A 55829-nucleotide genomic window follows, 5' to 3' on the forward strand; every position below is an offset into this window, starting at 1 on the left:
GCACGGCCTCGCCCAGCGGTACTTCGTGCAGGCCCTGCGCCTGTCCCAGGCGGCGGGCGACCGCGCGTACGGCTCCTACGTCCTGATCACGATGAGCCGCCAGGCCGTCTATCTGGGCCACGGCCGAGAGGCCGTGCAGCTGGCCCGGGTCGCCCAGCAAGGCGTGGGCTCCTCCGCGCCGCCGGTGGTGCAGGCCCTGCTGCACGCCGTGGAGGCGCGCGGTCACGGCGTACTCGGCGAGGTGAGGGCGTGCACGGCCTCCATGGTGCGCGCCGAGCGCGCCCTGGAAGCCGCCCGGCCGGGTGACGAGGTCCCGTACTGGGCGCGCTTCTTCGACGAGGCCCAGCTCGCCGACGAGTTCGCGCACTGCAACCGCGACCTCCAGCAGTACCGCGCGGCCGCCCAGCACGCCGAGCGCTCCCTCCAACTGCGGGCCCCCGGGTACGCCCGCTCCCGGCTCTTCTGCCGGGTCGTCCTCGCCACCTCGCGCCTCGGCCTCGGCGAGCTGGAGCAGGCCTGTCAGCTGGGCGCGGAGGCGGCCCAGGCGGCGGGCGAGATGCGCTCGGTGCGGGCGGTGGAGTACGTGCGCGACTTCGAGCGGCGTCTGGAGCCGTATCGGGACGCGGCGCCCGTACGTGGGTACCGCGACAAGGTCGCGGCGCTCGGCTGACCATGGGGGCGCCTCCGGCGGGGCGCCCCCCTTCCCCCTCTTTTCGCTGCGGGTGGGTGGGGGCTGGTCGCGCAGTTCCCCGCGCCCCTTCGGGCGCAGCCCCTGAAAGGGGCGCGGGGAACTGCGCGACCAGCCACGACGCAGGCGCGGACGAACGCGGCGGGGAGCGCTAGGCCGCTGTCGGCAGGCAGCCCGGCGCGGGCGTGAGGTTGACGCCCAGGTCCGCCAGCGCGGCCGCAGCGGCCCGGCGGCCCGAGTGCAGGGCGCCTTGCACTGTGCTCGTGTCGCGGTGGTCGCCGCACACGTACAGGCCCGACAGGAGCCGCACCGGACGGAGCAGGTCGTGCGGCGGCGGCATCGCGGGCACCGCCTCGCGGGTGTGGTGCGCGGCGAGCAGCTCCCACCGGTCCGTCGGCGTGCCGTACAGCTCGGCGAGGTGGGCGAGCACGGTGCGGTCGAGGTCGTCCGGCGGCGGGCCGAGGACGGTCGACGAGACGAGGAAGCGGCCCGCGGGCGCGCGCGTGGGGTCGACGTGGCTGACGACGGCCGTGTGCGCGACCGGGCCGCGCCGGTCGGCGTCCAGGAGCAGCGCGGGCTCGCCGAGCGGCGGCTCGGGGGCCGCGTGGTGCACGACGGTCATCGGGTGGAAGGACGGCACGCGCAGCCCGGGAAGCAGCTCGGCGGCGGCGCGCGCGTCCGTGGCCAGGAGGACGCCCCGGCAGGTCAGCTCGCCGTGCTCGGCGGTCGTGACGCGGTTGGCGGCCACCGCCGTGACGCGGACCCCGGTACGCACCGTCCCCGGCGGCAGCGCGGCCGCGAGCAGCTCGGGCAGGGCGTCGGCGCCGCCCTCGGGCAGACACAGACGGCCGCGCGCGAACGCGTGCAGGGCCAGGTCGGCGCACCGGCTCGACGTCGTCAGGTCGGGGTCGCAGAGCAGTGCGGACAGCAGCGGGCGCAGGAAGCCCTCGATGGTGCGGGCGGGCAGGCCGCGCGCGGACAGGGCCCGCGCGGCCGGGAGTTCGGGGCGCGCGAGCAGCCGCCGCACCGGCGTTGCGGCGAGCCGGGCCAGCGCGGCGCCGAGCCGGGCCTGGTCGAGCGCGCTCCCCAGCGGGGTGCTGCGCGCGGGCGGCCGCGACGGGCGCAGCGCGCGGCCGGACGGGGCCCCGCCCGGTGGCCGCAGCGGTGTCCTGGCCCCGGTGCGGGCCGGGCGCGGGACCAGGGGGGCGCTCGCAAGGGCGCGTGCCGCGTGGAGTGCGCCCCTTGTGCGCCTGGGGCCCTGGCCGCCGATGAACTCCGCCGCGCGGTGGTGCTGGCCCTCGCTGTGGACGAGCAGGCCGGGTGCGAACGGGCGCAGGGCTAGCGCGTCGAGACCCGGCGTGTGACGTAGTTCCGGATACGACGTGCTGAGCAGCTGCCCGATCTTGTCGAGCCGGAAGCCGTCCACCTTCTCGGTCGACATGCGGCCCCCGACGTAAGGGGCGGCCTCCAGGATGACGGTCGTTACTCCGGCCCTGTTCAGCTGGTGTGCGGCCGACAGTCCCGAGACCCCGGCTCCCACGATGACGACATCCGCATGGTGCGCAGGCTCTGGCACGTGCTCCTCCCGGAGGTTGCGCGGCTGCTGGGGACGCTTATGCCCGTCACAGGGCGGCGGAATCCCCGAGTTCCGCTTGAGGGTAGGAGCCCCGCGCGGCGTCGGCAGTCGCGCATCGACCGGGCATGGTCGCACGACGGTCGCACGCGGACGGCGAGACGGTCGGGAACGGTCACACGGGGGCGCCGCGACCGCCCGGCCCGTACCCCGGTGGCGCCGCCGACACGCCCGCGCCCCGGCCCGTCCGCGCCTGCGCCCCGCGCGGCGGAGCCGCACATCGAAGCAGCCCCGCGCCCCTACGGCACGCAGGCCCGCACCGCCTCGTCGACCGTCGGGTGCGCGAAGGAGAACCCGGACTCCAAGAGCCGCGCCGGAAGCACCCGCTGGCTGCCGAGCACGTCCCCGGCCATCTCCCCGAGCACCACGCGCAGGACCGGCGCGGGGGCCGGGAACAGCGTCGGCCGGTGCAGCGCCCGGCCCATCGCGGCCGTCACCTCGCGGTTGGTCACGGGCGTGGGCGCGGTCAGGTTGAAGGGGCCCGACAGCTCGTCGCGGGCCAGCAGGTGCCGCAGGGCGGCCACCTCGTCGCGCAGCGCGATGAAGCTCCAGTACTGCCGCCCGTTCCCGAGCCGCCCGCCCAGGCCCGCCTTGAACAGCGGGAACATCCGCCCCCAGGCGCCGCCCGAGCGCGCCACCACCAGGCCGCTGCGCGCGAAGGCCGTGCGGATGCCCGCGTCCTGGGCGGGCCGGGCCGCGGCCTCCCAGTCCACGCACATCGACGGCAGGAAGCCCTCGCCCGCGGGGGCGCTCTCGTCGACCGCGCGGTCACCGGTGTCCCCGTAGTAGCCGATCGCGCTGCCGTTCACGAACACCCGGGGCGGCTCGTCCAGCGAGGCCGCGGCGGTGGCGAGGGCCTTCGTGCCGAGCACCCTGCTGTCGTACAGCTCCCGCTTGTACGCGTCGCTCCAGCGCCGGTCGCCGATCCCGGCGCCCGCCAGGTTGACCACGGCGGTACAGCCCGCGAGCCCCGCCGTGTCCACGCGGCCCGCCGTGGGGTCCCAGCGCACCTCGTCCGCCGTGCGCGGGGCGCGCCGGACGAGCCGCACCACCTCGTGTCCGTCGGCCGCCAGCGAGCGCGTGAGGGCCGATCCGATGAGTCCGGAGGCACCGGCGACGGCGACGCGGGTGGGCTGTTCCGAAGGGTCCGAGGGCTGCGGACGCGTAGGCTCCATGGGCCCATCCTGCCGCGAAAAGCGCGGGTGGGGCGTCGTACTCGCGCCGTACAGTGACGCTCATGCAGCAGACGTACATACGTGCGGCCCGTGCGGGCGACGACGACGTGCTGGCCCGCCTGGACCGCGAGAACTGGTCCACCGTGCACTCCGTGCAGCCCCGCCCCGCACCCCCGCACGAGCCGTTCTTCTCCGACCGCTTCGGCCCCCGCGACCACCTGGTCGCCGAGGTGGACGGCCAGGTCGTCGGCTACGTCCGGCTCGGGTTCCCCACCCCGCTCGCCGTCAACGCGCACGTACGCCAGATCCTCGGCTTCGTCGTCGACGGGCAGGCGCGCGGCAAGGGCGTGGGCCGGGAGCTGATCAGGGCGGTCGTGGCGGAGGCCCGCCGCCAGGGCGCGCGCCGCCTCACCCTGCGGGTGCTCGGCCACAACGCGCCCGCCCGGGCGCTGTACGAGTCCGAGGGCTTCGTGACCGAGGGCGTCCTGCCCGGGGAGTTCCTCCTGGACGGGAAGTACGTGGACGACGTGCTGATGGGCCGCCCGCTGTGACCTGCCAGGACCCGGCGGTCCGCCCGGCCGCGGAGCCGTCCCCCGCGACCCGCCCGGGCGGCCGCGCGGGGGCGGAGCGACACCCGACCTGACCGGCCCGGCGTGCGGACGCCCCGCGCCCGTAGGAGCGTGAGGACGACGCCCGTCGCCGGGAAGGAGCCCGCATGCCCAGGCCCGCGGTGGGGCGGCGGAGCGCGCGCGACCCCGACCTGCCGGGCCGCCTGCCCACCACGCCCTGGATGCGCTGGCCCGCGCCCGCGCTCCTGGTCCTGACCGTGGTCGTCCAGGTCCTCACGCCCAAGACCCTCGACCTGAGCTTCCTGCTCGCGGCCGTCCCGCCGCTCGCCGCCCTCGCCTACGGGCCCGCCGCCACCGCGCTGCTCGGCGGCCTCGTGCTCCTGATGCTCAACCTCCCGCGCTACGACCTCGGCCACCCCGGCGAGAGCGACACCGCGACCGTGGCCTTCGTGGCCGTGCTCAGCGTGGTCTTCGCCGCCGTCCGCAGCCGCAGGGACGCCCAGCTCATCACCGTCCGCACGGTCGCGGAGGCCGCGCAGTCCGCGGTGCTTCCGCCGCTGCCGGAGCGGGTGGGGCCGGTGCGCTGCGCGGGCCTGTACCGGGCGGCGCAGCACGGCACCCTGGTCGGCGGCGACCTCTTCGACGTCCGCCGGGGCCCGCGCGGCGTGCGGGCCATGGTCGGCGACGTCCAGGGACACGGCCTCGCGGCCGTAGGGACCGTGGCCGCGCTGATCGGCGCCTTCCGGGAGGCGGCCCTGGACGAGCCCGGCCTGGAGGGCGTCGCCGCCCGCCTCGACCGGCGCCTGGTCACCGACGCCGAGGCCGTCGAGGACACCGAGGGCGCGCGGCGCGGCGAGCCCGGCGAACTCTTCGCCACCGCCCTGCTCATGGAGTTCGGGGCCGAGGCCGACGCCGACGCGCTGCGCCTGGTCTCCTGCGGCCATCCGCCGCCCCTGCTGCTGCGCGGCACCGCCGTCACCGAGCTGGAGGTCTCCCCGGGGCCTCCGCTCGGCCTCGGCATCGCCGGGGTCGCGCCGCCCCGAGAGACCGTGGTGGCGCTGCGGCCCGGCGACTGGCTCCTGACCGTGACGGACGGCGTGACCGAGGCCAGGGACGCCTCCGGGGCCTTCTACCCGCTGGCGGCCCGGCTGCCCGCGCTCTTCGAGGCCGAGCGGGACGACCCGGCGGCCCTGACGGAGGCGATCTGGCGGGATCTGGTGCGGTTCTCCGGCGGGGTGCGGGACGACGTGGCGCTCCTGGTGTTCGCGTGGGAGCGCTGAGAGGGGGCGAGGGACACCGGGGGAGGGGGCGGAGGCCGTCAGGGCCGGGGCTCAGCGGGCGGCGAACCGCTCCCACAGCTTCGGGAACCGCCGCGCGAGCACCGCGTCGTCCTCGAAGTCGATCGGGGTGCCCTCCGGCTCCGGCGGCGCGGGGGCGATGCCGAGGTCCGGCGCCACGACCCCGGTGAGCTGCTCGTACGCCTCGTCGGCCGCGTAGCCGAGCTCCTCGCCGTCGCCGTCGAGCTCCTCGTCGAAGTCGTCGAGGAGCTCGGCCAGGGAGTCCGGGTCGTGCAGCGCGCCCTCGAAGACCTCGCGGCCCTGTCCGATGAGCCAGCACCGGAAGTAGTCGAAGGCGTCGTCGCTGACGCCGTCGAGCAGCACCCACGCGGCGCCCCACAGGTCCCAGCGGTAGGCGCGGTTGTAGCGGGCCTCGAAGTGGCGCGCGAAGTCGAGCACGGCGTCCGGGTCGGCCCGCAGCAGCCGCTCGACCAGCAGCTCGGCGTGGTCCTCCGGGTCGCCGTCGGCGGCCTCCCGGGTGCTGTCCACGATCTCCCAGAACTCCGTCTCGTCCATCACGGGACAAGCATCTGCCCTGGCGGGTAGGGGCGCACGCGGAGTGCTCCGGAATGCGGCTGTGTCGTTATGTGTGCACATGCCCCTGGAAAGCCCGACAGAAGATGTCGGCTTTCGGTGGAAGGCTCGCCCCATGGAAAACGCACAGACGACCACCGCCCCCCTGTCCGGAAAGATCGCCCTCGTCGCCGGCGCCACGCGCGGGGCCGGGCGCGCCATGGCCGTGGAACTCGGCCGGGCCGGGGCCACCGTGTACGCGACCGGACGCACGACCCGCGAGCACGTCAGCGAGGTCGGCCGCGACCGCGAGACCATCGAGGAGACGGCGGAGCTCGTGACCGCGGCGGGCGGCCACGGCATCGCCGTCCCCACCGACCACCTCGACCCCGGGCAGGTCAAGGCCCTCGTGGACCGCATCGACGCGGAGCAGCACCGCCTCGACATCCTCGTCAACGACATCTGGGGCGGCGACGGCCACGTCGAGTGGGACAGGAAGATGTGGGAGCACGACCTCGACAAGGGCCTGCGCGTCCTGCGCCTCGGCGTCGAGACCCACATCGTGACCAGCCGCTTCGCGCTGCCGCTGCTCATCCGCAACGAGGGCGGCCTGGTCGTCGAGGTCACCGACGGCACCGCAGAGTACAACAAGCGCTACCGCAAGCCCTACTACTACGACCTCGCCAAGGCGGCCCCGCTGCGGATGGCCCGCGCGCTCGCCGAGGAGCTCACGGAGTACGGCTGCACGGCGGTCTGCCTGACGCCGGGCTGGCTGCGCTCGGAGGCCATGCTCGACACGCACTTCAAGGTCACCGAGGAGAACTGGCAGGAGGGCACCCGGCAGAACCCCCACTTCGCGATCTCCGAGACCCCCACGTACGTCGGCCGCGCCCTCGCCGCGCTCGCCGCCGACCCCGAGGTGGCGCGCTTCAACGGCCAGTCGCTCTCCAGCGGCGGACTCGCCAAGGAGTACGGCTTCACGGACGTGGACGGCTCCGCGCCGGACGCCTGGCGGTACCTCATGGAGGTCGACCAGGAGAGCCCGACCGCGGACGTGACCGGCTACCGGTAGGCCGTCACGCGCCAGGCCGTCACCGGGCGGCCGTCACCGGTAGAGCTCGGCCATCCGCGCCGCCGTGGCCGCGAGCCGCTCGCGCAGCTCCGGCGGCTCCAGGACCTCCACCTCCGGGCCGAGCGCGAGCATCTGCGTGTACGCGACGGCGGGGGACTCGACGGGCAGGGTGACGGTCACCCGGCCCCGCTCGTCGGGTTCGGCGCCGTCCAAGGCCTCGTGGGCGGCGGCGCGGTCCGTGACGTACGGAAGCTGCCGGGCCCCGTCGGGCGACAGCCTGAGCACGGCCTCGTCCCGCAGGATGGCCCGCGCGAACTGCGCGGCCCGCTCCTCCCAGAAGCCGGGCAGGTCGAACTCCTCGTCCCGTACGAAGCGGTCGTCGCCGGAGGCGGCCGAGGAGACGGCCGTGAAGCGGTCGATGCGGTACACCCGGAAGGATCCGGTGTCCGGGACGCGGGCGCACAGGTACCAGACGCCCGCCTTCAGGACGAGGCCGTACGGCTCCAACTCCCGCTCCACCTCGCTGTCCTGGCGGCGGTAGCGGGCGATGACGCGGCGGTCGTCCCACACCGCGTCGGCCACCGCGGGCAGCAGCTCCGGGGCCGGGGTCTCCTTGAACCAGCCCGGGGCGTCCAGGTGGAAGCGCTGCGCCGCGTTCTGCGAGGCGTCGCTCAGGGAGGGCAGGAGGGCGGCGGACACCTTCAGGCGGGCCGCGGACGCGGCGTCCTCCAGGCCCATCTCGCGCAGCGCCCCCGGCACGCCCGACAGGAACAGGGCCTCCGCCTCGCTGCGGGCGAGCCCGGTGAGCCGGGTCCGGTAGCCACCGATCAGCCGGTAGCCCCCGGCCCGCCCCCGGTCCGCGTACACCGGCACGCCCGCCTCCGAAAGCGCCTGCGCGTCCCGCGTGATGGTCCGCTCCGACACCTCCAGCTCGGCCGCGAGCTCACCCGCGGTCATCGACGCCCGGGCCTGCAACAGCAACACCATCTTGATAAGCCGGGCAGCACGCATGCCCCCATCATGCCGCGCACGCGAGGACGGCGGGAAAGCGCTCCGCGTCGGGCCCGCACCCGGCGAAGCCGTGGAGTCACGGGTGGGCGGGTGGGAAAAACCGCCGCGTCAGCGGCGCAAAAAAAAAGGGGGGTGCGGGGGTCCTGCCCACCCCGGGCAGGACCCCCGCACCCCTCGTACCGAGCCGGAGGCTTACAGGCCGTACTTGGCCCGGGCCTCCTTCACCGCGGCCGCAGGCACCGCGCCGCGGCGGGCCAGCTGCGCGAGCGCCGCGACGACGATCGACTCGGCGTCGACGCCGAAGTGGCGGCGGGCCGCGTCACGCGTGTCGGAGAGGCCGAAGCCGTCCGCGCCGAGCGAGGAGTAGTCCTGCTCGACCCACTGGGCGATCTGGTCGGGCACCTGGCGCATGTAGTCGGACACCGCGAGCACGGGGCCCTCCGCACCGGCGAGCGCCTGGCGCACGTACGGCACCCGCTCCTCGCCGCGCAGCAGCGCCTCGTCCGCCTCCAGGGCGTCCCGGCGCAGCTCCGTCCAGGAGGTCGCGGACCACACGTCACCGGCCACGCCCCACTCCTCGGCGAGCATCCGCTGGGCCTTCAGGGTCCAGTGGATGGCCGTGCCGGAGCCGATGAGCTGGATCCGCGCGGCGTTGGCCGCGGGGGACAGGCCCGCGGTCTCGGCGGTGTTGAAGCGGTACAGGCCCTTGACGATGCCCTCGTCGACGCCCGCGGGCTTCGCGGGCTGCGGCATCGGCTCGTTGTAGACCGTCAGGTAGTAGAAGACGTCCTGGTCCTCGCCGGGCTTGGCCTCGCCGTACATGCGGCGCAGGCCCTCCTTGACGATGGCACCGATCTCGTAGGCGAACGCCGGGTCGTAGGTCAGCGCCGCCGGGTTGGTGGAGGCGATGAGCGGCGAGTGGCCGTCCGCGTGCTGGAGGCCCTCACCCGTCAGCGTCGTACGACCGGCCGTGGCGCCGATGAGGAAGCCGCGGCCGAGCTGGTCGCCGAGCTGCCACATCTGGTCGGCGGTGCGCTGCCAGCCGAACATCGAGTAGAAGATGTAGAACGGGATCATCGCTTCGCCGTGCGTGGCGTACGCGGACGACGCGGCGATGAAGTCCGCCATCGACCCGGCCTCGGTGATGCCCTCGTTGAGGATCTGGCCGTTCTTGGCTTCCTTGTAGTACATCAGCTGGTCGCGGTCGACCGGCTCGTACGTCTGGCCCTTGGGCGAGTAGATGCCGAGCGACGGGAACAGCGACTCCATGCCGAAGGTGCGCGCCTCGTCGGGGACGATCGGCACCCAGCGCTTGCCGGTCTCCTTGTCGCGCACCAGGTCCTTGACCAGCCGGACGAGCGCCATGGTGGTGGCCACCGACTGCGATCCGGAGCCCTTGTCGAAGGCCGCGAAGGCCTTGTCGGCGGGGGCGGGCAGCGGGGCGAGCGCGTGCGTGCGGCGGGCCGGGGCCGGGCCGCCGAGGGCCGCGCGGCGCTCCTGGAGGTAGCGGACCTCGGGGGAGTCGGCGCCGGGGTGGCCGTAGGGCACCTGGCCGTCGACGAACTGGCTGTCGGAGATCGGCAGCTCAAGAAGGTCACGCATGGCCTTGAACTCGTCCGTCGACAGCTTCTTCATCTGGTGGTTCGCGTTCTTGGACGCGAAGCCCTCACCGAGGGTGAAGCCCTTGACGGTCTGCGCCAGGATGACGGTCGGCGCGCCCTTGTGCGCGAGGGCGGCCTTGTACGCGGCGTACACCTTGCGCGGCTCGTGGCCACCGCGGGACAGGTGGAAGCACTCGAGGATCTTGTCGTCGCTCAGCAGCTTCGCCATCTCGACGAGCGCCGGGTCCTTGCCGAAGAAGTCCTCGCGGATGTACGCGGCGTCACGCGTCTGGTACGTCTGCACCTGCGCGTCCGGCACCTCGCGCAGGCGGCGGACGAGGGCACCGGTGGTGTCGAGCGCGAACAGCTCGTCCCAGGCGCCGCCCCACAGGGACTTGACGACGTTCCAGCCCGCGCCGCGGAACTGGGCCTCCAGCTCCTGCACGATCTTGAAGTTGGCGCGGACGGGGCCGTCGAGGCGCTGGAGGTTGCAGTTGATGACGAAGGTGAGGTTGTCCAGCTCCTCACGGGCGGCGAGTGCGAGGGCCGCCGTCGACTCCGGCTCGTCCATCTCGCCGTCGCCGAGGAACGCCCACACGTGCGAGGACGAGACGTCCTTGATGCCGCGGTTGGTGAGGTACCGGTTGAAGCGGGCCTGGTAGATCGCCGACAGCGGGCCGAGGCCCATGGAGACGGTCGGGAACTCCCACAGCCAGGGGAGGCGGCGCGGGTGCGGGTAGGAGGGGAGGCCGTTGCCGCCCGCCTCCTGCCGGAAGTTGTCCAGCTGCGCCTCGGTCAGGCGTCCGTCGAGGAAGGCGCGGGCGTAGATGCCGGGCGACGCGTGGCCCTGGATGTACAGCTGGTCGCCGGAGCCGTCGCCCTCCTTGCCGTGGAAGAAGTGGTTGAAGCCGGTCTCGTACAGCCAGGCGGCCGAGGCGAAGGTGGCGATGTGGCCGCCGACGCCGTACTTGGAGCCGCGGGTGACCATCGCGGCCGCGTTCCAGCGGTTCCACGCGGTGATGCGGGACTCCATCGCCTCGTCGCCGTCGATGACGGGCTCGGCGGAGGTCGGGATGCTGTTGACGTAGTCCGTCTCAAGGAGCTTGGGCAGCGCCAGGCCCGCGCCCTCGGCGCGCTCCAGCGTGCGCCGCATCAGGTACGCGGCACGGTGCGGCCCGGCCGCCTTGGTCACGGCGTCCAGGGAGGCCTGCCATTCGGCGGTCTCCTCGGGGTCGCGGTCCGGGAGCTGGTCGAGCTCGCTCGGCTGGATGCGGGAGGGGTCGGTCATTACGCCGCCTTCCTGAGTCGGAGGGGTTCCCGTGCCTGGTCGGGCGGGGGCCCTTAACGGAAAGGGTCGGGGGTGCCCTAGGTCTTTGGCAGGACAGGGCGTGGGCTCCGGTGGGAGTCCGTCGTCGACTGTAAGCCAGCGATCGATGATCGATCAAAGCGTTGAGCGGAAAACTTCCCTCTCGGGGCAAAAGTAGGCACAGGGTGCCATGGTGCAGGGCACCGGGTGCCTTGGATTCATCGGGTTTGCGCAGGTGGGGCGACGTATGAGCGCCACTCACCCGGGATGAGCGTCACCGTCGGGCCGGGGCGCGCAGCCGAGGACATGGGCCTTCACGAGCTCCGCGATCCGGGGGTCCCGGCGCCGGAACGCCTGCACGAGGGCCTCGTGCTCCTCCGCGTACGACTGCTGGACGGTGCCGAGCCAGCGGATGGAGAGTGCGGTGAAGACCTCGATGCCGAGCCCCTCCCAGGTGTGCAGGAGCACCGAATTGCCCGCCGCCCGCACCATCTCGCGGTGGAAGGCCACCGTGTGCCGCACCTGCCCGGTGCCGTCGTTGACCCGGTCCGCCTCGTACAGGGCGGCGACGTGCGGCTCCAGGGCCGAGCAGTCGGCCGCGAGCCCGTCGGCGGCGAGCTCGGCCGCGATGGCCTCCAGGCCCGCCCGGACGGGGTAGCTCTCCTCCAGGTCGGCCGCGGAGAGGTTCCGCACGCGCACGCCCTTGTTGGGCGCGGACTCGATCAGGCGCAGGGACTCCAGCTCCCGCAGGGCCTCGCGCACCGGCGTCTGGCTGACCTCAAGCTCGACGGCGATGCGCCGCTCCACGATCCGCTCGCCCGGCTTCCAGCGACCGCTGACGATGCCTTCCACAATGTGCTCGCGAATCTGTTCGCGCAGCGAGTGAATGACGGGCGCGGTCATATGGGGGCTCCGGAGGTCGGCTACTACGGGCGACCTCTAGACAATACGGCCGCGCCCCCGTCCGGAAACCTCCGGACGGGGGCGCGGCCGCCGATGAGACGAGTCTTACAGTCCGTCTCCGGATCCTTACAGGCCGAGCTCGACCTCGAACTCGCCCGCCTCCAGGATCGCCTTGACCGTGGTCAGGTAACGGGCGGCGTCCGCGCCGTCCACCAGGCGGTGGTCGTAGGACAGCGTCACGTAGGTCATGTCGCGCACGGCGATGGTCTCGCCGAGGTCCGGGTGGTTGATGACCACCGGGCGCTTGACCGTGGCGCCGATGCCCAGGATGGCGACCTGGTTCGGCGGCACGATGATCGTGTCGAACAGCGCGCCGCGCGAGCCGGTGTTGGAGATGGTGAAGGTCGCGCCGGACAGCTCGTCCGGGGTGATCTTGCTGGCGCGGACCTTGTTGGCCAGGTCGGCGGTCGCCTTGGCGATGCCGGCCAGGTTCAGGTCACCGGCACCCTTGATGACCGGGGTCATCAGGCCCTTCTCGGAGTCCACGGCGATGCCGATGTTCTCCGAGTCGAAGTAGGTGATGGTGCCCTCGTCCTCGTTGATGCGGGCGTTGACGACCGGGTGGGCCTTCAGTGCCTGCGCCGCCGCCTTGACGAAGAACGGCATCGGGGAGAGCTTGACGCCCTCGCGGGCGGCGAAGCCGTCCTTGGCCTTGGCGCGCAGCTTCATCAGCTTGGTGATGTCGACCTCGACCACGCTGGAGAGCTGGGCCTGGCCGTGCAGCGCCTTCATCATGTTGTCGCCGATGACCTTGCGCATGCGGGTCATCTTGACCGTCTGGCCGCGCAGCGGGGACACCTCGAGGGCCGGGGCCTTCGACGCGGCCGGAGCGGCGGCCGGGGCCGCGGCGGGAGCCGGGGTGGCCTTCGCGGCCTCGGCGGCGGCGAGCACGTCCTGCTTGCGGATGCGGCCACCGACGCCGGAGCCCTTGACCGAGCCCAGGTCCACGCCGTTCTCGGCGGCGAGCTTGCGCACCAGCGGGGTGACGTAGGCGCCGTCGTCGGCCGGGGTGGCCGGGGCGGCGGGAGCGGCGGGCTTGGCCGGAGCGGCCGGAGCCGGGGCCGCGGGGGCCGGGGCCGCGGGGGCCGCGGGCTGCGCCGGAGCCGGAGCGGCAGCGGCGGGAGCGGCCGGGGCGGCCGGAGCCGGAGCCGGGGCGGCAGGCTGGGCCGGGGCGGGCGCCGGGGCCTCGGCGGGGGCGGCCGGGGCGGCGGCCGGAGCGGCCGCGGGGGCGGCACCAGCGGCACCGATGACGGCGAGCTTCGCGCCGACCTCGGCGGTCTCGTCCTCGGCGACGGTGATCTCCAGGAGCACGCCGGAGACCGGCGCGGGGATCTCGGTGTCGACCTTGTCGGTGGAGACCTCAAGGAGGGGCTCGTCGGCCGAGACCTCCTCGCCGACCTCCTTCAGCCAGCGGGTGACGGTGCCCTCGGTGACGGACTCGCCGAGCGCGGGCAGCGTGACGTCGGTGCCCTCGGCGGCGCCACCGGCCGGGGCGGCGGGCGCCTCAGCCGGAGCGGCGGGGGCGGCCGGGGCCTCCTCGGCGGCGGGCGCCGGGGTCGGCTCGGCGGCCGGGGCCTCCTGGGCAGCCGGGGCCGGGGCCTCGGCGGGAGCGCCGGAGCCGTCGTCGATGACGGCCAGCTCGGCGCCGACCTCAACGGTCTCGTCCTCGGCGACCTTGATGGAGGCCAGGATGCCCGCGGCGGGCGAGGGGATCTCGGTGTCGACCTTGTCGGTCGAGACCTCGAGCAGCGGCTCGTCGGCCTCGACGCGCTCGCCTTCGGCCTTCAGCCAGCGGGTGACAGTGCCCTCGGTGACGCTCTCGCCGAGCGCCGGAAGGGTTACGGAAACCGACATGGTTTCTGTTGCTCCTTACGAAAATGGGGAAGTCTGGTCGTCGCGTCCGTGGACTGAAGGTCAGTCGTGGGAGTGCAGGGGCTTGCCGGCGAGGGCGAGATGGGCCTCGCCGAGCGCCTCGTTCTGCGTCGGGTGGGCGTGGATGAGCTGCGCCACCTCGGCGGGCAGGGCCTCCCAGTTGTAGACCAGCTGGGCCTCGCCCACCTGCTCACCCATGCGGTCGCCGACCATGTGGACGCCGACCACGGCACCGTCCTTGACCTGGACGAGCTTGATCTCGCCCGCGGTCTTGAGGATCTTGCTCTTGCCGTTGCCCGCCAGGTTGTACTTGAGGGCGACGACCTTGTCCGCGCCGTAGATCTCCTTGGCCTTCGCCTCGGTGATGCCGACCGACGCGACCTCGGGGTGGCAGTACGTCACCCGCGGCACGCCGTCGTAGTCGATCGGCACGGTCTTCAGACCGGCCAGGCGCTCCGCCACCAGGATGCCCTCGGCGAAGCCGACGTGCGCGAGCTGGAGGGTGGGGACGAGGTCGCCGACGGCGGAGACCGTCGGGACGTTCGTGCGCATGTACTCGTCGACCAGGACGTAGCCGCGGTCCATGGCGACGCCCTGCTCCTCGTACCCGAGGCCCTGGGAGACCGGGCCGCGGCCGATGGCCACGAGCAGCACCTCGGCCTCGAAGGTCTTGCCGTCGGCGAGGGTGACGCGCACGCCGTTCTCGGTGTACTCCGCCTTCTCGAAGAAGGTGCCGAGGTTGAACTTGATGCCGCGCTTGCGGAAGGCGCGCTCAAGGAGCTTCGAGCTGTTCTCGTCCTCGACCGGCACGAGGTGCTTGAGGCCCTCGATGACCGTGACGTCCGTGCCGAAGGACTTCCACGCCGAGGCGAACTCGACGCCGATGACGCCGCCGCCCAGGATGATCGCGGACTGCGGCACGCGGTCCAGGGTCAGCGCGTGGTCCGAGGAGATGATGCGGTTGCCGTCGATCTCCAGGCCCGGCAGGGACTTCGGCACGGAACCGGTCGCCAGGAGGACGTGGCGACCCTGGATCCGCTGGCCGTTCACATCGACGGAGGTCGGGGACGACAGGCGGCCCTCGCCCTCGATGTAGGTGACCTTGCGGGAGGCGACCAGGCCCTGGAGGCCCTTGTACAGGCCCGCGATGACGTCGTCCTTGTACTTGTGGACGGCGTTGATGTCGATGCCCTCGAAGGTGGCCTTGACACCGAACTGCCCGGCCTCGCGGGCCTGGTCGGCGATCTCGCCGGCGTGCAGCAGGGCCTTCGTCGGGATGCAGCCGTTGTGCAGGCAGGTGCCGCCGAGCTTGTTCTTCTCGATCAGTGCGACGTCGAGACCCAGCTGCGACGCGCGCAGGGCCGCGGCGTAACCGCCGCTACCACCGCCGAGGATCACTAGGTCGAAAACGGTGCTGGCGTCGTTCGCCACGTCACGTCCTCCATGCATGTGCGCCGTGCGCCGGACCCCTCATTGCCGGGGACGACCGGTCGGTCGGCTGGTATACGGCCGCTCTTCTTCGGCCCTGTGGTGGGGGCCCTGTCCTGCCGAGAACCCATCTTCGCACTTGTCGGCGGCAGGCGGGACGCCGGGCCGGGCTGATCGGCCTCAGCCGGAGGTCAGGACCACGTACGCGCGTACGGATTTCATCGACAGCGAAATCCTGGTGCGGGAGGTGAGAGAGGTGCGGGATGAGCCTGCCGACGCGTACGGCCCCGCGGGCGAGGGCGCCCCGGGGCCGTACGTCAGTGGCCGCTCAGCCGAGGTCGCCCGCGGCGGTGCGCTCCGCGAGACGCACCAGGGTGCGGACGGCGGAGCCGGTGCCGCCCTTGGGGGTGTAGCCGTACGGGGCGCCCTCGTGGAAGGCGGGGCCCGCGATGTCCAGGTGGGCCCAGGTGATGCCCTCGCCCACGAACTCCTTCAGGAACAGGCCCGCGACCAGGCCGCCGCCCATGCGCTCGCCCATGTTGGCGATGTCGGCGGTGGGGGAGTCCATGCCCTTGCGCAGGTGCTCGGGCATCGGCATCGGCCAGGACGGCTCGCCGACCTCCTCGGCGATCTCGTGGATCGACGTGCGGAAGGCGTCGTCGTTGGCCATGACGCCGAAGGTGCGGTCACCCAGGGCCAGGACCATGGCGCCGGTCAGCGTCGCCACGTCGACGATCGCGTCGGGCTGGTCCTCGGAGGCCTTGGTGAGCGCGTCGGCGAGGACCAGACGGCCCTCGGCGTCGGTGTTCAGGACCTCCACCGTCTTGCCGCTGTACATGCGCAGCACGTCGCCCGGTCGGGTGGCCGAGCCGGACGGCATGTTCTCGGCGAGGGCCAGCCAGCCGGTGACGTTGACCTCCAGGCCGAGGCGCGCGACGGCGACCACGGCCGCGAACACGGCGGCGGCACCGCTCATGTCGCACTTCATGGTCTCGTTGTGGCCCGCGGGCTTGAGCGAGATGCCGCCCGAGTCGTACGTGATGCCCTTGCCGACGAGGGCCAGGTGCTTCTTCGCCTTGGACGAGGTGTACGACAGCTTGACCAGGCGCGGCGGGGCCGCCGAGCCCGCGCCGACGCCGAGGATGCCGCCGTAGCCGCCCTTGGCGAGCGCCTTCTCGTCGAGCACCTGCACCTTGATGCCGTGCTCCTTGCCGGCGGCCTGGGCGACCGCGGCGAACGCCTCCGGGTAGAGGTCGTTCGGCGGGGTGTTGATCAGGTCGCGGGCGCGGTTGAGCTCCTCGGCGACGGCCAGGGCGCGCTCGACGGCGGCCTTGTAGGCCTTGTCGCGCGGCTTGCCGCCGAGCAGGGCGGCCTCGGCGAGCGGGCCCTTGGTGTCCTTGGCGCCCTTCTTGGCCTTGGCGTCGGCGGTGCCCTTGTAGGCGTCGAAGGCGTAGGCGCCGAGGAGCGCGCCCTCGCCGATCGCGCCCGCGTCGGCGGCGCTCTCCAGAGGCAGCGCGAACGCGGCCTTCTTCGAACCGGCCAGGGTGCGCGCGGCGACACCGGCGGCCCGGCGCAGCACCTCCGCGTCGTAAGCCTGGTCCTTCTCGGGGACCGCGCCGAGGCCGACTGCCAGGATCACCGGCGCCTTGAAGCCGGACGGCGCGGGCAGCTTCGTCGCCTCACCCTCGGCGCCCGAGGCACCGAGGGTCTCCAGGACGGACGCGAGCTTGCCGTCGTACGCCTTGTCCACGGACTCGGCGCCAGGAGCCACGACCGGCCCCTTGGCGCCCTTCGCGACACCGACGACGATCGCGTCGGCACGCAGGCCGGACGCGGCGGCGGTGCTGAGAGTCAGAGCAGTCACGGTGCTGAAGTCCCTCTTTCATAGGAGGTTTCACTGAGTTCTTGCGGGCTTTGGGGTGGTGAGCCCGTCGCGAGCCTACGCCCGCAAGCAATGCGGTGTGCCTCACTGTGCGTGCTGGCCGAGGGCGAGCACAAGCAGCGCGGCCGTGGCGGCGGTCTCGGCGAGCCCGCCGAAGACGTCGCCGGTGACGCCGCCGAACCGCCGTACGCAGTGGCGCAGGAGGGCCTCGGCGGCGGCGCAGGCGAGCAGCACGGCGGCCGCGTTCCGGACGGTGGAGACGGCGGTGTCGGCGCCCGTGACCGCTCCCGCGGCGGCGGCCGCGGCGGCGACGGCCACCAGGACGGCCAGGGCCGCGCGCGCGGGGACCGTCCCCGCGACGGCCGCGCCGAGCCCCTCGGGCCGGGCCGGCGGCACCTCGGCGCGGGCGGCGAGGGTGAGCGCGAGCCGGGCGGCGGTGGCGGCCACCGCGGCGCCGCACAGACCGCGCGCCCAGCCGTCGTCGTACAGCTCGGCGAGGGCCGCGACCTGCGCGAACAGGGCCAGGACCAGGGTGATCACGCCGAACGGGCCGATGTCGGACTGCTTCATGATCCGCAGCGCGTCGTCGGCGGGCTTGCCGCTGCCGAGGCCGTCGGCGGTGTCGGCGAGACCGTCCAGGTGCAGCCCCCGGGTGCCCGCGGCGGGCACGGCGACGGCGGCGACGGCGGCGAGCAGCGGGCTCGCGCCGAGGGCCAGCAGCCCCGCCCCGAGGCCCCCCGCGAGGAGGCCGAGGACGAGCCCCGCGACCGGAGCGCACAGCATGCCCGTCCGGGCGGCCTCGCGGTCCCACCGGTGCACGCGCACCGGCAGCGCGGTGAGCGTGCCGAAGGCGAAGCGGAGGCCGTCGGCGGGGGTGGGTCTGGGCATTGGGCGAGGTTACCCGGGCGGCCCCGCGCGCCCGTCGCCGCCCTGCCACGGCGGGGGCCCCGGCCTGCGCACGGCGGCGGCGAACCGCAAGATGGGCCCATGGACGGCTGGTGGTACCGGAACGTCGTCGAGCCGGGGAAGCTGCCCCTGCTGCTCGCGCTGGTCTCCTTCGTGGGCTCGTTCCTGGTGACGCGCACCATCACCCGCCTCATCCGCGCTGGGAAGGGCCCGTTCCGGAACATCACCACGGGGGACGTGCACGTCCACCACGTCGTCCCGGGCATCTTCCTGATGCTGGTGGGCGGCTTCTGGGCGGTGGCGGCCGGGCGGCACGGCTTCGGCTCGCTGTGCGCGGCCGTGATCTTCGGCATCGGCGCGGGCCTGGTCCTCGACGAGTTCGCGCTGATCCTGCACCTGGACGACGTGTACTGGAGCGAGCAGGGCCGCAAGAGCGTGGAGGTGGTGGTCCTCACCACGGCCCTGGTGGTCCTGATCCTCACCGGCTTCACCCCGTTCGGCGTCAACGAGCTCTCCGTGACCGAGCGGCACAACCGCTTCGCCTTCGCCCTGAACATCGCCGTGAACTGCGGCTTCGCGCTGATCGCGATGTTCAAGGGCAAGCTGCGCACGGCCCTGATCGGCATGGTGGTGCCCTTCGTGGCGCTCGTCGGCGCGATCCGCCTCGCCCGCCCGGGGTCGGCCTGGGCGCGGCGGTTCTACCGCAACCGGCCGCGCGTGCGGGCCCGGGCGGCCCTGCGCGCGTTCCGCCACGACCGCCGCTGGACCGCCAAGCGGCGCTGGCTTCAGGACGTCATCGGTGGCAGGCCGGACCCGGAGCCGCGCCCCGCGCCGTCGCGCCGCAGCTGACGTACCGCCGAGACGACCGCGCACAGCACGAGCACGCCCGCGATGGCCGCCAGGTGCTCCTTGCCCGCGAGGTTGTTCTTGACCAGGACCTCGACCACCATCAGGGCGATCACCAGGGCGCCGGTCGCGTACGCCCGGTAGCGCCAGCACACGAACACCGCGAGCCCGACGACCGCCGCCGACGGGCCGGTGTCGATGACCTGCGCGTCGGAGGCGGGAAGCCCGATCCAGCTGTCGGGTCCGACGGCGATGCCCACGCGCGCGTAGAGGGTGCCCGCGAGCGTCGCCGCGTACCCGACGAGCAGCGTGCGCCACCAGCCGACGCAGATCTCGGCGATGCCGAACACCAGCAGGATCTGCGCGAGCGCGCCCCACACCGGCAGGTCGAGGGCGGGGACGAAGAGCGAGAGCGGGGTGCGGATCAGGGCGAGCCACAGCGGCTCCTCGGCCCGCACGGAGCCGATGTTCTGGACGAACTGATAGCCCCAGGGCTGGTTCTGCACGTACTGGAAGGCCCCGGTCAGGCAGACGGCGGCGAGCGTCATCGGGATCGCGCGCCAGCGCCGGGCGACGAGCCCGCCGCGCACCGTGGAGTACAGGTCGCCCCACTCGGCACGGGCCAGCCGGGACAGGGGGCTCATCTACGGGACTCCAAGTGTGTGCGGTGCAGCCATTTCGGTAGGCCCGGAGCTTCCAGGAAGCCCTCGGCGCGGGCGGACGCGACACCGATGCGCGGCAGGTCCGCGCTCTTCTCGAAGAGCAGGAACCGCGGCTCCCAGATGGGTCGGTACTTGGCGTTGGCGCGGTACAGCGACTCGATCTGCCACCACCGGGAGAAGAAGCTGAGCAGCGAGCGCCACAGCCGGAGCACCGGGCCCGCGCCGAGCCGCGAACCACGCTCGAAGACAGATCTGAACATCGCGAAGTTCAGCGACACCTGCGTGATCTGGATCTCCGCCGCGCGCTGGAGCAGCTCGATGACCATGTACTCCATCAGGCCGTTGTCGGAGTCCCGGTCACGGCGCATGAGGTCCAGGGAGAGGCCGTGCGGCCCCCAGGGGACGAAGGAGAGCACGGCCCGCAGCTCGCCCTCGGCGTCGGTGCACTCCAGCATCACGCACTGGCCGTCGTCCGGGTCGCCGAGGCGGCCGAGCGCCATGGAGAAGCCGCGCTCGGTGGCGCCGTCGCGCCAGTCGTCGGCGCGTTCGAGGAGGCGGGCCATCTCGTCCTCGGGGATGTCCGCGTGGCGCCGTACGCGCACCTGGTACCCGGCGCGCTTGACGCGGTTGTAGGCCTGGCGGACCGTGCGCATGGCCCGGCCCTCCAGGGTGAAGTCGGCGATCTCCACGATGGCCTCGTCGCCGAGCTCCAGGGCGTCGAGGCCGTGCCGGGCGTAGATGGTGCCCGCCTCCTCGCTCGCGCCCATCACCGCCGGGGTCCAGCCGTGCTCGCGCGCCTCGGCGAGCCACGGCTCGATGGCGCCGGGCCAGGCCTCGGGGTCGCCGATCGGGTCGCCGGAGGCCAGCGAGACGCCGCCGACCACGCGGTAGGTGACCGCGGCCTTGCCGGTCGGGGACCAGACGGCGCTCTTCTCGCGGCGCAGCGCGAAGTAGCCGAGCGAGTCGCGCTCGCCGTGCTTGGCGAGCAGGGCGCGCAGCCGCGCCTCGTCGTCCTCGCTGAGCGGGTCGACGGCCCGGCGGGAGCGGAAGGCCGCGTACAGGACGGCGATGACCAGGAGCGTGCTCAGGACGTTGATGGTGACGTTGACCCAGCCGGGCGTCGAGATGCCCGCGAACCGGGAGTCGTCGGCGGCCAGCGACACCAGCCGCATGGTGCCGTAGCGCCAGCGGTCGAGGAACGTCGAGCGGTAGTCGTCGTGGGCGTGGTTGGTGACGGTCACCAGGAGCGCGGCGAGCAGCGAGGTCGCAAGCAGCCCGCCGACGGCGACGGCCGCCGCCAGCTTGGGGTTGGACCGGTCGCCCTTGGCGTAGAACTCGCGGCGGCCGACGAGCAGCGCGGCGACGAAGCCCGCGGTGAGGACGAGCGAGATCCAGTTCTGCGCGTACTGCCGGATCTCGGGGAAGAACATCGCCACCGCGAAGAGCAGCAGGAACAGGCCGCTCAGCACCAGGTTGAGGATCCAGGAGGCCCGTTTGCGGCGGCGCATCGTGACCGCGAGGAACGCGGTGAACACACCGGAGGCGAACCCCGCGGTGAGCATGTACGGGGTGAAGTAGTTCTCCGTGTTGTGCCGTCTGAGGTCCTGCCCCAGGGAGACCCAGACGGCACTGAGGAAGTTGACGAACGCGACGGCCCGCAGATACCAGACGGCGGCCGCCGCGGCTCTCCGCGAGGCCGGGGTGGACGTCGTGCGCTGTTCTTCCTTCGGCCGTTCTTCTCCCATACAGCGGGATCTTATGGGGTGTTGTGGTGTGATATGGGGCTTGCTGTCCCGCTTCCCCGCCGCGACCTGCGGCTACGCGGAGACGGAGAGCCCCGCGGTGACCCGGAGACGGGAGCCTCCGCGGTGACCCGGGGACGGGAGGCTCCGCGGCTACTCGGAGACGGGAAGCTCCGCGGCGAGCGCCGCGGCGGAGCGCAGCAGCGGCACCGCGAGCAGCGCGCCCACGCCCTCGCCCACCTTCACCCCGTGGCTGAGCAGCGGTTCGAGCGCCATCCGGTCGAGCGCCTTGGCCTGCGCGGGCTCCCCGCTGTCGTGCCCGGCCAGCCACCAGTCCGGCGCCCGGAAGGCGACCCGCTGGGCCACGAGGGCCGCCGCCGCGGCCACCACGCCGTCCAGGACCACGGGCGTGCGCCGCACCGCGGACTGGAGCAGGAACCCGGTCATGGCCGCGACGTCGGCCCCGCCCACCGCCGCGAGCAGCTGCAGCTGGTCGCCGAGCACCGGTCGCGCGCGCCGCAGGGAGTCCCGGACCGCCGCGCACTTGCGCATCCACGCCAGGTCGTCGATCGGCCGCCCGCCCCGCCCGGTCACCACGGACGCGTCGGTGCCGCACAGCGCCGCGATCAGCGTCGCCGCGGGCGTCGTACCGCCGACGCTGACGTCGCCGAGCACGACCAGGTCGGTGCCGGAGTCGGCCTCCTCGTCGGCGAGCGCGATGCCCGCGCGCACCGCGCGCTCGGCCTCGTCGGCGGTGAGCGCGTCCTCGATGTCGATGCGGCCCGAGCCGCGCCGCACCCGGTGGCCCGCGACCTCGGCGGGCAGCTCGTCCGGGTCGCAGTCCAGGGCCAGGTCGACCACCCGCACGGGCACGTCGAGCCGCCGCGCGAGCACCGCCGCGGGCGCCTCGCCGGACAGGACGGACCGCACGAGGTCCGCCGCCCCGCCCGCGGGCCGCGCCGACACGCCGAGCTCGGCGACGCCGTGGTCACCCGCGAAGAGCAGCGCCTTCGGCCGCTCGATCGGCTTGACCGGCACGGACGCCTGGGCCGCCGACAGCCACTCGGCGAGCTCGTCCAGGCGGCCGAGGGCGCCGGGCGGCAGGCCCTGCCGCTCCCTGCGCTCCTCGGCGTCGCGGCGCACCCCGCCGTCGGGCCGCTCGATCAGGTCGGTGAAGTCGTCGAGAATCAGCGAGCTCATTCGGCGAACAGTACCGGCGGGCGGTGACAGGCGCGCGAACGGCCCCGGGCCGGTCCGCCACCGGCGGGACAGGCCCCGCGACGTCGTTGCCCTGCCACCACTGATCCCATACGTTCCGTTTGTGCCGAAACGCCCTGTCCCGTCCGTCCGTCAGCAGGCCACCGACGACCCCGTCGAGCGCGTCCTTCGCGCCCGGCACTCCACCCGGCGCCACCGCGCCACGGCCCACGCCCTCGCCCGGCACCTCGAACCCGAGAGCTGGCTCGACGTCGGCACCGGACACGGCCGCCTCCCGGCCGCCGCCAAGGACGTCCTGCCGTACACCGCGTACGACGGCACGGACCCGGGCGGCGCCGTCGAGGAGGCCCGTGAGGCCGGGCACGTCGAGGAGGCCCACCAGGGGCTCCTGCCGGACCTCGCGCCGCGCCTCGCCGACCGGTACGACGCGGTGAGCATGGTCCACCACCTGGAGCGCGTCCCCGACCCGGACGCGGAGCTCGCCGCCGCCCGCACCGTCCTGCGCCCCGGCGGACACCTGCTGATCGAGGCCGCCGACCCCGAGTCCCGCTCCGCCCGGCTCCTCGGCCCCTGGTGGCCGCCGCACGCGCGCTCGCAGCAGCCGTGCCTGCTGCCCCTCGGCCGACTGCGCGGTGCCCTGGAGGACCTCGGCTTCACCCTCGTCGACGTCGAGCGCCGCGCACCGCACCTGCCGCTGGACCTGACCGGCGCGGCCGTCCTCGTCGTCGGCCGCCGGCTGCCGCGGGCCGCCGGGCCGCGCCGGGCGTGCGGCTGGGCGGCGGCCCCCCTGATCGTCCTCGCCTACGCCCTCGACCAGCTGCTCGCGCCCCTGCTCGTCCGCACCGGCTTCGGCAACACCTACCGCGTCATCGCCCGCCGCGAGCGCGACGACTGAGCCCTCCTCAGCCGCGCAGTGCCAGCGCCTGCCCCGCCACCACGAGCAGCACGTGCTCGCACTCGGCGGCGAACGCGGCGTTGAGGCGGCCCAGCTCGTCTCGGTAGCGGCGCCCCGACGCGGTCGCGGGGACGATGCCGGAGCCGACCTCGTTCGACACCGTGACCACCGTGCGCCGCGCGGCCCGCACCGCGTCCGTGAGCTCCGTGACCCGCTTGCGCAGCGCCCGCTCGCCGCCGCCCGCCCACTCGGTGTCGTCCCACGCGTTCACGTCGTCCATCGCGTGCGTCAGCCACAGCGACAGGCAGTCGATGAGCAGCGGCGGCCCCGGCTCGGTGAGCAGCGGCACGAGGTCGCAGGTCTCCGTGGTGCGCCAGGAGCCGGGCCGCCGCTCGCGGTGCGCGCGCACCCGCTCCGCCCACTCCTGGTCCCCGCCGCGCAGCCCGCCGGTGGCCACGTACAGCACGTCGGGGAAGGCCTCAAGGCGCCGCTCGGCCTCCACCGACTTGCCCGAGCGGGCGCCGCCGAGCACCAGGGTGCGGCGCGGCACGTCCGGCACGTCCTCGTACGCGCCGACCTCCAGGGTCGTGCCGTCCGGCACCGCCCGCGCCCCGGCCGCGGCGAGCCGCCGGGCCAGCTCGGGGCCCGGCGGCACCTCGTGGCCGATGTGCACGGCGAGCACGTCCGTGGTCGGGCCCGACGCACCGGCCGCCCGCAGCCGCGCGAGCCCGTCCGGGCGGCCCACGACGTCGGCCACGACCATGTCGTACACGGGCTGCCCGCCGCCGTTCTCGGGGCCCGCCCCCGCGGGCGCGCAGCCCGGCGGCAGATACAGCAGCCGCTCGCCGTCGGGGCCGGTCACCTCGTAGCCGGTGCCGGGCGCGTCCATCGCGACGGCCCGCACCCGGTGCCCGGTGAGCAGCGCGAGCTCGCGGCCGTCCGGCACCCGGACCGGCTGCGGCAGCCCGGCGGGTACCTCCACGGCGGGCCCGTCGTGCGGATGCGAGAGCAGCACCTGGCGCACCCCGCCGAGCGAGTGCCCGGCGCGGGCGGCGGCGAAGGCGGCGCCCGGTGTCAGGTCGAGCAGCAGCACGCCGTCCACGAGCAGGGCCGTCGCCGCCCGCGCCTGGTCGCCGAGCGCGGTCGCGCACGCGGCGCAGGTACAGCCGGGGCGGGGCAGCTCCTCGGGGGCTCCGGTGCCGAGCAGAGTCAGTTCCACAGGAAGATCCTCCCGCGTCGCCCCGCGCGCCGCGCGCCCGGCTAGGCTTCAAGCGGCTTACGGGACACCACTGGACCTCGGGAGGCTGACATGGCGGCATGGACGTGGCGGTTCGAGACGGCGGACGGGACGGAGGTCCAGCCCGCGGTGCAGCCGGAGGAGTTCACCACGCAGGGCGACGCGGAGACCTGGATCGGCGAGCACTGGAAGGAGCTCGCCGAGGGCGGCGCGGACCAGGTGACGCTCTTCGAGGACACCTCGGAGGTCTACGGCCCGATGAGTCTGCACGCGCAGGACGCGGCGCAGGCCTGACGCGCTGGATCCACGCACGCGCAGGGGGCGGGGCCAACGGCCCCGCCCCCTGCGCATGCCCCCTACATCTCTCCGAGGGTGACCTCGGCGGTCCGCTCGTCGCCGTCCCGTACGTACGTCACCCGCTCCTTGTCGCCCGGCTCGTCCCCGGCGAGCGCCTCCGAGAGGGAGGTGACCGTGGTGATCTCGTCGTCCCCGAGCCCGGTGATGATGTCGCCGGGCCTGATGCCCGCCTTGTCGGCGCCCCCGCCGTCCCTGACCTCGGCCACGGCGACGCCCGCGGGCCGGTAGTCGTCCCCGAGGACCGTGCGCCCGCTGATGCCGAGCGCGGCCCGGCCCGAGTCGGTGACCTTGCCGCTCTTCACGATCTGGTCGGCCACCGTACGCACCATCGAGGCGGGGATCGCGAAGCCGATGCCGGGTGCCGCGCCGTCGCCCATGTCCGGGTCGGTGGCGGCGAGGGTCGGGATGCCGATGACGTCGCCGTCGAGGTTCACCAGGGCGCCGCCGCTGTTGCCCGGGTTGATCGCGGCGGACGTCTGCACCATGTTCCCGATGGTGGCGCCGGTGCCGCCGCCCGCCCGGCCCTCGCTGACCGTGCGCCCGGTCGCCGAGACGATGCCCTGGGTGACGCTGGACGACAGGCCGAGCGGCGAGCCCATCGCGAGCACGATCTGGCCGACCTCCACCTTCCCGGAGTCGCCGAAGTCGGCTGCCTTCAGGCCGCGCGGCACCTTGTCGAGCTTGATGACGGCGAGGTCCTGCTCCGGATACGCCGATACGAGCGTGGCTCCGAGGGGCTGCTCACCGGTGGCCGTGGTCACCTTGAAGGTCTTCTCCCGGCCCACCACGTGGGCGTTGGTGACGATGTGCCCCTTGTCGTCGTAGACCACCCCGGAGCCGAGGCTGTCGGAGGCGTCGATCTGGACGACGGAGGGCAGCGCCTCCTTGATGACCTTCAGGTAGTCGTCCTGGAGGTCATTGGCCGCGGCGGGAGCGGCCGCCTGAGTCGTCGACTCCTTCTCCCGGGAGCCCCCGCTCTCCCCGGCACACCCGGCCACCACCGCGACCGAGACCAGCACCCCCGCCACCACGAACCCGCGCGAAGCTCTCATACCCCCCGAGTCTCACCGCCACCGCCCCGACCGTCCTCCGGTACGGGGCCGAACAGGGGGCGCCTCCCCGAGGGGGCTCAGTCGCGAGCGCCGCAGACGTGGAGGAGGGCGGCCACCGTGCGGTAGGGGTCGGTGCGTCCGGCCCGCTCCTCGGCGGCGAGGAGCACGTCGAGCTCGGCCCCGGCGGCGGGCACCGCGTCGGAGAAGACCCGCACCCCGTACCAGGCCCGCAGCGGCGCGGCGATGCCCGCGAGCGCCCCGGAGACCGCGTCGAGGCGGTGCGCCCGCGCACGCCCCCCGGAGGGGTCCTCGTACGTGTCGGCGCCGAACGCGGCGAGCGCCCCGCCCCAGTCGCCCCGCAGCGCGGGGGCCATGGCCAGCGCGTCCGCGTTCCGTACGACCAGGGAGAGCAGCCCGCCGGGGGCGAGGACCCGCCCGAGGCCCGCGAGCAGCGCGTCGGGCTCGTCGACGTACATGAGCACGCCGTGGCACAGGACGACGTCGAAGCTCCCGGGCAGGAAGTGCACCCCCGTGTCCCGCCCGTCGCCCTCGACGATGCGCATGCGGGACCGGATGCCCTCCGGCTCGGCGGCCGCCGCGGCCCGCGCGGCGGCGAGCCCCTCGGCCTCCCGCTCGACGCCCGTCACCTCGTGTCCGGCCCGGGCCAGGCGGAGTGCCTGCACCCCGTGCCCCATGCCGACGTCGAGCACGCGCAGCCGCCGTCCCACCGGGAACCGTGCCGCGATCTGCTCGTCAAGCTGCCGCGCCACCAGTTCCTGGCATACGGCCGTGCGCTCTCCAGGGCCTGCGCCCTGGATCTCGCTCAGGGTCGCTCCCCGCGCTTGACCTGCGGCTTCGGCAGCCGCAGCCGACGCATCTGGAGCGAACGCATCAGGGCGTACGCGACGGCGCCCTTCTTGTGCTCGTCGGGGAAGCGCTCGTTCAGGCGCTTCTTCAGACGGAAGCCCGTGACGATCGAGTCGAGCACGATCAGGACGATCACGACGAGCCACAGCAGCAGCGCGATGTTCTGCAGCTGGGCGACGCGGACCAGGCTCAGGACGAGGATGAGGATGGCCGTCGGCAGGAAGAACTCCGCCACGCAGAACCGGGAGTCCACGAAGTCGCGGGCGTACTTGCGCACCGGGCCCTTGTCCCGCGGCGGCAGATACCGCTCGTCGCCGCTGGCCAGCGCCTGGCGCTGCTTCTCCATGTTCGCCCGGCGCTCCTCGCGCGCCCGCTTGGCGGCCTCCTTGCGCGTCGTCGGCGTGTTCATCACGCTGCGGCGCTGCGACTGGGCCACGGCACGCTTGGGGGTGGGGCGGCCCTTGGGGGCCTGGGGGTCACGGGAGGACGTGCTCTCGGCTACCGGCGCCTTGGCGGCCGGGGCCTTCTCGTCCTTGGATCGGCTACGGAACACAAAAGCCAAGGGTACGGGGTCGGCCGGAGGCGTGGGGCCGGAGGACCCCTTTCCCGGAGCCTTCCCGGGGCTTTCCCGGGGCGCACCGGGGGAGGACCGGGGGGCGCATGGACCGGCGCCCTCCGGGGAACGATCCCGCCACACCGGGCGTCTTGCTGATGTGGCCGAGCGACAGAAGGGGGCCGTCCCGGGCCGTTCCCGGGGGCGCACCTACTCCTTGCGCCGGAGAGGCGGGCGGAGCAGTCGTCCTTGGGGATGAGCGCATCCACCCGCGAACAGTGCGGTAATGGATACAGACCCCGTACCGTGGGTTCTGTTGCAGCAGCTGGAGCTGGAGTCCGTCAGAAGGGGGCGCGCGAAGCCCATGAGCGGTGTCATGAAGCGTATGGGGATGATCTTCCGCGCGAAGGCGAACAAGGCCCTTGACCGGGCCGAGGACCCGCGCGAAACCCTCGATTACTCGTACCAGAAGCAGTTGGAGCTGCTGCAGAAGGTGCGCCGCGGCGTCGCCGACGTGGCGACCTCCCGCAAGCGCCTGGAGCTCCAGCTCAACCAGCTCCAGAAGCAGTCCTCCACCCTGGAGGACCAGGGCCGCAAGGCGCTCGCGCTCGGCCGCGAGGACCTCGCCCGTGAGGCGCTCTCCCGCCGCGCGGCGCTCCAGCAGCAGGTCAGCGACCTGGAGACGCAGCACCAGACCCTGCAGGGCGAGGAGGAGAAGCTCACCCTCGCGGCCCAGCGCCTCCAGGCCAAGGTCGACGCGTTCCGTACGCGCAAGGAGACCATCAAGGCTACGTACACCGCGGCCGAGGCCCAGACCCGCATCGGCGAGGCCTTCTCCGGCATCTCCGAGGAGATGGGCGACGTCGGCATGGCGATCCAGCGCGCCGAGGACAAGACGGCCCAGCTCCAGGCCCGCGCCGGCGCGATCGACGAACTCCTCGCCTCGGGCGCCCTCGACGACTCCTCCGGGCTCGCCAAGGACGACATCCAGACCGAGCTCGACCGGCTCTCCGGTGGTACAGATGTAGAGCTGGAGCTGCAGCGCATGAAGGCCGAGCTGGCCGGAGGCTCCAGCGCCGCGCCGAAGCCCGCCATCGAGGGCGGCCAGGGGCACCCGCAGGACGCGCCCCGCTTCGACAAGCAGTAGCCACCGCTCACGTCCGAGGAGGGCGTCATGATCGTAAGGATCATGGGGGAGGGGCAGGTGAGGCTGGCCGACGGCCACTTCGCCGAGTTGAACAAGCTGGACGACGAACTGCTCGACGAGATGGAGGGCGGCGACGAGGCGGGCTTCCGCCGCACGCTGCACGCCCTCCTCGACAAGGTCCGCGAACTGGGCGACCCCCTCCCCGACGACGCCCTCGAACCCTCGGAACTCATCCTCCCCGCCCCCGACGCGACCCTGACGGAAGTCAAGGACATGCTCTCGGACGACGGCCTAATCCCCGGCTGACCCCGCAGCACCCACGGGAAACCGCCCCGTCCCCCCCCCGCTGTGGGCAATCGTCCCGCAGGGCGGGACGGGTGGGCACAGCACCAAGGCGCCGCCGGTCTGTGAAGCAGGGGCTCAAACGCCAGGGGCCGGGGGGTGACGTCAACCCCCGCCCCCCTGAACCCGCTTTCCGTTCCCCCCGCCGGACGGCGCCCCGTACGGTTTAGCCGTGACCAACTTTGAACGGTGCCGCGGCTGGGCCAGAACGCACCCGTTGGCCGTCGACGCGCTCCTCGCGGCCGCCGCCCTCGTCTTCATGGTCATCGGCTCCTTCGCCGAGCCTTACGGGGAGCGGGGCTCCAGCTGGAACGTGCACGCCCCGGGCGCCATGAGCGTCACCCTCATGGTCGCCGGCGCGGCCGCCCTCGTCTTCCGCCGCCGCGCCCCGTGGACGGTGCTCGCCGCCACCTCCGCGTTCTCCATCGTGGAGCTGGTGTCGACCGGCCCCCGCGCGCCGGTCGTGATGTGCGCCGTCGTCGCCCTGTACACCGTGGCGGCCCGCACCAACCGCCCCACCACCTGGCGCATCGGCCTGATCACCGTGGCCGGGCTCACCGGCGTCGCCATGGTCGCGGGGCCCCTGCCCTGGTACGGGCAGGAGAACCTCGGCATCTTCGCCTGGACCGGCATGGCCGCCGCCGTGGGCGACGCGGTGCGCAGCCGCCGCGCCTTCGTCGACGCCATAAGGGAGCGCGCCGAGCGGGCCGAGCGCACCCGCGAGGAGGAGGCCCGGCGCCGGGTCGCCGAGGAGCGGCTGCGCATCGCCCGCGACCTGCACGACGTCGTCGCCCACCACATCGCCCTGGTCAACGTCCAGGCGGGGGTCGCGGCGCACGTCATGGACAAGCGGCCCGACCAGGCGAAGGAGGCCCTCGCGCACGTCCGCGAGGCCAGCAGGTCCGCGCTCGGCGAGCTGCGCGCGACCGTCGGCCTGCTGCGGCAGAACGGCGACCCGGAGGCGCCCACGGAGCCCGCCCCCGGCCTGGCCCGCCTCGACGACCTCGTCGACACGTTCCGGCACGCGGGCCTGCCCGTGGAGGTGGCCCGCGGCGACAGCGGCCAGGCACCTCCCGCCGCCGTGGACCTGGCGGCGTACCGCATCATCCAGGAGGCGCTGACGAACGTGCAGAAGCACGCCGGTGAGCGGGCCAAGGCGGAGGTCAGCGTGGTGCGGGTGGGGCCGAACCTGGAGATCACGGTGCTCGACGACGGCGCGGGCCACGACGTGCGGCCCGTCGACGACCCCGACCGCGGCGGCGGACACGGGCTCCTCGGCATGCGGGAGCGCGTCAGCGCGCTCGGCGGGCGGTGCAGCGCGGGGCCCCGCTACGGAGGTGGTTTCCGCGTCCATGCGATCCTGCCGGTCACGACCGTGAAACAGGGCGGCCGGGAGCACAGCCCGGCCAGGGGAGGGACCGCGTGACGATCCGGGTGCTGCTCGCCGACGACCAGGCGCTGTTGCGCAGCGCGTTCAAGGTCCTCGTCGACTCCGAACCCGACATGGAGGTCGTCGGCGAGGCCTCCGACGGCGCCCAGGCCGTGCGTCTCGCGAAGGCCGAGGCGGCCGACGTCGTCCTGATGGACATCCGCATGCCGGGCACGGACGGCCTCGCCGCGACGCGGATGATCAGCGAGGACCCGGCGCTCTCCCACGTACGCGTGGTCATGCTGACGACCTTCGAGGTCGACGAGTACGTGGTGCAGTCCCTGCGGGCGGGGGCGTCCGGGTTCCTCGGCAAGGGCGCCGAGCCCGACGAGCTCCTCGGCGCCATCCGGATCGCGGCCGCGGGCGAGGCGCTCCTCTCGCCCACCGCGACGAAGGGGCTCATCGCCAAGTTCCTGGCGCAGAGCGACGGTTCGGACGGTGACGCGCCCGGCCGCGGCGAGCGGCTCGACGCGCTCACCGGACGCGAGCGCGAGGTCCTCGTCCAGGTCGCGGGCGGCCTGTCGAACGACGAGATCGCCGAGCGCCTGGAAGTCAGCCCGCTGACCGTGAAGACCCATGTGAACCGGGCCATGGCGAAACTCGGCGCCCGCGACCGCGCCCAACTCGTCGTGATCGCCTACGAGTCGGGCCTCGTGCGGCCGCGGGGCGACTGACCGCCGGTCGGCCGTCCCGCGACCGACCGGCACACCGCCTACGGCAGCGCCAGCATCCGCTCAAGCGCCAGCTTCGCGAACTGCTCGGTCTCGCGGTCGACCTCGATGCGGTTGACGAGCTTGCCGTCGGCCAGGGACTCCAGGGCCCACACCAGGTGCGGCAGGTCGATGCGGTTCATGGTGGAGCAGAAGCACACCGTCTTGTCGAGGAAGACGATCTCCTTGCCCTCCGGCGCGAACCGGTTGGCCAGGCGGCGCACCAGGTTCAGCTCGGTGCCGATGGCCCACTTGGAGCCCGCCGGGGCCGCCTCCAGGGTCTTGATGATGTGCTCGGTCGAGCCGACGTGGTCCGCCGCCGCCACGACCTCGTGCTTGCACTCGGGGTGGACCAGGACGTTCACGCCGGGTATGCGGGCCCGGACGTCCTCGACCGACTCCAGCGAGAAGCGGCCGTGCACGGAGCAGTGGCCGCGCCACAGGATCATCTTCGCGGCGCTCAGCTGCTCGGTGCTCAACCCGCCGTTCGGCTTGTGCGGGTTGTAGACGACGCAGTCGTCCAGGGACATCCCGAGGTCGCGCACGGCGGTGTTGCGCCCGAGGTGCTGGTCCGGCAGGAAGAGGACCTTCTCGCCCTGCTCGAAGGCCCACTCCAGGGCCCGCTTGGCGTTCGACGACGTACAGATGGTGCCGCCGTGCTTGCCCGTGAACGCCTTGATGTCGGCGGAGGAGTTCATGTACGAGACGGGCACGACCTGCTCGGCGACACCGGCCTCGGTCAGCACGTCCCAGCACTCCGCGACCTGCTCGGCCGTGGCCATGTCGGCCATCGAGCAGCCCGCGGCCAGGTCCGGGAGCACGACCTTCTGGTCGTCGGTGGTCAGGATGTCCGCGGACTCGGCCATGAAGTGCACGCCGCAGAAGACGATGTACTCGGCGTCCGGCCGGGCGGCCGCGTCCTTGGCCAGCTTGAACGAGTCGCCGGTGACGTCCGCGAACTGGATGACCTCGTCGCGCTGGTAGTGGTGGCCAAGCACGAAGACCTTGTCGCCGAGCTTCTCCTTGGCGGCGCGGGCGCGCTCCACCAGGCCGGGGTCCGACGGCGAGGGCAGGTCGCCCGGGCAGTCCACGCCGCGCTCGCTGCTCGGGTCGGCCTCGCGGCCGAGCAGCAGGAGGGCGAGCGGGGTCGGCTCGACGCCGAGGTCCACGGGGGCCGCGGGGGATTGGGCGGTGGTCACGTCACGCACCCTTTCTGTTCTGCAGACGATGCCTTTTCGTCTAATTGACGTTATCTATCATAACCGCTTCACGTCAGTTTGACGATGGCCATAGTGTCGATGTGACGCATCCCCTGTGTGTCCCCGTGTGCGAGCATGGGAATGAATTCGCGGCCACACCGGTTGGAACCGGTCGGCAAGCAGTCTCCGTACTACCCGGGAGCGATGTAGATGTCCGTATCGGACGAGACCACCACCGTCACCGACGGCATCATCCTGACCGACGCCGCCGCGGCCAAGGTCAAGGCCCTGCTCGACCAGGAAGGCCGTGAGGACTTGGCCCTGCGCGTCGCCGTTCAGCCCGGCGGCTGCTCGGGTCTGCGTTACCAGCTCTTCTTCGACGAGCGCGCGCTCGACGGCGACGTCGTCAAGGAGTTCGGCACCGTCAAGGTCGTCACCGACCGCATGAGCGCCCCCTACCTGGGCGGCGCCTCCATCGACTTCGTCGACACCATCGAGAAGCAGGGCTTCACGATCGACAACCCGAACGCCACGGGTTCCTGCGCCTGCGGCGACTCCTTCAGCTAAACCGTCCGTACGAAGGCGGCGGCTCCCCTCGGGGGCCGCCGCCTTCGTACGTTCCGGACGCGGTGGGAGCTACGAGCGCGGCGCGGGCTCGCCCTTCGCCACGCCCTCGGCGCGCGGCACCGCCGTGCCGCCGGGCGTGACGACCTTCCGGTCACCGAGCGGCTTCTCCAGGGTCACGGGCAGCGTGTAGAACTTCGCGAGCGCGATGCACACCTTGCCCTTCTCCTCCGTCGCGGTCACCTTCACGGCGACCTGCCCGCCGCTCTCCCGCGCCGACGCCTCGTACGTGCTGCACACCCCGCCCGTGAAGTGCACGGTCAGCGTCCGCCCCGACGCGGTGTAGCCGTCGACCTTGATGTCGCTGGTGTAGGTGTCGCCCTTCGTGTCCGGCTTCGGCTTCGGCTCGGGGTCACCCGGCGCTCCGGGCGCCGTCAGATATGCGGGCTCCACCGCCGGGTGCTGCACCGTGTACGAGGCCCGCGCGCCCTGCGGCCTGGCCTCGAACAGCCACGACGGCACGAGCGTCTGCCGCCCGGCCACGAAGTGCGCGGCCAGGCCGAACGTGGCGCCCTCCACGGCGATCGGCTCCTGCTTCGGCGGCACGGTCGGCGGGCAGCGCACCTCGTCGCGCCGGGTGACCCCGTCGCCCTTGGCACCCTTGTCGCTCTTGTCGCCCGCGTCGCCCTTGTGCGGCACCGGCGTCGCGCAGCCGCCGATGCCCACGCCGCCGCCCTTGCCCGACGCGTTCAGCAGGGCGAGGGCCTCGGCCGCGCTCACGACCGGGTAGGTCGCGCCCTTGTGCGGCTTCGCGAGCTGGCCGCTGCCGCCCACCACCTCGCCGTCCGGGCCCACCTGGACGCCGGTCGACCAGCCGTACGTCGGCAGGCCGCCCACCTCGGGGTCGGCGTTCACCACCCGTACGGAGCCCATGAGCTGGCGCGCGTCCAGCTTGGCGCCGTCCTGGCCGATGGCCTTCAGGACGGGCGCGGCGGCCGCCTTCGCGTCCCGCACGCTGACCGGAGTGCCGCCGTCCAGCTCCGAAGGGGTCCTGGGCGGGCACGGCTTGCCCTTCAGGCAGTTGTCGCCGCCGGGCTCGGACCGGGTGAACGACCAGGTGCCGGGGGCCTTGCGGGCCACCTGGAGCGAGGGGCCCGAGCCGTCGTTCGCCGGGCCGAGCCGCCAGGAGTCGCCCTGCGCGGTCGGCGTGCCGGACAGGCCGAGCGCCTTGGCGAGCCGGGTCACCTGGTCCTTGGTGACCTCGCCGCGCGGCTCGTACACGGCGGCCTCGTCGGGGCCATCGGGCAGCTCGCCCACGGCCCGGTAGGTCGCGCCCGAGGGGTCGGGCTCGCCCGGGGCGATGCCTTCGGAGGTGCTGGTGCCGCCCCCGCCGTTCGCCCCGTCCGTACGATCCGTACCGGAATCGGTGTGTCCGCCTGATCCGTCCGCGTACCCGTCCAGGGCGAGCGGCGGGGGCGGCCCGCCGTCGCCCGCCGGGCCGCTGTCCTTGCCGGACGGGTCCATGGCGAGATAGGCCCCGCCGCCGCCCGCCAGCAGGACCGCGGCCGCCACCGACGCGACCACCAGCGAGGGCCGTCGCCGCCGTCCGTCCTGTGCCTGATCGGTGCTCACCGCATCGCTCCTTCGCGTGCCCGGCCGTCCTCACGAGCCTGCACGGCGATCCGCCACGGCGCACGCGCGCCGCGGCGTCCCGTCGTACATGACATCCCCCCGACGGGGGACGGCGATGGGACGCGGCGGGGGAGCGACCGGTTCCCTCGACCGGTCCCGGGCCCCTCGCGTCCCAGCCCGGTGCGCGTCCCAGCCCGGGGCGCCTCCCGTCCCGTGCGCCTCGGTCCTCGTCCGGCTCGGTCCTCGTCGGCTCAGTCCCCGTACTCGGACATCCCGTCGAGGAGGCGCGCGGACGCGGCCGGGACCGTCACGCCGTGGATCCGGGACGGCGGTACGGGCGTGCCGGTGGGCACCGCGGGCACCGCCCAGTGCCGGACCATGCGCGTGCAAGCACCACGCAATGCCTCCCAGGCCTCGACTCCCTGCTCGGAAGCCTGCGGCGCTGCGCTGTCCTGCGGAAAGAGGGTCATACCGGAACCGTATGCACCGCTGAGCTCAAGGAGAAAGACCTACTATCGGGTATTTTCAGCCGTTCATCGTTCCGGGTCCGACCGGATAGCGTTAACCGTCAACCGCCCACGCGACGTCCGTCACCGCCTTGACCACGAGGGCGGTGCGCCGCCGCTACACGCCGCAGGAGCTTCCAGCCGTGCGTATCGCAGTCACCGGCTCCATCGCCACCGACCACCTGATGACCTTTCCCGGCCGCTTCGCCGACCAACTGGTCGCCGACCAACTGCACACGGTCTCCCTCTCGTTCCTCGTCGACGCCCTCGATGTCCGCCGTGGTGGCGTCGGCGCCAACATCTGCTTCGGCATGGGCCAGCTGGGCACCCGGCCCGTCCTGGTCGGCGCCGCGGGCCCCGACTTCGACGAGTACCGCGCCTGGCTCGACCGGCACAACGTGGACACCGAGTCGGTGCGCATCTCCGAGACGCTGCACACCGCCCGCTTCGTCTGCACCACGGACGCCGACCACAACCAGATCGGCTCCTTCTACACCGGCGCGATGAGCGAGGCCCGCCTCATCGAGCTGAAGACCGTCGCCGACCGCGTGGGCGGCCTCGACCTCGTCCTGATCGGCGCCGACGACCCCGAGGCGATGCTGCGCCACACCGAGGAGTGCCGCAGCCGGGGCATCCCCTTCGCCGCGGACTTCTCCCAGCAGATCGCCCGGATGAACGGCGACGAGATCCGCACCCTCATGGACGGCGCCGCGTACCTCTTCTCCAACGAGTACGAGAAGGGGCTCATCGAGTCCAAGACCGGCTGGTCCGACGCGGAGATCCTGGGCAAGGTCGGGCACCGGGTGACCACCCTCGGCGCCAAGGGCGTGCGCATCGAGACCGCCGGGCAGGACCCGATCGAGGTCGGCGTGCCGCAGGAGGAGGCCAAGGTCGAGCCGACGGGCGTGGGCGACGCCTTCCGCGCCGGGTTCCTCTCCGGGCTCATCTGGGGCGTGTCGCACGAGCGGGCGGCGCAGGTGGGCTGCATGCTCGCGACGCTGGTCATCGAGACGACCGGCACCCAGGAGTACGAGCTGCGGCGCAGCTCCTTCATGGACCGCTTCGCCGTGGCCTACGGCGACGCCGCCGCCGCAGAGGTCCGCACCCACCTGGCCTGACCCCGCCCCTCACCCACCCACCCGCCCTCTCAGGGGCGGGCGGGTGGCGACGGCGCTCAGGCGAGACCATCCAGCCCGTCCGGCGTTTGAGGACGAGGCGCGGAGCGCCGAACGACATAGGCGGCGCCGAGCCCCCTGGGCTCGGCGCCCACGTACTCGTGGCCCTGCGTCCAGCACCACGCCGGAATGTCCACGGCGGCCACCTCGTCGTCCGCCAGGACGGTCACCGTGCCGCCGATCCGCACGCGCGGCAGCGCCTTGGCCAGTTCGATGACGGGGTGCGGGCAGCGCTCGCCCAGGGCGTCGACGGTCAGGTCGTCGAGCGCCCCGCCCGGGGCGGCCCCCGACACCGGCGCGCCCAGCTTCGCGCGGACCTGGCCGACGGCGTCCGGCAGCACCTCCAGGAAGCGCTCCACGTCCGCCTCGCCCGTGCCGAGCGGCAGCGACACCCGTACGTTGCCCTCGCTGACCACCCCCATCGCCTTGAGGACGTGGCTCGGCGTGAGCGTGCTGCTGGTGCAGGAGGACCCGGAGGAGACGGAGAACCCGGCCCGGTCCAGCTCGTGCAGGAGCGACTCCCCGTCGACGTAGAGACAGGAGAAGGTGACCAGGTGCGGAAGGCGCCGCGCGGGGTCGCCGACGACCTGGACGTCCGGTACGAGGCCCGGCACCCGGGCCCGGATCCGCCCGGTCAGCTCGCGCAGCCGGGCCTCCTCGGCCGTGGCCTCGGCCCGCACCGCCCGCAGCGCCGCGGCGGCCGACACGATCGCCGGGATGTTCTCGAACCCGGCCGAGCGGCCCGACTCCCGCTCGTCCACCGGCCCTTGGGGCGCGAACCGCACGCCCTTGCGGACCGCGAGGAGCCCGACGCCCGCCGGGCCGCCCCACTTGTGCGCGCTGGCCGCAAGGAGCGACCAGGGCCCGTCCACCGGCCCCCAGGCGAGGGACTGCGCCGCGTCCACGAGCAGCGGCACCCCGGCCGCCCGGCACGCGGCCGCGACCTCGGCCACGGGCTGACGGGTGCCGACCTCGTGGTTGGCGGACTGCAGACAGGCGAGCGCGGTGTCCTCGCGCAGCGCGGCCGCGTAGGCCGAGGCGTCCACCGCCCCCGCGCGGTCCACGCCCACCTCGGTCACCGTGCCGCCCGCCCGCTCGTGCGCCGCGGCCGAATGGAGTACGGCGGAGTGCTCCACCGCGGACACCACCAGATGCCGCCCCGCGCGCCGCCGCCCGGCCAGGGCTCCCGCCATGCCGTCGTACAGCGCCCGCGTCCCGGACGGGGTGAACACCAGCTCGTCCGGGCGGCAGCCCACGGCCTCGGCGGCCGCCTCCCGCGCCGCGTCAAGCAGCAGCCGCGCCCGCCGCCCTTCCCGGTACAACCGGGAGGGATCCGCCCACCCCTCGTCAAGCGCGGCCTGCAGGGCCTGGCGGGCCACGGGGTGAAGAGGTGCGGACGAGGCCGCGTCGAAGTAAGCCACGCGGCAACGCTAAGACCTCCGGCCGGGCGGCAGCGCCCGAGGGGGCGCGGGAACCGCGCGAGCAACCGACCGCAGCCGCCGAACGGAGCCGCACTCTCCGGAGCCGTCGCGTGTCCCGAGGCCCCGTCAGAACGCGGCCCCGGAGGGGCGACCGCCCCCCTTCGGAGTGACCCACGGCGCGTTAGGCACCCTCCCCGCGCGACCCCAAATAGCGTCCAGTAGGGTTTGGTCCGCATAAACATCCAAACCCCTGCCCGACGCAGGGCGGCGACCGACCAGCGAGAAGGCCGCAGCCGAACCGCGCGGGCGAGACTCTCGGGAAGGCGCTACGTGAGTCCCAACGGCTCCGACCGCTCGCCGCGGCGCCCGATGCGGCGGAAGCTGCTGCAGGCACTGACTGCGGGCCTGGTCCTGGTAACCGCCACCGGTTGCACATACAAGGACTTTCCCCGCCTGGGTATGCCGACCCCGGTCACGGAGGAGGCTCCGCGGATCCTCTCCCTCTGGCAGGGCTCGTGGGCGGCTGCGCTCGCCACGGGCGTGCTGGTCTGGGGCCTGATCCTGTGGAGCGTCATCTTCCACCGGCGCAGCCGCACCAAGGTGGAGGTCCCTCCGCAGACCCGTTACAACATGCCCATCGAGGCGCTGTACACGGTCGTCCCCCTCATCATCGTCTCGGTGCTGTTCTACTTCACCGCCCGTGACGAATCGAAGCTCCTCGCGCTCGACGACAAGCCGGCCCACACCATCAACGTGGTCGGCTACCAGTGGAGCTGGGGCTTCAACTACATCGAGGACGTTCCGGGCTCCGACAAGGGCGACGCCAAGACGTCCAAGGACCTCGACGCCATTCCGGACCGCTTCCGCAAGGACTTCCCGGCGAACGCCGGCGGCGTCTACGAGGTCGGTACGCCCGGCGAGCGGAACCCGCAGAACGGCAACCCCGGTCCGACCCTCTGGCTCCCCAAGGGCGAGAAGGTCCGCTTCGTCCTGACTTCGCGTGACGTCATCCACTCCTTCTGGGTGGTGCCGTTCCTCATGAAGCAGGACGTCATTCCGGGCCACACCAACGCCTTCGAGGTGACTCCCAACAAGGAGGGCACCTTCATGGGCAAGTGCGCCGAGCTCTGCGGCGTCGACCACTCCCGGATGCTCTTCAACGTCAAGGTCGTCTCCCCCGAGCGCTACAAGAAGCACCTCGAAGACCTCGCGAAGAAGAACCAGACCGGTTACATCCCGGCCGGCATCGAGCAGACGGGCCACGAGAAGAACCGGGAGACGAACAACCTGTGAGCATCCTCAACGAACCCCAGGGTGCCGCCGCAGCGAACGACTCGTACGAGGACGAGCTGCCGGTCAGGCGCAAGCAGCCGGGAAACGTCGTCATCAAGTGGCTGACCACCACTGACCACAAGACGATCGGCACGCTCTATCTGGTCACGTCGTTCGCGTTCTTCTGCATCGGCGGTGTGATGGCGCTCTTCATGCGCGCCGAGCTCGCCCGTCCCGGCACGCAGATCATGTCGAACGAGCAGTTCAACCAGGCGTTCACGATGCACGGCACGATCATGCTGCTGATGTTCGCGACGCCGCTGTTCGCGGGCTTCGCGAACTGGATCATGCCGCTCCAGATCGGCGCCCCCGACGTCGCCTTCCCGCGACTGAACATGTTCGCCTACTGGCTGTACCTGTTCGGCTCGCTGATCGCGGTCGGCGGCTTCCTCACGCCGAACGGCGCGGCCGACTTCGGCTGGTTCGCCTACAGCCCGCTGTCGGACGCGGTCCGCTCCCCGGGCATCGGCGCCGACATGTGGATCATGGGTCTGGCCTTCTCCGGCTTCGGCACGATCCTCGGCTCGGTCAACTTCATCACCACGATCATCTGCATGCGCGCACCCGGCATGACGATGTTCCGCATGCCGATCTTCACCTGGAACGTGCTGCTGACCGGTGTGCTGGTCCTGCTCGCCTTCCCGGTCCTGGCGGCCGCGCTGTTCGCCCTGGAGGCGGACCGCAAGTTCGGTGCCCAGATCTTCGACCCGGCCAATGGCGGGGCCTTGCTCTGGCAACACCTCTTCTGGTTCTTCGGCCATCCAGAGGTGTACATCATCGCGTTGCCATTCTTCGGAATCATTTCCGAAGTCATCCCGGTCTTCTCCCGCAAGCCGATGTTCGGCTACATGGGCCTGGTCGGCGCGACCATCGCCATCGCCGGTCTCTCGGTGACGGTGTGGGCGCACCACATGTACGTCACAGGCGGCGTGCTCCTGCCGTTCTTCTCCTTCATGACGTTCCTCATCGCGGTACCGACCGGTGTGAAGTTCTTCAACTGGATCGGCACGATGTGGAAGGGCTCGCTGAGCTTCGAAACTCCGATGCTCTGGGCGGTCGGCTTCCTGATCACCTTCACCTTCGGTGGTCTGACCGGCGTCATCCTGGCCTCGCCGCCGATGGACTTCCACGTCTCCGACTCGTACTTCGTGGTCGCGCACTTCCACTACGTCATCTTCGGCACCGTGGTGTTCGCGATGTTCTCCGGCTTCCACTTCTGGTGGCCGAAGTTCACCGGCAAGATGCTCGACGAGCGGCTCGGCAAGATCACGTTCTGGACGCTGTTCATCGGTTTCCACGGCACGTTCCTCGTCCAGCACTGGCTGGGTGCCGAGGGCATGCCGCGCCGCTACGCGGACTACCTGGACGCCGACGGCTTCACCGCCCTGAACACGATCTCGACGATCGCCTCGTTCCTGCTCGGCCTGTCGATCCTGCCGTTCTTCTACAACGTGTGGAAGACCGCCAAGTACGGCAAGAAGGTCGAGGTCGACGACCCGTGGGGCTACGGCCGCTCGCTCGAGTGGGCGACCTCCTGCCCGCCGCCGCGGCACAACTTCCTCACCCTGCCGCGGATCCGCTCCGAATCCCCGGCGTTCGACCTGCACCACCCTGAGATCGCCGCGCTCGACCAGCTCGAGAACGTCGGTGACGGCGAGAAGGCGCTCGCTGGCAACAAGGAGGCCGGCAAGTGAAGATCCAGGGCAAGATGTTCATCTGGCTGAGCGTCTTCGTACTGGCCATGGCGATCGTCTATGGCTGGTGGTCGAAGGAGCCCGCCGGAACCACCGCGCTCTTCCTGGCCTTCGGCCTGTGCATCATGATCGGCTACTACCTGGCCTTCACGGCCCGGCGAGTCGACGCCGCCGCACAGGACAACAAGGAGGCGGACGTCGCGGACGAGGCCGGCGAGGTGGGCTTCTTCAGCCCGCACAGCTGGCAGCCGCTGTCCCTGGCCGTCGGTGGCGCGCTCGCCTTCATGGGCGTCGTCTTCGGCTGGTGGCTGCTGTACTTCTCGGCCCCGATCATCCTGATCGGTCTGTGGGGCTGGGTCTTCGAGTACTACCGCGGCGAGAACCAGAACCAGTAGGGACTACTCCCGCCGCACCCCAGGGGCCCGGACACTCCGTCAGGAGCGTCCGGGCCCCTGGCCGTTTCCGCCGCGGCCCGGCGTCCGCCTTCCGGGTGAACCCTCGTACGGGTCACTCACCGCGCACGGCGTGTCAGACCTTCATACCGTGTGGTCATGAGCCACTCTCCGCGAATCCGCACGGTACTGAGCTGCACCCTTCTTGTGGTCGCCGTCGGCACGGTCACCACGGCCTGCGGGGCTGGCGGCCATCCGCTCTCGGCGAAGCCGTACGACGCGGCGAGCCAGATCGCCTTCAACGGCCCCGCGGGCAGCAGCGGGAAGGCCGACCCGGACAAGCCCCTCGAAGTCACCGCGCAGGGCGACGACGGGCGCATCACGGACGTCACGGCCACCGACCAGCAGGGCCGCTACGTGGCGGGCGAACTCTCCGCCGACGGCACTCGCTGGCACAGCACGGTCCCCCTGGCGGCGGGCGCCCACTACACCGTGCGGGTGAGCACGGAGGACGACGAGGGCTCGCCCGGCCGCAAGGTCCTGGCCCTCGACACCGCGTCGGCCGCCAAGAAGCGGCAGCTGAAGGTCACCTTCGGCCCGGAGGCGGGCAAGTACGGCGTAGGCCAGCCCGTCACCGCCAAGCTCAGCGCCCCCGTCAAGGCCAAGGCGGCCAGGGCCGTCGTCGAACGGGCGCTCAAGGTCCGCTCGCAGCCCGCGACGGAGGGCTCCTGGCACTGGGTGGACAGCAGGACGCTGCACTACCGCCCCAAGGAGTTCTGGCCCATCCACGCCACCATCTACGCGCACTCCAACCTGGAGGGCGTGAAGGTCACCGACAAGCTGTGGGGCGCCGAGTCCAAGCCCCTGAAGCTGACCACCGGCGACAAGATCGTGGCCGTCACGGACGCCGGGTCGCACTGGATGACGGTCTACCGCAACGGCGAGGAGATCAACTCCATCCCGGTCACCACCGGCAAGCCCGGCTACTCCACGCGCAACGGCATCAAGGTGGTGCTCGGCAAGGAGTACGCCGTACGGATGACCAGCGCCAGCATCGGCGCATCGGACTTCTACGACAAGATGGTCTATTACGCCACGAGGGTCACCGACAGCGGCGAATACGTCCACGCGGCCCCCTGGTCGGTGGACTCCCAGGGCTACGCCAACACCAGCCACGGCTGCACCGGCATGAGCACGGGCAACGCCGCCTGGTTCTACGAGACGGTCCGCCAGGGCGACATCGTCGAGGTCGTCAACAGCTACGGCGCCGACATGGACCACTTCGGCAACGGCTACGGCGACTGGAACGTCCCCTGGAAGACCTGGCGCAAGGGCAGCGCCCTCCTGGCCGACACCAAGGCGGGCCGCGCGGCACTGGCGGCGACCCGCCTGCGCCCCCAGTCCGTGTAGGGGGCGGGCGGGGGCGGGGCTCCTAGGCGCTCAGGGCGGCCCTGGAGCGCAGCAGAGAGGCCAACGCGGAGGCGAACTCCACCGGCTCGACCGGCAAGGTCACGGCCGCCTCCGCACGGCTCCACGTGGCCAGCCAGGCGTCCTGCGGCCGCCCCATGAGCAGCAGCACGGGCGGGGCCTGGAAGACCTCGTCCTTGATCTGGCGGCAGACGCCCATGCCCCCCGCGGGCACGGCCTCGCCGTCGAGCACGCACACGTCGATGCCGCCGTGGTCGAGTTCCTTGAGGACCGCGGGCAGCGTCGCGCACTCGATGAAGCGGACTTCGGGGACGTCGGGGGCGGGCCTGCGCCCGGCCGCGAGGCGGACCTGTTCCCTGGTGTTCGCGTCGTCGCTGTAGATCAACACCGTGGCGGTCGGCTGCATGGTTCCTCCGCTTCGTCGAGGGATCTCGCGCGGATGCTACTCCTCCCGACACCCCGTCAACACCGGTTCGGACGGTGCCGCGATGGGCCATCCGGGCAGGACACAGGCCGCAGACACTCCGAACGGCACCCCCCGGGGTGAGGGCGGGATAAGCGACCGACATAATGTCGGTCGTGGCGACAGCAACGACAGTAGACACCGGGCACGCGCACCCGCCGGTCAATCGACCGAACCTCACCAGCGTCGGAACCATCATCTGGCTGAGTTCCGAGCTGATGTTCTTCGCGGCCCTCTTCGCGATGTACTTCACCCTGCGATCGGTGACCGGTCCCGACCACTGGAAGGAAATGGCCGATGCCCTGAACTTCCCGTTCTCGGCGACCAACACCACGATCCTGGTGCTTTCCTCTCTCACCTGTCAGCTCGGCGTGTTCGCCGCCGAGCGCGGTGACGTGAAGAAGCTCCGGATGTGGTTCATCGTCACCTTCATCATGGGTGCGATCTTCATCGGCGGTCAGGTCTTCGAGTACACCGAGCTGGTCAAGCACGAGGGCCTTTCGCTCTCGTCCGACCCGTACGGCTCGGTCTTCTACCTGACCACCGGCTTCCACGGACTGCATGTGACGGGCGGTCTCATCGCCTTCCTGCTGGTCCTCGGCCGCACGTACGCGGCCAGGAGGTTCACCCACGAGCAGGCGACCGCCGCCATCGTCGTGTCCTACTACTGGCACTTCGTCGATGTCGTCTGGATCGGCCTCTTCGCCACGATCTACATGATCAAGTAGTCGGCGTGTCACAACCGGCGAGCCGCGTACGTCCTAGAGGTGAACGGCACGCCGCAGTGGTCAACCGACACATTCCAGAAGCATCGACGCAGAAGATCCTGACACCGGGGTAATCCGTGAAAAAGCTCTCCGCACGACGACGCCATCCGCTGGCGGCGGTCGTCGTCCTACTCCTCGCGCTGGCGGCCACCGGGGGGCTGTACGCCGCGTTCGCGCCGGCGGACAAGGCGCAGGCCGACGAAACCGCTCAGTCCCTCGCCATCGACGAGGGCAAGAAGCTCTATGCCGTGGGCTGCTCCAGCTGCCACGGAACCGGCGGTCAGGGCACCACCGACGGCCCGAGCCTGGTCGGCGTCGGCGCCGCCGCCGTCGACTTCCAGGTCGGCACCGGCCGCATGCCGCTCCAGCAGCAGGGCGCCCAGGCGCCGAAGAAGAAGGTCATCTACAGCCAGGCCGAGATCGACCAGCTGGCCGCGTACGTCGCCTCGCTCGGCGCCGGCCCCTCCGTGCCGACCGAGAAGCAGGTCGACCCCAAGGGCGCCGACATCGCCAAGGGCGGCGAGCTGTTCCGCACCAACTGTGCCCAGTGCCACAACTTCACCGGTGAGGGTGGCGCGCTGACCCACGGCAAGTTCGCGCCGAGCCTCGAAGGCGTCAGCAAGAAGCACATCTACGAGGCCATGCAGACCGGCCCGCAGAACATGCCTTCCTTCCCCGACACGACCATGCCGGAGAAGAACAAGAAGGAAATCATCGCGTACATCGACGCGGTCAACAGCGAGAAGACCGAGAGCCCCGGCGGTCTCAAGCTGGGCGGTCTCGGACCGGTCAGCGAGGGCCTGTTCGCCTGGATCTTCGGCCTCGGCGCGCTGATCGCGGTCGCCGTGTGGGTCGCCGCCCGGACCGCAAAGGCCAAGAAGTCATGAGTAGCCAAGAAACCCCAGAAGAGAACCTGCCCAGCGAGCAGGAGTCCGCGCACGGCGCGGTGGCCGTCGCCGAGGACCCCTTCGCGGACCCGGGCCTGCCGCCGCACGAGAACCGCGTCCAGGACATCGACGAGAAGGCCGCCCGGCGCTCCGAGCGCACGGTCGCCATGCTCTTCACGATCTCGATGCTGGCGACCGTCGCCTTCATCGCCTCGTACGTGGCGTTCCCGGTCGACAAGAACGTCTACATCTGGCCGATCGGGCACATCAGCGCGCTGAACTTCGCGCTCGGCATGACCCTCGGCGTGGCGCTGTTCTGCATCGGCGCGGGCGCGGTCCACTGGGCCCGCACCCTGATGTCCGACGTCGAGGTCGCCGACGAGCGGCACGCGATCGAGGCCGAGCCCGAGGTCAAGGCCAAGGTCATGGCGGACTTCGCGGCGGGCGCGAAGGAGTCCCAGCTCGGCCGGCGCAAGCTGATCCGCAACACCATGTTCGGCGCGCTGACCCTGGTCCCGCTCTCCGGTGTCGTCCTGCTGCGTGACCTCGGTCCGCTGCCGGAGGACAAGCTGCGGCACACCCTGTGGTCCAAGGGCAAGCTGCTCGTGAACATGAACACGAACGAGCCGCTGCGCCCGTCCGACGTCGCCGTCGGTTCGCTCACCTTCGCCAAGCCGGAAGGCCTGGAGGAGCACGACCACGACTTCCAGACCCAGATCGCCAAGGCCGCCCTGATGATCGTCCGGCTCCAGCCCGACGACATCAAGGACAAGCGCGAGCTGGCGTGGTCGCACGAGGGCATCGTCGCGTACTCCAAGATCTGCACCCACGTGGGCTGCCCGATCTCCCTGTACGAGCAGCAGACGCACCACGTCCTCTGCCCGTGCCACCAGTCCACCTTCGACCTCTCCGACGGCGCCCGAGTCATCTTCGGCCCCGCCGGTCACGCCCTTCCGCAGCTGAAGATCGGCGTGAACGAGGAGGGCTACCTCGAGGCGCACGGCGACTTCGAAGAGCCCGTCGGTCCTGCCTTCTGGGAGCGCGGATGAGCACCGAGAACACCACGGCGACGGCGGCCCCGTCGTCCGATTCACGCAAGAAAGCGCCCGCCGGCGAGCGGGTCGCGGACTGGGCCGACGGCCGCCTCGGGATCTACTCCCTGGCCAAGGCCAACATGCGCAAGATCTTCCCGGACCACTGGTCCTTCATGCTCGGTGAGATCTGCCTCTACAGCTTCATCATCATCATCCTCACGGGTGTGTACCTGACGCTGTTCTTCCACCCGTCGATGAACGAGGTGGAGTACCACGGCAGCTACGTGCCCCTGCAGGGCCAACTGATGTCCGAGGCGTTCAACTCGACCATGCACATCTCCTTCGATGTGCGCGGTGGTCTGCTGATCCGGCAGATCCACCACTGGGCGGCGCTGATCTTCCTCGCGGGCATGTTCGTGCACATGATGCGCGTGTTCTTCACGGGTGCGTTCCGCAAGCCGCGTGAGGTCAACTGGCTGTTCGGCTTCCTGCTGTTCGTCCTCGGCATGTTCACCGGCTTCACCGGCTACTCGCTGCCCGACGACCTGCTCTCCGGCACCGGTGTCCGCTTCATGCAGGGCGCGGTCCTGTCCGTGCCGATCGTGGGCACGTACCTGTCGATGTTCCTCTTCGGCGGGGAGTTCCCCGGCGGTGACTTCGTCGCGCGGTTCTACTCGGTGCACATCCTGCTGCTGCCGGGCATCATGCTCGGCCTCGTGGTGGCGCACCTGATCCTGGTCTTCTACCACAAGCACACGCAGTTCGCGGGCCCTGGAAAGACCAACAAGAACGTCGTCGGCATGCCGCTGCTCCCGGTCTACATGGCCAAGGCCGGAGGCTTCTTCTTCCTGGTCTTCGGTGTCATCGCGGCCGTCGCGGCGATCGCCTCGATCAACCCGATCTGGGCCATCGGCCCGTACCGCCCGGACCAGGTGTCCACCGGCGCCCAGCCCGACTGGTACATGGGCTTCGCCGAGGGTCTGATCCGTGTCATGCCGGGCTGGGAGATCAACCTCTGGGGCCACACGCTGGTCCTGGGCGTGTTCATCCCGCTGGCGATCTTCCCGCTGGTCCTCGCGGCCATCGCCGTCTACCCGTTCATCGAGTCCTGGGTCACCGGCGACAAGCGCGAGCACCACATCCTGGACCGCCCGCGCAACGCCCCGACGCGGACCGCGTTCGGTGTCGCCTGGGTCACCGCGTACATGATCATGCTGGTCGGTGGTGGAAACGACCTGTGGGCCACGCACTTCCACCTGTCGATCAACGCCATCACCTGGTTCGTCCGGATCTTCTTCTTCGTCGGGCCGGTCATCGCGTTCGTCGTCACCAAGCGGATCTGCCTGGGCCTCCAGCGCCGCGACAAGGACAAGGTGCTGCACGGGCGCGAGTCCGGCATCATCAAGCGCCTGCCGCACGGTGAGTTCATCGAGGTGCACGAGCCGCTCGACCAGGACCAGCTGCACACCCTCACCGCGCACGAGCAGTACAAGCCGCTCGAGATCGGCCCGACGGTCGACGAGAACGGCGTCGAGCGCAAGGTGACGGGCTCGCAGAAGCTGCGGGCGAAGCTGTCCAAGAACATGTACGGCGAGGACAGCCAGATCCCGAAGCCGACGGTCGACGAGTACAAGGAGATCACGAGCGGCCACGGCCACCACTGACCCTTAGGTCCCCGACCGTCGTAGGTCGCCACGGCAAGAGCCCCGTCCAGCACCTGGACGGGGCTCTTCGCCGTCCCCGGGCTGGATAGGGTGGGGGCATCCCCCAGGGGCGGGGACGCCCCCTCGACGCACGCAGACGAACACACAGGAGCGGCCATGAGCGCTGTGACCCCCGCAGGAGGCGACACCGCGGCGGCCCGTTCCTGGCCCGACGTGCTGAACGGACTGCTCGACGGCCGCGACCAGAGCGCCGACGACACGGCCTGGGCGATGGACCGCATCATGCGCGGCGAGGCGACCGACGCGCAGATCGCGGGCTTCGCCGTCGCGCTGCGCGCCAAGGGGGAGACCGTCGAGGAGATCTCCGGTCTCGTCCGGGCCATGTACGCGCACGCGCACGTCATCGACGTACCCGGGCCGAGCGTCGACATCGTCGGCACCGGCGGCGACGGCGCCAAGACCGTCAACATCTCCACCATGTCCGCGATCGTCGTCGCCGGGACCGGCGCGAAGGTCGTCAAGCACGGCAACCGCGCGGCCTCCAGCGCGTCCGGCGCCTCCGACGTCCTGGAGAAGCTCGGCGTCAATCTGGAGCTGACGCCGCAGCGGGTGCGCGAGGTCGCGGACGAGGCCGGGATCACCTTCTGCTTCGCGGTGAAGTTCCACCCGGCGCTGCGCCATGTGGCCCCCGCGCGGCGCGAGCTGGGCATCCGCACCACGTTCAACTTCCTCGGCCCGCTGACCAACCCGGCGCAGGTCCGGGCCCAGGCCACCGGTGTCGCGGACGCGCGGATGGCGCCGATCCTCGCGGGCGTGCTTGCCGAGCGCGGCTCCTCCGCGCTCGTCTTCCGCGGCGACGACGGCCTGGACGAGCTGACCACCACCGCCACCTCCCGGGTGTGGGTGGTGCGCGACGGCGGCGTCCGCGAGGAGGCCTTCGACCCGCGGGACGTCGGCGTCGACCTGGTGCCCGTCGAGGCCCTCCGGGGCGCCGACGCCTCCTACAACGCGGAGGTCGCGCGGCGGCTCCTGGACGGCGAGACCGGTCCCGTGCGGGACGCGGTGCTGCTGAACGCCGCGGCGGCCCTGGTCGCCCTGGAGCCGGGCGCGGGCCTGCTCGCGGAGCAGCTCCGCGCGGGCATGGCGAGGGCGGCCGAGTCCATCGACTCCGGCGCGGCGCGGGCAGCGCTGGCGCGCTGGGTGGCCGCCAGCAACGCCTGAGCCCCGTAAGGGGCGCGGGGAACTGCGCGACCAGCCCCCACAAAGCCGCAGACGCGTCTGCCGGGATCTCAGCAGACGCGTCTGCGGCTTTTCGCGCGCTGAGCGCGCAGTTCCCCGCGCCCCTTAGGGGGCGCCTCAACCCGGCCCGGTTGACGGGGCCCGCCGGTCCGGATCGTGGACGGCGGTGTTGCACTTGCAAGATCGTGTGGCAAGATGCTGCACAGGTCATGAGTGACAGCGACTACGGCCCCGGCCCGCTGTCCGGCAACCCTCCGTCCGTGGCGGGGTGCCCCGGGTGAAGACCAGGCGGTGAACAGCAAGGTTCACCGCAAGCGCGGACCCCTCGCGTCACCAGGGGTCCTGGTCGTCGAGGGAGCAGTCTCGTGAGCCAGCGAATGCGATAGGGCCGAAGGCCCCGTTCTCCGTACCCCCCTTCTTCCTTCTCCTGTGCCGTTGACCGGTCGCGCTGTCGCGTCGACCGCTGTCCGCACAGCGATGTCGCCTGCCTCTTACGGGAGTTCGCCATGTCTGCCTCCACCGTTGCCACCGCCGTCGCCACCGACTCCGAGTCCGCCGACCCCTGCTGCGCCGAGCCGCTGCCCGTGCTCGGCCGGGACGTCACCGTGCCCCTCGTCACCGGCGGCGAGGTGACGTACGCGGCCCTCGACTACGCGGCGAGCGCCCCGGCGCTGCAGCGGGTCTGGGACGACGTGGCCGCGTACGCGCCGTACTACGGCAGCGTGCACCGCGGCGCCGGGTACCTGTCGCAGCTGTCGACCGACCTGTTCGAGAACTCCCGCAGGACGGTGGCCGAGTTCCTCGGCTGCCGCGAGGGCGACCAGGTGGTCTTCACCCGGTCCACGACGGACTCGCTGAACCTGCTCGCCGCCGTCCTGCCCGCCGACTGCCAGGTCTTCGTCTTCGAGACCGAGCACCACGCCTCCCTGCTTCCGTGGCGCGACGCGCGCGTCACGTATCTGAACGCCCCCCGTACGCCCGGCGATGCGGTGCGCACCCTGGAGCGCGCCCTCGCCGACCGGGACCCCTACGGGCCCGCCCTGGTGTGCGTGACCGGCGCCTCGAACGTCACCGGGGAGCTGTGGCCGGTGCGCGAGCTGGCCGCCGCCGCGCACGCCCACGGCGCCCGCATCGTCCTCGACGCCGCGCAGCTCGCGCCCCACCACCCCGTGGACATCGCGGAGTTGGACGTCGACTGGATCGCCTTCTCCGGGCACAAGCTGTACGCGCCCTTCGGCTCCGGGGTGCTTGCCGGGCGGGCCGACTGGCTGGGCGAGGCCGAGCCCTACCTCGCCGGCGGCGGTGCCTCGCGCACGGTGACGCGGCGCGCCGACGGGGGGGTGGACGTCGAGTGGCACGACACGGCCGCCCGGCACGAGGCGGGCTCGCCGAACGTCATCGGCGCCTACTCCATCGCCGCCGCCTGCAAGGCCCTGACCGAGGCCGGGTTCGACTCCCTGGTCGCGCGGGAGCGGCAGCTCATCCAGAAGGTGCGCGAGGGGCTCGCCGGGGTGCCCGAGGTGCGGGTGCTCTCGCTGTTCGGGGACGACGCGCCCCGCGTCGGGGTCATCTCCTTCGTGGTCGACGGCTGGAACAGCTCGCACTTCGCGGCCGCGCTGTCCGCCGAGTACGGCATCGGCGTGCGCGACGGCCTGTTCTGCGCGCACCCGCTGGTGCGCACGCTCCTCGGCAGCACCCCGGACGAGCCCGGCGAGTGCGGCGCCCCGGAGGCCGCCCCCGGCGAGCGGTCGCTGAACGCGATCCGCGTGAGCTTCGGCGCGGGCACCCCGGACGAGCACGTCGAGCGGTTCGTACGGGCCGTCAAGGAGCTGGTCAGCGACGGCGCGCGGTGGAGCTACCGCACCGAGGACGGGCGCTGCGTGCCCGACACCGCCGCCGGTGCCGCTGCCGACGCCGAGGCCACCGCCGCCTGACCCGGCAGGCGCGAGCCGAGCAGGATCATCCGCAGGGCCCGTTCGGTGGCGTCGGTGAGGAACTCGCCGCCCCGGCCGAGCGCCTCCGCGAGCGTGACGGGGGCGGGCAGGATCGCGCTGTAGGCGTCCACGCCCGCCGCCCGCACCAGGTGCGCCCCGTCGCCGATGGTGCCCGCGAGGGCGAGCACCGGGCGGCCGAACCGCTTGGCGCGGCGGGCCACTTCGGCCGGGACCTTGCCGCGCGGCGTCTGCCGGTCGAGGGCGCCCTCGGCGGTGACGACCAGGTCGGCGCGGGCCAGGCGCGCGTCCAGGTCGAGGTGGTCGAGGAGCACGTCGAAGCGGGGCAGGAGCCGGGCGCCGAGCGCGGCGAGGCCCGCGCCGAGGCCGCCGGACGCGCCGGTGCCGGGGCCGTGGAACAGGTCGGTGGTGACCCTCAGGTCGCGGGTGAGGACGTACGCCCAGCGCTCCAGGCCCGCGGCGAGCTCCTCGACCTGGGCCGGGGTCGCGCCCTTCTGCGGGCCGAAGACGCGGGCCACGCCCTGCTCGCCGCACAGGACGTTGTGCTGGTTGCAGGCGACGAGCAGCTCGGCCCCGGCGAGGCGCGGGTCGGCGGCGGAGGCGTCGACCCGGTGCAGCCGCGGCAACTCCCGGCCGCCCCGCGGAAGTTCCCAGCCGTCGGCGTCCAGGAGTCGGACGCCGAGGGCCTGGAGCGCGCCCGCGCCGCCGTCCGATGTGCCCGAGTCGCCGCAGCCCACCAGGATGCGGCGGGCGCCCGTGTCGAGCGCGGCGCGGATCAGCTCGCCCACGCCGTACGTCGTGGTGGCGCCGGGGTCGCGCAGCTCGCGCGGCACCAGGCACAGGCCCGCGGCGGCCGCCATCTCCACCACGGCGGTGCCGGAGTCGAGGAGCGCGAAGTGGGTGCCGATGCGCTCGCCCAGCGGGCCGGTGGCGGGCAGCGCGACCAGCCGCCCGCCCGCGGCCGCGGCGAGCGCCTGGGCGGTGCCCTCGCCGCCGTCCACGAGCGGGATCAGGTCGACCTCGGCGTCGGGCAGGACGCGCCGGACGCCCCGCGCGATGGCCTCGGCCGCGGACTGGGCGGACAGGGACTCCTTGAAGCCGCTGGGGGCGATGGCGACACGGCGGAGCGAGGACGGCGCGGGGGGTGTGTGCGGCATGGGGCGTACTCCTTGAGGGCGGGGGCGGGGCTCAGCGGCTGACGGGCACGCCGAGCAGCGGCCACACCGCGAGGGCGAACAGCAGGACGAGCGCGGCCGTGAGCGGGGCCAGGACGGCGGAGAGGCGCAGCAGGTCGCGCGGGGTGTAGGTGGGGGTGCCGGGGATCTCGGCGAAGAGGGCGACCGGCTTCGCGGAGGCGGGCAGGGTGTGGCAGAAGCCCGCGGCGGCCGTGGACGCGAGGGCCGCGGCGACCGGGTTCACGCCCGCGCCGACGGCGGCGGCCACGACCAGCGGCACGAGGACCGACGAGCGGGCCGAGCGGGACTGCAGGACCAGATGGGCCGCCGTGCTGACCGCGACGACGACGGCGAGGAAGAGCCAGGGCGACACGTCGACGGGGAGCCCCGCCACGAGCCACTCGGCCGCGCCCGAGTCGGCGAGCGCCACGCCCATCGCCATCGTCGCGGCCATGAAGAGCAGCAGCGACCACGGCACGGTCTTCAGGGCGTCCTTGAGGCGGACGGTGCCGAGCGCGGGCGAGGCCGCCACGACCGCGCCGATCAGCGCGACCACGGCGGGCGGGACCCGGTGCAGCGGCTCGCTGCACCACAGCGCGACGACCGTGGCGAGCAGCAGCGCGCAGCGTGTCTCCGCGGGCTCCCAGGGCCCGGTCACGGGGCGGTCGCTGTGCGCCTGGATGTCCTCGGCGGTGATCGCGACCGGCCCCTCGCGGTCCGCGCGGCGCGTGGTCGTCAACAGCACGGCCTCGGCGGCGAGGTGGGACGAGACGATCGCGAGCGGCAGGCCGAGCAGCAGCCACTTCGTGAAGCCGATCTCCTGGCCGGTGCTCTCCCACAGGACGGACACCGTGATCAGATGCGCTCCCGCCCCGATCAGGGTCGCGACCGCGGACAGCAGGATGACGGTCGGAAAGAGCAGCGCCAGCATCACGACCAGGCGCCCGCGGTCGGCGAGGACCTTGGAGAGGGCCAGGAAGACGGGCAGCGCGAGCGCGGCCCGACCTGAGGTGGCGGGCACCGCGAACGCCGTGACCACGAGCGCGGCGGTCGTCAGGTGCGTCAGCTGCCGTACGCCGCGCGCTCCGCTGACCAGGAACGCCGCCGCACGCCCCGCGAGCCCGCTGCGCGCCACGGCGGCGGCGAGCACGAACGCGCAGATCAGCAGCCACACGGTTGCGTCCCCAAGGGTGCCGAAGAGGGTGTCGCTGCTGATCACGCCGGTGGCGGTGAGGGCGAGCCCCGCGCCGAGCGCGATGTACGTGTCGTCGATGGGCGTGCCGATCCAGGCGCAGGTCGCGAGCGCGAACACGGCGAGCGTGAGCCGGGCGTCGCCGCCAAGGCCCGCGAAGGTGCCGGGGACGGCGAGGAGCGCGCACAGGCTCAGGGCCAGGCACAGGAGGGTCAGTTGCCGCGGTGTCGCTGTCACGCGTTCAGCGTCGCGGGGCGCGGTGAGCCCTCAATGAGCCGCACATGAAGGAAACTTCACCGAGCGGCTCCGGCCCGGGCCCCGGCCCGGCTCAGGCAGGCAGCCGGTACCCCATCCCGCGCACCGTCTCCAGGCGCTCCGCGCCCAGCTTCTTGCGCAGCGCCCGTACGTAGACGTCCACGATGTTGGACCCGGGGTCGAAGTCGTAGCCCCACACGTGGGACAGGATCTGTTCGCGGGCGAGCACCTGCCCCGGGTGCCTCAGGAACAGCTCCAGGAGCACGAACTCACGGGCCGTCAGGTCCACCGTGCGCTCGCCGGAGCGGGCCCTGCGGGTGCGCAGGTCCAGGGAGAGCGTGCCCGACCTGAGGACCGTCACCTCCGGCGCGCGCGCCGCCGTGCGCAGCCTGAGGCGCACCCGGGCGAGGAGTTCCTCGAAGCGGAACGGCTTGGTCATCCAGTCGTCGGCGCCGCCCTCCAGACCGGCCACCGTGTCCCGCACGGAGTCCCGGGCGGTGAGCACGATCACCGGCACCGTCACCCGGGCCTCACGCAGTTCGCGCAGCACGGTGAAGCCGTCGCGGCCGGGGAGGCCGATGTCCAGGACGACCAGGTCGAAGCCGCCGGTGAGGGCGTACTCGTAGGCCGCGTCGCCGTCGCCGACCACGGTGGTGGTGAAGCCGTTGGCGCGCAGGCCCTTCTCGACGAAGGAGGCGATGCGTTCCTCGTCCTCGACGATGAGGATGCGGTTCACGTGCGTACCTCTTCCAGGGGGCGTACGAGGTCCAGGGTGAGGGCGAAGGTGGCGCCGCCGCCCTCGGTGGCGCTGAGGCCCACCCGGCCGCCGTGGGCCTCGGCGATCGCGCGGACGATGGCAAGGCCGAGGCCCGCGCCGCTGGTGCGGGCGCCGCGCCGGGACGTGCCGCGCCGGAAGCGCTCGAAGATGACGTCGGCGTCCTGGGCCTGGACGCCGGGGCCGCTGTCGGCCACGTACAGCTCGATGTGCGGGCCCGTGACGCGGGAGCCCACGCGGACGCGTTCGCCGCGCGTGGTGTGCTGCACGGCGTTCTGCGCGAGCTGGACCATGGCCTGGGTGATGCGCTGCGGGTCGAGGACGGCCTCGCGGTCGGCGACCTCGGCCAGCTCCCAGCGGCGCTCGCCGAGCGTGCGGGCCTTCACGAAGACGTCGGCGGTGAGTTCGGCGAGCCGCACCGGCTCCGGGGTGATGAAGTCCGGGCGCTCGGCCTTGGCGAGCAGCAGCAGGTCCTCGACGATGCGGCTCATCCGGTCCAGTTCGTCGGTGACCAGGCGCACGGTCTCCTCGCGCTCGGCCGGATCGTCGCCCATCAGCTCCAGGTGGCCGCGGACGATGGTGATCGGGGTGCGCAGCTCGTGCCCGGCGTCGTCGACGAACTCGCGCTGCGCGGCGAAGGCCCGCTCCAGGCGGTCCAGCATGCCGTTGAACGTCTCGGCGAGCGCGGCGACGTCGTCGCGCCCGCGCACCGGGATGCGCCGGGTCAGGTCCTGCTCGGTCAGCTGGGCGGCGGCGGTGCGCACCAGGCGCACCGGCTTGAGGATGCGCCCGGCCACGACCCAGCCGATGCCGGTCGTGAGCAGCAGCGCGACGCCGGAGATGGCGAGGAGGATGCGGAACACGTCGTCCGCCTTGGCCTGTTCGGCGCCCGGGTGGAAGGCGACGACGAAGGCGGCCTCGGGCTCGCCGCCGTGCGGGGCCACCTCGACCTTGGCCCAGCGCAGCTCACCGGAGGCCCGGTCGAGGGTGCCGGTGGAGCCCTTCGCCGCGAAGATCTGGCGGCGGGCGCCGGGGTCGCGGTGCAGCGGGTGCGCGACGGACAGCTCACGGGCCTGGGTGAGCTGGGCGGGGCCCTGGCCGGAGCGGTGGACGAGCCCGATCAGCTCCTCGCCCGGGTCGGCGTACTGCCGCTCCAGGAAGACCTCGAGGAGGCGGCGCGGGTCGGTGAAGCCCGCGCCGGTCTCCGGGTCGACGCCCCCGTCCACGAAGTGCGTGAACTCGCCGGTCTCCTGGGTGAGCAGCCGGTTCACCCGGTGGTCGACCTCGCGCAGCAGGATCGAGCGGGTGGTCGCGGCGACCGCGGCGAACGCGACCGCCATCACCACGAGCAGCCACAGCAGGATGCGGACGCGCGCCGAGATGCGGCGCCGCACGGCCCCGCGGGAGTCGCCGTCCCGGGAGCCGGGGGAGCCGGGGGGCTCCTGCGCGGCGCGGGGGTCGCGCGGGTCGGGGGAGGCGTGCGGGTCAGCCGTCGTCGCCCGGCCCGTCGTCGTCGGTGTCGTCGGCGTCGTCGCCCGGCCGCCCGGGTCCGCCGGATCCGGAGCCCCGGTCGTCGTCATCGTCATCCGTGTCCCCTGTGGCCCCCGCGCCGTCCTTGCCGTTCCCGCTCCGCTCGGAGCTCTCGCTGACCGGAGGCCGGTCGACGACCTGGTCGCTGGGGGTGGGCTCCGGCCCGGTGGGCGTGCCCGACGGGGAGCCGCTCTCCAGCTCCACCTTGGGCGGGACCTTCGGCTCGGCGGGGGAGTCCGTCAGGGCGTAGCTGGTCGCGGCGATGCCGAGGGGGATCGCCACGACGGCCGCGAGGGCCGCCATGCGGTGGGAGAAGACCATGGCAGCGAGCGTGCGGGGCGTACCGCGTCATCTGGATGAGCCGGGGATGAAGAAACCCTCATCCGGCGCGGGACAGGCCCTAGGAGTCGAGGCCGATCGCGAACGCGGCCTCCAGGTCGTGCTGCGAGTACGTGCGGAAGGCGACGTGCGTGTCCGTGCCCTCGACGCCCGGGATCTTGCTGATCCGGCCGGGGATGACGTCGGCCAGGTCGTCGTGGC

51 protein-coding genes and 1 riboswitch (2 of these 52 only partly in view) are annotated in these 55829 nt (G+C 72.6%); of the genes, 23 read left to right on the plus strand and 28 right to left on the minus strand.

Translation table 11 applies throughout. From position 1 onward, the window contains the following. Positions 1-670 carry the 3' portion of a regulator gene (locus ACIG3E_RS11440; RefSeq protein ID WP_399614205.1) on the plus strand. 776 nt of this gene lie to the left of the window's left edge, so 670 of the gene's 1446 nt are visible here — the last part of the coding sequence; its start codon lies beyond the left edge, outside the window; the stop codon is at positions 668-670. A gap of 169 nt (positions 671-839) precedes the next feature. On the opposite strand, the gene ACIG3E_RS11445 is transcribed toward ACIG3E_RS11440, so the two are convergent. Continuing rightward, positions 840-2264 (minus strand): NAD(P)/FAD-dependent oxidoreductase, encoded by a 1425-nt coding sequence (locus ACIG3E_RS11445; protein WP_399614207.1) that lies wholly within the window; start codon positions 2262-2264, stop codon positions 840-842. A 296-nt stretch (positions 2265-2560) separates the two neighbouring features. After that, positions 2561-3496 carry a TIGR01777 family oxidoreductase gene (locus ACIG3E_RS11450; RefSeq protein ID WP_399614209.1) on the minus strand — a complete coding sequence of 312 codons (936 nt, stop codon included), beginning with the start codon at positions 3494-3496 and terminating at the stop codon, positions 2561-2563. 62 nt (positions 3497-3558) lie between these two features. Between ACIG3E_RS11450 and ACIG3E_RS11455 the strand changes: the two genes are divergently transcribed. Together ACIG3E_RS11455 and ACIG3E_RS11460 are read left to right on the plus strand one after the other, a co-directional pair. Beyond that, positions 3559-4047: a GNAT family N-acetyltransferase gene (locus tag ACIG3E_RS11455; protein WP_399614211.1), complete on the plus strand. Its 489-nt coding sequence runs from the start codon at positions 3559-3561 to the stop codon at positions 4045-4047. A gap of 164 nt (positions 4048-4211) precedes the next feature. Further along, positions 4212-5345 (plus strand): PP2C family protein-serine/threonine phosphatase, encoded by a 1134-nt coding sequence (locus ACIG3E_RS11460; RefSeq protein ID WP_399614214.1) that lies wholly within the window; start codon positions 4212-4214, stop codon positions 5343-5345. Positions 5346-5396: 51 nt separating this feature from the next. On the opposite strand, the gene ACIG3E_RS11465 is transcribed toward ACIG3E_RS11460, so the two are convergent. After that, positions 5397-5918, minus strand: coding sequence for a DUF4240 domain-containing protein (locus ACIG3E_RS11465; protein ID WP_399614831.1), 522 nt, complete (start codon positions 5916-5918; stop codon positions 5397-5399). 133 nt (positions 5919-6051) lie between these two features. Here ACIG3E_RS11465 and ACIG3E_RS11470 point away from each other — a divergent pair, with 133 nt between their 5' ends. Continuing rightward, on the plus strand, positions 6052-6987 hold the full coding sequence (locus tag ACIG3E_RS11470; protein ID WP_399614217.1) for an SDR family oxidoreductase: 936 nt from the start codon (positions 6052-6054) through the stop codon (positions 6985-6987). Positions 6988-7020: 33 nt separating this feature from the next. On the opposite strand, the gene ACIG3E_RS11475 is transcribed toward ACIG3E_RS11470, so the two are convergent. From ACIG3E_RS11475 to ACIG3E_RS11505, 7 genes are all read right to left on the minus strand, one after another. After that, a complete protein-coding gene (locus ACIG3E_RS11475; protein ID WP_399614220.1) occupies positions 7021-7998 on the minus strand; it encodes a helix-turn-helix transcriptional regulator in 978 nt (325 codons plus the stop codon). A 192-nt stretch (positions 7999-8190) separates the two neighbouring features. Continuing rightward, positions 8191-10887, minus strand: a complete 2697-nt coding sequence (gene aceE, locus ACIG3E_RS11480) for a pyruvate dehydrogenase (acetyl-transferring), homodimeric type (protein WP_399614223.1) — start codon at positions 10885-10887, stop codon at positions 8191-8193. Between the two features lie 276 nt (positions 10888-11163). Beyond that, the gene (locus ACIG3E_RS11485) at positions 11164-11808 is read right to left on the minus strand and encodes a GntR family transcriptional regulator (RefSeq protein ID WP_399614226.1); all 645 of its coding nucleotides are present in this window, start codon (positions 11806-11808) and stop codon (positions 11164-11166) included. A 126-nt stretch (positions 11809-11934) separates the two neighbouring features. Further along, the gene (sucB, locus tag ACIG3E_RS11490) at positions 11935-13722 is read right to left on the minus strand and encodes a 2-oxoglutarate dehydrogenase, E2 component, dihydrolipoamide succinyltransferase (protein WP_399614229.1); all 1788 of its coding nucleotides are present in this window, start codon (positions 13720-13722) and stop codon (positions 11935-11937) included. A gap of 60 nt (positions 13723-13782) precedes the next feature. After that, positions 13783-15171 (minus strand): dihydrolipoyl dehydrogenase, encoded by a 1389-nt coding sequence (gene lpdA, locus ACIG3E_RS11495; protein ID WP_399614232.1) that lies wholly within the window; start codon positions 15169-15171, stop codon positions 13783-13785. A 325-nt stretch (positions 15172-15496) separates the two neighbouring features. After that, on the minus strand, positions 15497-17032 hold the full coding sequence (locus ACIG3E_RS11500) for a leucyl aminopeptidase (protein ID WP_399614234.1): 1536 nt from the start codon (positions 17030-17032) through the stop codon (positions 15497-15499). 102 nt (positions 17033-17134) lie between these two features. Continuing rightward, positions 17135-17938 (minus strand): adenosylcobinamide-GDP ribazoletransferase, encoded by an 804-nt coding sequence (locus ACIG3E_RS11505; RefSeq protein ID WP_399614237.1) that lies wholly within the window; start codon positions 17936-17938, stop codon positions 17135-17137. Positions 17939-18037: 99 nt separating this feature from the next. Between ACIG3E_RS11505 and ACIG3E_RS11510 the strand changes: the two genes are divergently transcribed. Then, the gene (locus ACIG3E_RS11510; protein ID WP_399614239.1) at positions 18038-18805 is read left to right on the plus strand and encodes a hypothetical protein; all 768 of its coding nucleotides are present in this window, start codon (positions 18038-18040) and stop codon (positions 18803-18805) included. Here ACIG3E_RS11510 and ACIG3E_RS11515 read toward each other — a convergent pair. The 3 genes from ACIG3E_RS11515 to cobT all read right to left on the minus strand — a co-directional run bounded on the left by ACIG3E_RS11515 (position 18742) and on the right by cobT (position 22406). After that, positions 18742-19446 carry a hypothetical protein gene (locus ACIG3E_RS11515; protein WP_399614242.1) on the minus strand — a complete coding sequence of 235 codons (705 nt, stop codon included), beginning with the start codon at positions 19444-19446 and terminating at the stop codon, positions 18742-18744. The two genes, ACIG3E_RS11510 and ACIG3E_RS11515, sit on opposite strands and share 64 nt — an antisense overlap. Further along, positions 19443-21209: a phosphatidylglycerol lysyltransferase domain-containing protein gene (locus tag ACIG3E_RS11520; protein WP_399614245.1), complete on the minus strand. Its 1767-nt coding sequence runs from the start codon at positions 21207-21209 to the stop codon at positions 19443-19445. Before ACIG3E_RS11520 ends, ACIG3E_RS11515 begins: the two co-directional genes overlap by 4 nt. A 150-nt stretch (positions 21210-21359) precedes the next feature. Beyond that, the gene (gene cobT, locus ACIG3E_RS11525; protein WP_399614247.1) at positions 21360-22406 is read right to left on the minus strand and encodes a nicotinate-nucleotide--dimethylbenzimidazole phosphoribosyltransferase; all 1047 of its coding nucleotides are present in this window, start codon (positions 22404-22406) and stop codon (positions 21360-21362) included. A 121-nt stretch (positions 22407-22527) separates the two neighbouring features. Here cobT and ACIG3E_RS11530 point away from each other — a divergent pair, with 121 nt between their 5' ends. After that, positions 22528-23319: a class I SAM-dependent methyltransferase gene (locus ACIG3E_RS11530; protein WP_399614249.1), complete on the plus strand. Its 792-nt coding sequence runs from the start codon at positions 22528-22530 to the stop codon at positions 23317-23319. A 7-nt stretch (positions 23320-23326) separates the two neighbouring features. Here ACIG3E_RS11530 and ACIG3E_RS11535 read toward each other — a convergent pair whose 3' ends face one another. After that, positions 23327-24538, minus strand: a complete 1212-nt coding sequence (locus ACIG3E_RS11535; protein WP_399614252.1) for a bifunctional adenosylcobinamide kinase/adenosylcobinamide-phosphate guanylyltransferase — start codon at positions 24536-24538, stop codon at positions 23327-23329. 90 nt (positions 24539-24628) lie between these two features. Here ACIG3E_RS11535 and ACIG3E_RS11540 point away from each other — a divergent pair, with 90 nt between their 5' ends. Further along, complete coding sequence (locus ACIG3E_RS11540; protein ID WP_399614254.1) at positions 24629-24850, plus strand: hypothetical protein; 222 nt, start codon at positions 24629-24631, stop codon at positions 24848-24850. 62 nt (positions 24851-24912) lie between these two features. On the opposite strand, the gene ACIG3E_RS11545 is transcribed toward ACIG3E_RS11540, so the two are convergent. The 3 genes from ACIG3E_RS11545 to ACIG3E_RS11555 form a co-directional block, all read right to left on the minus strand. Beyond that, positions 24913-25965, minus strand: coding sequence for a S1C family serine protease (locus ACIG3E_RS11545; protein WP_399614256.1), 1053 nt, complete (start codon positions 25963-25965; stop codon positions 24913-24915). 77 nt (positions 25966-26042) lie between these two features. After that, entirely contained in the window at positions 26043-26735 is a 693-nt protein-coding gene (locus tag ACIG3E_RS11550) for a class I SAM-dependent methyltransferase (protein ID WP_399614259.1), read from the minus strand. 53 nt (positions 26736-26788) lie between these two features. Then, the gene (locus ACIG3E_RS11555) at positions 26789-27385 is read right to left on the minus strand and encodes a DUF3043 domain-containing protein (protein WP_399614262.1); all 597 of its coding nucleotides are present in this window, start codon (positions 27383-27385) and stop codon (positions 26789-26791) included. 364 nt (positions 27386-27749) lie between these two features. Between ACIG3E_RS11555 and ACIG3E_RS11560 the strand changes: the two genes are divergently transcribed. The 4 genes from ACIG3E_RS11560 to ACIG3E_RS11575 all read left to right on the plus strand — a co-directional run bounded on the left by ACIG3E_RS11560 (position 27750) and on the right by ACIG3E_RS11575 (position 30977). Continuing rightward, the gene (locus ACIG3E_RS11560) at positions 27750-28532 is read left to right on the plus strand and encodes a PspA/IM30 family protein (RefSeq protein ID WP_399614264.1); all 783 of its coding nucleotides are present in this window, start codon (positions 27750-27752) and stop codon (positions 28530-28532) included. A gap of 27 nt (positions 28533-28559) precedes the next feature. Further along, complete coding sequence (locus ACIG3E_RS11565; protein ID WP_399614266.1) at positions 28560-28838, plus strand: hypothetical protein; 279 nt, start codon at positions 28560-28562, stop codon at positions 28836-28838. Between the two features lie 208 nt (positions 28839-29046). After that, positions 29047-30300 carry a sensor histidine kinase gene (locus tag ACIG3E_RS11570; RefSeq protein ID WP_399614268.1) on the plus strand — a complete coding sequence of 418 codons (1254 nt, stop codon included), beginning with the start codon at positions 29047-29049 and terminating at the stop codon, positions 30298-30300. Continuing rightward, a complete protein-coding gene (locus ACIG3E_RS11575) occupies positions 30297-30977 on the plus strand; it encodes a response regulator transcription factor (protein ID WP_138959306.1) in 681 nt (226 codons plus the stop codon). The genes ACIG3E_RS11570 and ACIG3E_RS11575 overlap by 4 nt, the downstream gene beginning before the upstream one ends. Positions 30978-31015: 38 nt before the next feature. On the opposite strand, the gene nadA is transcribed toward ACIG3E_RS11575, so the two are convergent. Continuing rightward, positions 31016-32221: a quinolinate synthase NadA gene (gene nadA, locus ACIG3E_RS11580; protein ID WP_399614271.1), complete on the minus strand. Its 1206-nt coding sequence runs from the start codon at positions 32219-32221 to the stop codon at positions 31016-31018. A gap of 201 nt (positions 32222-32422) precedes the next feature. Here nadA and erpA point away from each other — a divergent pair, with 201 nt between their 5' ends. Next, a complete protein-coding gene (gene erpA, locus ACIG3E_RS11585; protein ID WP_138959304.1) occupies positions 32423-32779 on the plus strand; it encodes an iron-sulfur cluster insertion protein ErpA in 357 nt (118 codons plus the stop codon). Between the two features lie 69 nt (positions 32780-32848). Here erpA and ACIG3E_RS11590 read toward each other — a convergent pair whose 3' ends face one another. Continuing rightward, positions 32849-34408 carry a hypothetical protein gene (locus ACIG3E_RS11590; RefSeq protein ID WP_399614273.1) on the minus strand — a complete coding sequence of 520 codons (1560 nt, stop codon included), beginning with the start codon at positions 34406-34408 and terminating at the stop codon, positions 32849-32851. A gap of 251 nt (positions 34409-34659) precedes the next feature. After that, the gene (locus ACIG3E_RS11595) at positions 34660-34878 is read right to left on the minus strand and encodes a hypothetical protein (protein WP_399614276.1); all 219 of its coding nucleotides are present in this window, start codon (positions 34876-34878) and stop codon (positions 34660-34662) included. A gap of 179 nt (positions 34879-35057) precedes the next feature. On the opposite strand from ACIG3E_RS11595, the gene ACIG3E_RS11600 reads away from it, so the two are divergent. Then, positions 35058-36032 carry a carbohydrate kinase family protein gene (locus tag ACIG3E_RS11600; RefSeq protein ID WP_399614278.1) on the plus strand — a complete coding sequence of 325 codons (975 nt, stop codon included), beginning with the start codon at positions 35058-35060 and terminating at the stop codon, positions 36030-36032. A gap of 56 nt (positions 36033-36088) precedes the next feature. Here ACIG3E_RS11600 and ACIG3E_RS11605 read toward each other — a convergent pair whose 3' ends face one another. Beyond that, positions 36089-37510 (minus strand): cysteine desulfurase/sulfurtransferase TusA family protein, encoded by a 1422-nt coding sequence (locus tag ACIG3E_RS11605; protein ID WP_399614280.1) that lies wholly within the window; start codon positions 37508-37510, stop codon positions 36089-36091. Positions 37511-37840: 330 nt separating this feature from the next. Here ACIG3E_RS11605 and coxB point away from each other — a divergent pair, with 330 nt between their 5' ends. The 4 genes from coxB (at position 37841) to ACIG3E_RS11625 (ending at position 42338) form a co-directional block, all read left to right on the plus strand. Next, positions 37841-38803: a cytochrome c oxidase subunit II gene (gene coxB / locus ACIG3E_RS11610; protein ID WP_138959299.1), complete on the plus strand. Its 963-nt coding sequence runs from the start codon at positions 37841-37843 to the stop codon at positions 38801-38803. Next, positions 38800-40536: a cytochrome c oxidase subunit I gene (gene ctaD / locus ACIG3E_RS11615; protein ID WP_399614283.1), complete on the plus strand. Its 1737-nt coding sequence runs from the start codon at positions 38800-38802 to the stop codon at positions 40534-40536. Before coxB ends, ctaD begins: the two co-directional genes overlap by 4 nt. Beyond that, on the plus strand, positions 40533-40931 hold the full coding sequence (locus tag ACIG3E_RS11620) for a cytochrome c oxidase subunit 4 (protein WP_030679536.1): 399 nt from the start codon (positions 40533-40535) through the stop codon (positions 40929-40931). The genes ctaD and ACIG3E_RS11620 overlap by 4 nt, the downstream gene beginning before the upstream one ends. 156 nt (positions 40932-41087) lie before the next feature. Continuing rightward, the gene (locus ACIG3E_RS11625; protein WP_399614285.1) at positions 41088-42338 is read left to right on the plus strand and encodes an Ig-like domain-containing protein; all 1251 of its coding nucleotides are present in this window, start codon (positions 41088-41090) and stop codon (positions 42336-42338) included. 22 nt (positions 42339-42360) lie between these two features. Here the strand turns inward: ACIG3E_RS11625 and ACIG3E_RS11630 are convergent, their stop codons facing one another. Further along, entirely contained in the window at positions 42361-42762 is a 402-nt protein-coding gene (locus ACIG3E_RS11630) for a hypothetical protein (protein ID WP_399614288.1), read from the minus strand. Positions 42763-42926: 164 nt separating this feature from the next. On the opposite strand from ACIG3E_RS11630, the gene ACIG3E_RS11635 reads away from it, so the two are divergent. From ACIG3E_RS11635 to ACIG3E_RS11660, 6 genes are all read left to right on the plus strand, one after another. Then, the gene (locus ACIG3E_RS11635; RefSeq protein WP_138959294.1) at positions 42927-43547 is read left to right on the plus strand and encodes a heme-copper oxidase subunit III; all 621 of its coding nucleotides are present in this window, start codon (positions 42927-42929) and stop codon (positions 43545-43547) included. 116 nt (positions 43548-43663) lie between these two features. After that, complete coding sequence (locus tag ACIG3E_RS11640) at positions 43664-44473, plus strand: c-type cytochrome (RefSeq protein WP_030679525.1); 810 nt, start codon at positions 43664-43666, stop codon at positions 44471-44473. Next, positions 44470-45522 (plus strand): Rieske 2Fe-2S domain-containing protein, encoded by a 1053-nt coding sequence (locus tag ACIG3E_RS11645; protein WP_399614291.1) that lies wholly within the window; start codon positions 44470-44472, stop codon positions 45520-45522. The genes ACIG3E_RS11640 and ACIG3E_RS11645 overlap by 4 nt, the downstream gene beginning before the upstream one ends. Then, on the plus strand, positions 45519-47171 hold the full coding sequence (locus tag ACIG3E_RS11650; RefSeq protein ID WP_399614293.1) for a cytochrome bc complex cytochrome b subunit: 1653 nt from the start codon (positions 45519-45521) through the stop codon (positions 47169-47171). Before ACIG3E_RS11645 ends, ACIG3E_RS11650 begins: the two co-directional genes overlap by 4 nt. A gap of 156 nt (positions 47172-47327) precedes the next feature. Next, entirely contained in the window at positions 47328-48392 is a 1065-nt protein-coding gene (gene trpD / locus ACIG3E_RS11655; RefSeq protein WP_399614296.1) for an anthranilate phosphoribosyltransferase, read from the plus strand. Positions 48393-48615: 223 nt separating this feature from the next. Continuing rightward, a riboswitch (SAM riboswitch) is annotated at positions 48616-48733 on the plus strand. Positions 48734-48916: 183 nt separating this feature from the next. Then, entirely contained in the window at positions 48917-50344 is a 1428-nt protein-coding gene (locus ACIG3E_RS11660) for an aminotransferase class V-fold PLP-dependent enzyme (RefSeq protein ID WP_399614298.1), read from the plus strand. Here ACIG3E_RS11660 and ACIG3E_RS11665 read toward each other — a convergent pair. The 6 genes from ACIG3E_RS11665 to ACIG3E_RS11690 form a co-directional block, all read right to left on the minus strand. Further along, positions 50266-51519: a glycerate kinase gene (locus ACIG3E_RS11665; RefSeq protein WP_399614301.1), complete on the minus strand. Its 1254-nt coding sequence runs from the start codon at positions 51517-51519 to the stop codon at positions 50266-50268. The two genes, ACIG3E_RS11660 and ACIG3E_RS11665, sit on opposite strands and share 79 nt — an antisense overlap. 31 nt (positions 51520-51550) lie before the next feature. Continuing rightward, positions 51551-52966 (minus strand): SLC13 family permease, encoded by a 1416-nt coding sequence (locus ACIG3E_RS11670; RefSeq protein ID WP_399614304.1) that lies wholly within the window; start codon positions 52964-52966, stop codon positions 51551-51553. A 91-nt stretch (positions 52967-53057) separates the two neighbouring features. Then, positions 53058-53720: a response regulator transcription factor gene (locus ACIG3E_RS11675; RefSeq protein ID WP_138959287.1), complete on the minus strand. Its 663-nt coding sequence runs from the start codon at positions 53718-53720 to the stop codon at positions 53058-53060. Beyond that, positions 53717-55099: a sensor histidine kinase gene (locus ACIG3E_RS11680; RefSeq protein ID WP_399614833.1), complete on the minus strand. Its 1383-nt coding sequence runs from the start codon at positions 55097-55099 to the stop codon at positions 53717-53719. The genes ACIG3E_RS11675 and ACIG3E_RS11680 overlap by 4 nt, the downstream gene beginning before the upstream one ends. 145 nt (positions 55100-55244) lie before the next feature. Next, entirely contained in the window at positions 55245-55610 is a 366-nt protein-coding gene (locus ACIG3E_RS11685) for a small secreted hydrophilic protein (RefSeq protein ID WP_399614307.1), read from the minus strand. Positions 55611-55689: 79 nt separating this feature from the next. Continuing rightward, positions 55690-55829, minus strand: the 3' portion of a protein-coding gene (locus ACIG3E_RS11690; RefSeq protein ID WP_055550052.1) for an Lrp/AsnC family transcriptional regulator. The gene runs 142 nt beyond the window's last position; the window shows 140 of its 282 coding nt (coding positions 143-282); its start codon lies beyond the right edge, outside the window; it ends in the stop codon at positions 55690-55692.

It is taken from the genome of Streptomyces sp. NPDC053474, from assembly GCF_044544845.1.
GTDB lineage: Bacteria > Actinomycetota > Actinomycetes > Streptomycetales > Streptomycetaceae > Streptomyces.

Bases quoted from the DNA above. Each gene is read 5' to 3' on its own strand.
- ACIG3E_RS11450 (WP_399614209.1), bottom strand. From the start codon at position 3,496: ATGGAGCCTACGCGTCCGCAGCCCTCGGACCCTTCGGAACAGCCCACC.
- ACIG3E_RS11455 (WP_399614211.1), top strand. From the start codon at position 3,559: ATGCAGCAGACGTACATACGTGCGGCCCGTGCGGGCGACGACGACGTG.
- ACIG3E_RS11460 (WP_399614214.1), top strand. From the start codon at position 4,212: ATGCCCAGGCCCGCGGTGGGGCGGCGGAGCGCGCGCGACCCCGACCTG.
- ACIG3E_RS11465 (WP_399614831.1), bottom strand. From the start codon at position 5,918: ATGGACGAGACGGAGTTCTGGGAGATCGTGGACAGCACCCGGGAGGCC.
- ACIG3E_RS11470 (WP_399614217.1), top strand. From the start codon at position 6,052: ATGGAAAACGCACAGACGACCACCGCCCCCCTGTCCGGAAAGATCGCC.
- ACIG3E_RS11475 (WP_399614220.1), bottom strand. From the start codon at position 7,998: ATGCGTGCTGCCCGGCTTATCAAGATGGTGTTGCTGTTGCAGGCCCGG.
- aceE (WP_399614223.1), bottom strand. From the start codon at position 10,887: ATGACCGACCCCTCCCGCATCCAGCCGAGCGAGCTCGACCAGCTCCCG.
- ACIG3E_RS11485 (WP_399614226.1), bottom strand. From the start codon at position 11,808: ATGACCGCGCCCGTCATTCACTCGCTGCGCGAACAGATTCGCGAGCAC.
- sucB (WP_399614229.1), bottom strand. From the start codon at position 13,722: ATGTCGGTTTCCGTAACCCTTCCGGCGCTCGGCGAGAGCGTCACCGAG.
- ACIG3E_RS11505 (WP_399614237.1), bottom strand. From the start codon at position 17,938: ATGCCCAGACCCACCCCCGCCGACGGCCTCCGCTTCGCCTTCGGCACG.
- ACIG3E_RS11510 (WP_399614239.1), top strand. From the start codon at position 18,038: ATGGACGGCTGGTGGTACCGGAACGTCGTCGAGCCGGGGAAGCTGCCC.
- ACIG3E_RS11515 (WP_399614242.1), bottom strand. From the start codon at position 19,446: ATGAGCCCCCTGTCCCGGCTGGCCCGTGCCGAGTGGGGCGACCTGTAC.
- ACIG3E_RS11520 (WP_399614245.1), bottom strand. From the start codon at position 21,209: ATGGGAGAAGAACGGCCGAAGGAAGAACAGCGCACGACGTCCACCCCG.
- cobT (WP_399614247.1), bottom strand. From the start codon at position 22,406: ATGAGCTCGCTGATTCTCGACGACTTCACCGACCTGATCGAGCGGCCC.
- ACIG3E_RS11540 (WP_399614254.1), top strand. From the start codon at position 24,629: ATGGCGGCATGGACGTGGCGGTTCGAGACGGCGGACGGGACGGAGGTC.
- ACIG3E_RS11545 (WP_399614256.1), bottom strand. From the start codon at position 25,965: ATGAGAGCTTCGCGCGGGTTCGTGGTGGCGGGGGTGCTGGTCTCGGTC.
- ACIG3E_RS11560 (WP_399614264.1), top strand. From the start codon at position 27,750: ATGAGCGGTGTCATGAAGCGTATGGGGATGATCTTCCGCGCGAAGGCG.
- ACIG3E_RS11565 (WP_399614266.1), top strand. From the start codon at position 28,560: ATGATCGTAAGGATCATGGGGGAGGGGCAGGTGAGGCTGGCCGACGGC.
- erpA (WP_138959304.1), top strand. From the start codon at position 32,423: ATGTCCGTATCGGACGAGACCACCACCGTCACCGACGGCATCATCCTG.
- ACIG3E_RS11595 (WP_399614276.1), bottom strand. From the start codon at position 34,878: ATGACCCTCTTTCCGCAGGACAGCGCAGCGCCGCAGGCTTCCGAGCAG.
- ACIG3E_RS11625 (WP_399614285.1), top strand. From the start codon at position 41,088: ATGAGCCACTCTCCGCGAATCCGCACGGTACTGAGCTGCACCCTTCTT.
- ACIG3E_RS11630 (WP_399614288.1), bottom strand. From the start codon at position 42,762: ATGCAGCCGACCGCCACGGTGTTGATCTACAGCGACGACGCGAACACC.
- ACIG3E_RS11635 (WP_138959294.1), top strand. From the start codon at position 42,927: ATGTCGGTCGTGGCGACAGCAACGACAGTAGACACCGGGCACGCGCAC.
- ACIG3E_RS11645 (WP_399614291.1), top strand. From the start codon at position 44,470: ATGAGTAGCCAAGAAACCCCAGAAGAGAACCTGCCCAGCGAGCAGGAG.
- ACIG3E_RS11650 (WP_399614293.1), top strand. From the start codon at position 45,519: ATGAGCACCGAGAACACCACGGCGACGGCGGCCCCGTCGTCCGATTCA.
- trpD (WP_399614296.1), top strand. From the start codon at position 47,328: ATGAGCGCTGTGACCCCCGCAGGAGGCGACACCGCGGCGGCCCGTTCC.
- ACIG3E_RS11660 (WP_399614298.1), top strand. From the start codon at position 48,917: ATGTCTGCCTCCACCGTTGCCACCGCCGTCGCCACCGACTCCGAGTCC.
- ACIG3E_RS11665 (WP_399614301.1), bottom strand. From the start codon at position 51,519: ATGCCGCACACACCCCCCGCGCCGTCCTCGCTCCGCCGTGTCGCCATC.
- ACIG3E_RS11680 (WP_399614833.1), bottom strand. From the start codon at position 55,099: ATGGCGGTCGCGTTCGCCGCGGTCGCCGCGACCACCCGCTCGATCCTG.
- ACIG3E_RS11685 (WP_399614307.1), bottom strand. From the start codon at position 55,610: ATGGTCTTCTCCCACCGCATGGCGGCCCTCGCGGCCGTCGTGGCGATC.